At 61.2% G+C, this 55,817-nt stretch carries 52 protein-coding genes and 2 tRNA genes (2 of these 54 only partly in view); 28 read left to right on the top strand and 26 right to left on the bottom strand.

What is annotated here, in order from left to right; all coding sequences use genetic code 11:
* A protein-coding gene (gene fabI, locus ACR0CU_RS06110; RefSeq protein WP_170338454.1) for an enoyl-ACP reductase FabI crosses the window boundary here: on the bottom strand, positions 1-624 show its 5' portion. Its footprint begins 183 nt before the window's first position; 624 of the gene's 807 nt are visible here — the first part of the coding sequence; its start codon is at positions 622-624; its stop codon lies beyond the left edge, outside the window.
* 135 nt (positions 625-759) lie between these two features.
* On the opposite strand from fabI, the gene pdxH reads away from it, so the two are divergent.
* The 4 genes from pdxH to ACR0CU_RS06090 all read left to right on the top strand — a co-directional run bounded on the left by pdxH (position 760) and on the right by ACR0CU_RS06090 (position 2,608).
* Positions 760-1,365 (top strand): pyridoxamine 5'-phosphate oxidase, encoded by a 606-nt coding sequence (pdxH, locus tag ACR0CU_RS06105; RefSeq protein WP_170446154.1) that lies wholly within the window; start codon positions 760-762, stop codon positions 1,363-1,365.
* Positions 1,366-1,486: 121 nt separating this feature from the next.
* On the top strand, positions 1,487-2,014 hold the full coding sequence (locus tag ACR0CU_RS06100) for a cold-shock protein (RefSeq protein WP_093962172.1): 528 nt from the start codon (positions 1,487-1,489) through the stop codon (positions 2,012-2,014).
* Between the two features lie 12 nt (positions 2,015-2,026).
* Positions 2,027-2,488 (top strand): DUF192 domain-containing protein, encoded by a 462-nt coding sequence (locus tag ACR0CU_RS06095; RefSeq protein WP_170447068.1) that lies wholly within the window; start codon positions 2,027-2,029, stop codon positions 2,486-2,488.
* A 43-nt stretch (positions 2,489-2,531) separates the two neighbouring features.
* Positions 2,532-2,608: transfer RNA gene (locus tag ACR0CU_RS06090), tRNA-Pro, on the top strand.
* 6 nt (positions 2,609-2,614) lie between these two features.
* Here the strand turns inward: ACR0CU_RS06090 and ACR0CU_RS06085 are convergent.
* Positions 2,615-3,055, bottom strand: coding sequence for a hypothetical protein (locus ACR0CU_RS06085; RefSeq protein WP_093962170.1), 441 nt, complete (start codon positions 3,053-3,055; stop codon positions 2,615-2,617).
* 522 nt (positions 3,056-3,577) lie between these two features.
* Here ACR0CU_RS06085 and ACR0CU_RS06080 point away from each other — a divergent pair.
* Positions 3,578-7,204 carry a vitamin B12-dependent ribonucleotide reductase gene (locus ACR0CU_RS06080; protein ID WP_170446151.1) on the top strand — a complete coding sequence of 1,209 codons (3,627 nt, stop codon included), beginning with the start codon at positions 3,578-3,580 and terminating at the stop codon, positions 7,202-7,204.
* A gap of 536 nt (positions 7,205-7,740) precedes the next feature.
* Entirely contained in the window at positions 7,741-7,986 is a 246-nt protein-coding gene (locus ACR0CU_RS06075; RefSeq protein WP_093962168.1) for an EF-hand domain-containing protein, read from the top strand.
* Between the two features lie 51 nt (positions 7,987-8,037).
* Here ACR0CU_RS06075 and ACR0CU_RS06070 read toward each other — a convergent pair whose 3' ends face one another.
* Positions 8,038-9,582: a trimethylamine methyltransferase family protein gene (locus ACR0CU_RS06070; RefSeq protein WP_170446148.1), complete on the bottom strand. Its 1,545-nt coding sequence runs from the start codon at positions 9,580-9,582 to the stop codon at positions 8,038-8,040.
* Between the two features lie 415 nt (positions 9,583-9,997).
* On the opposite strand from ACR0CU_RS06070, the gene ACR0CU_RS06065 reads away from it, so the two are divergent.
* Positions 9,998-10,516, top strand: coding sequence for an outer membrane protein (locus ACR0CU_RS06065; RefSeq protein ID WP_170367167.1), 519 nt, complete (start codon positions 9,998-10,000; stop codon positions 10,514-10,516).
* Between the two features lie 16 nt (positions 10,517-10,532).
* On the opposite strand, the gene ACR0CU_RS06060 is transcribed toward ACR0CU_RS06065, so the two are convergent.
* The gene (locus ACR0CU_RS06060; RefSeq protein WP_170446145.1) at positions 10,533-11,720 is read right to left on the bottom strand and encodes a pyridoxal phosphate-dependent aminotransferase; all 1,188 of its coding nucleotides are present in this window, start codon (positions 11,718-11,720) and stop codon (positions 10,533-10,535) included.
* Positions 11,721-11,985: 265 nt separating this feature from the next.
* Between ACR0CU_RS06060 and cysS the strand changes: the two genes are divergently transcribed.
* From cysS to ACR0CU_RS06045, 3 genes are read left to right on the top strand one after another with little or no spacing between them, the layout of a single operon-like run.
* Complete coding sequence (gene cysS, locus ACR0CU_RS06055) at positions 11,986-13,386, top strand: cysteine--tRNA ligase (RefSeq protein ID WP_170446142.1); 1,401 nt, start codon at positions 11,986-11,988, stop codon at positions 13,384-13,386.
* On the top strand, positions 13,383-15,017 hold the full coding sequence (gene cimA, locus ACR0CU_RS06050; protein ID WP_170446139.1) for a citramalate synthase: 1,635 nt from the start codon (positions 13,383-13,385) through the stop codon (positions 15,015-15,017). The genes cysS and cimA overlap by 4 nt, the downstream gene beginning before the upstream one ends.
* 2 nt (positions 15,018-15,019) lie before the next feature.
* Positions 15,020-15,796: a squalene/phytoene synthase family protein gene (locus tag ACR0CU_RS06045; protein WP_170359273.1), complete on the top strand. Its 777-nt coding sequence runs from the start codon at positions 15,020-15,022 to the stop codon at positions 15,794-15,796.
* Here ACR0CU_RS06045 and ACR0CU_RS06040 read toward each other — a convergent pair whose 3' ends face one another.
* A complete protein-coding gene (locus tag ACR0CU_RS06040) occupies positions 15,797-17,023 on the bottom strand; it encodes an MFS transporter (RefSeq protein WP_170359111.1) in 1,227 nt (408 codons plus the stop codon).
* Positions 17,024-17,120: 97 nt separating this feature from the next.
* Here ACR0CU_RS06040 and ACR0CU_RS06035 point away from each other — a divergent pair, with 97 nt between their 5' ends.
* Together ACR0CU_RS06035 and ACR0CU_RS06030 are read left to right on the top strand one after the other, a co-directional pair.
* Positions 17,121-17,753, top strand: coding sequence for a DNA-3-methyladenine glycosylase family protein (locus ACR0CU_RS06035; protein WP_170446136.1), 633 nt, complete (start codon positions 17,121-17,123; stop codon positions 17,751-17,753).
* Positions 17,750-18,415 carry an alpha/beta hydrolase gene (locus tag ACR0CU_RS06030; protein ID WP_170338468.1) on the top strand — a complete coding sequence of 222 codons (666 nt, stop codon included), beginning with the start codon at positions 17,750-17,752 and terminating at the stop codon, positions 18,413-18,415. Before ACR0CU_RS06035 ends, ACR0CU_RS06030 begins: the two co-directional genes overlap by 4 nt.
* A gap of 10 nt (positions 18,416-18,425) precedes the next feature.
* On the opposite strand, the gene ACR0CU_RS06025 is transcribed toward ACR0CU_RS06030, so the two are convergent.
* The gene (locus ACR0CU_RS06025) at positions 18,426-18,851 is read right to left on the bottom strand and encodes a VOC family protein (RefSeq protein WP_170446133.1); all 426 of its coding nucleotides are present in this window, start codon (positions 18,849-18,851) and stop codon (positions 18,426-18,428) included.
* Positions 18,852-18,882: 31 nt separating this feature from the next.
* A complete protein-coding gene (locus tag ACR0CU_RS06020; RefSeq protein ID WP_170446131.1) occupies positions 18,883-19,488 on the bottom strand; it encodes a pseudouridine synthase in 606 nt (201 codons plus the stop codon).
* Between the two features lie 213 nt (positions 19,489-19,701).
* Here ACR0CU_RS06020 and ACR0CU_RS06015 point away from each other — a divergent pair, with 213 nt between their 5' ends.
* Positions 19,702-20,289, top strand: coding sequence for an HNH endonuclease (locus ACR0CU_RS06015; protein WP_170446127.1), 588 nt, complete (start codon positions 19,702-19,704; stop codon positions 20,287-20,289).
* Between the two features lie 2 nt (positions 20,290-20,291).
* Here the strand turns inward: ACR0CU_RS06015 and ACR0CU_RS06010 are convergent, their stop codons facing one another.
* A complete protein-coding gene (locus ACR0CU_RS06010) occupies positions 20,292-20,756 on the bottom strand; it encodes a disulfide bond formation protein B (RefSeq protein ID WP_170446125.1) in 465 nt (154 codons plus the stop codon).
* Positions 20,753-21,331, bottom strand: coding sequence for a YqaA family protein (locus tag ACR0CU_RS06005; RefSeq protein ID WP_093962156.1), 579 nt, complete (start codon positions 21,329-21,331; stop codon positions 20,753-20,755). Before ACR0CU_RS06005 ends, ACR0CU_RS06010 begins: the two co-directional genes overlap by 4 nt.
* 143 nt (positions 21,332-21,474) lie before the next feature.
* Here ACR0CU_RS06005 and ACR0CU_RS06000 point away from each other — a divergent pair.
* From ACR0CU_RS06000 to ACR0CU_RS05980, 5 genes are all read left to right on the top strand, one after another.
* Positions 21,475-21,560 (top strand) — tRNA-Leu (locus tag ACR0CU_RS06000).
* Positions 21,561-22,134: 574 nt separating this feature from the next.
* Positions 22,135-23,553, top strand: a complete 1,419-nt coding sequence (locus ACR0CU_RS05995) for a UbiA family prenyltransferase (RefSeq protein ID WP_170442795.1) — start codon at positions 22,135-22,137, stop codon at positions 23,551-23,553.
* Complete coding sequence (locus ACR0CU_RS05990; protein ID WP_170359125.1) at positions 23,550-23,972, top strand: GtrA family protein; 423 nt, start codon at positions 23,550-23,552, stop codon at positions 23,970-23,972. The genes ACR0CU_RS05995 and ACR0CU_RS05990 overlap by 4 nt, the downstream gene beginning before the upstream one ends.
* A complete protein-coding gene (locus ACR0CU_RS05985) occupies positions 23,969-25,294 on the top strand; it encodes an FAD-binding oxidoreductase (RefSeq protein WP_170442794.1) in 1,326 nt (441 codons plus the stop codon). Before ACR0CU_RS05990 ends, ACR0CU_RS05985 begins: the two co-directional genes overlap by 4 nt.
* Before the next feature lie 2 nt (positions 25,295-25,296).
* Entirely contained in the window at positions 25,297-26,028 is a 732-nt protein-coding gene (locus ACR0CU_RS05980; protein ID WP_254430257.1) for an SDR family oxidoreductase, read from the top strand.
* 23 nt (positions 26,029-26,051) lie between these two features.
* Here the strand turns inward: ACR0CU_RS05980 and ACR0CU_RS05975 are convergent, their stop codons facing one another.
* Positions 26,052-27,041: a hypothetical protein gene (locus tag ACR0CU_RS05975; protein WP_170523615.1), complete on the bottom strand. Its 990-nt coding sequence runs from the start codon at positions 27,039-27,041 to the stop codon at positions 26,052-26,054.
* Between the two features lie 474 nt (positions 27,042-27,515).
* On the opposite strand from ACR0CU_RS05975, the gene ACR0CU_RS05970 reads away from it, so the two are divergent.
* From ACR0CU_RS05970 to ACR0CU_RS05960, 3 genes are all read left to right on the top strand, one after another.
* Entirely contained in the window at positions 27,516-28,484 is a 969-nt protein-coding gene (locus ACR0CU_RS05970; RefSeq protein WP_170338481.1) for a TAXI family TRAP transporter solute-binding subunit, read from the top strand.
* Between the two features lie 112 nt (positions 28,485-28,596).
* Positions 28,597-31,206, top strand: coding sequence for a TRAP transporter permease (locus ACR0CU_RS05965; RefSeq protein WP_170446115.1), 2,610 nt, complete (start codon positions 28,597-28,599; stop codon positions 31,204-31,206).
* Positions 31,203-31,634: a universal stress protein gene (locus tag ACR0CU_RS05960; RefSeq protein WP_170338483.1), complete on the top strand. Its 432-nt coding sequence runs from the start codon at positions 31,203-31,205 to the stop codon at positions 31,632-31,634. The genes ACR0CU_RS05965 and ACR0CU_RS05960 overlap by 4 nt, the downstream gene beginning before the upstream one ends.
* Positions 31,635-31,639: 5 nt before the next feature.
* Here ACR0CU_RS05960 and ACR0CU_RS05955 read toward each other — a convergent pair whose 3' ends face one another.
* Genes ACR0CU_RS05955 through ACR0CU_RS05945 form a run of 3 tightly spaced genes read right to left on the bottom strand, consistent with a single transcriptional unit; the run spans position 31,640 to position 35,722 of the window.
* On the bottom strand, positions 31,640-32,674 hold the full coding sequence (locus ACR0CU_RS05955; protein ID WP_170446112.1) for a lipocalin-like domain-containing protein: 1,035 nt from the start codon (positions 32,672-32,674) through the stop codon (positions 31,640-31,642).
* Positions 32,664-35,078, bottom strand: coding sequence for an FtsX-like permease family protein (locus tag ACR0CU_RS05950; protein WP_170446109.1), 2,415 nt, complete (start codon positions 35,076-35,078; stop codon positions 32,664-32,666). The genes ACR0CU_RS05955 and ACR0CU_RS05950 overlap by 11 nt, the downstream gene beginning before the upstream one ends.
* Positions 35,075-35,722 carry an ABC transporter ATP-binding protein gene (locus tag ACR0CU_RS05945; protein WP_170446106.1) on the bottom strand — a complete coding sequence of 216 codons (648 nt, stop codon included), beginning with the start codon at positions 35,720-35,722 and terminating at the stop codon, positions 35,075-35,077. The genes ACR0CU_RS05950 and ACR0CU_RS05945 overlap by 4 nt, the downstream gene beginning before the upstream one ends.
* 171 nt (positions 35,723-35,893) lie before the next feature.
* On the opposite strand from ACR0CU_RS05945, the gene ACR0CU_RS05940 reads away from it, so the two are divergent.
* Positions 35,894-36,328, top strand: coding sequence for an ion channel (locus ACR0CU_RS05940; RefSeq protein ID WP_170338490.1), 435 nt, complete (start codon positions 35,894-35,896; stop codon positions 36,326-36,328).
* Here ACR0CU_RS05940 and cls read toward each other — a convergent pair.
* The 10 genes from cls to ACR0CU_RS05890 form a co-directional block, all read right to left on the bottom strand.
* The gene (gene cls / locus ACR0CU_RS05935) at positions 36,325-37,737 is read right to left on the bottom strand and encodes a cardiolipin synthase (RefSeq protein WP_170446103.1); all 1,413 of its coding nucleotides are present in this window, start codon (positions 37,735-37,737) and stop codon (positions 36,325-36,327) included. The genes ACR0CU_RS05940 and cls overlap by 4 nt on opposite strands.
* A gap of 23 nt (positions 37,738-37,760) precedes the next feature.
* Positions 37,761-38,735: an HAD family hydrolase gene (locus ACR0CU_RS05930; protein ID WP_170446100.1), complete on the bottom strand. Its 975-nt coding sequence runs from the start codon at positions 38,733-38,735 to the stop codon at positions 37,761-37,763.
* 75 nt (positions 38,736-38,810) lie between these two features.
* The gene (locus ACR0CU_RS05925; RefSeq protein ID WP_170446097.1) at positions 38,811-40,421 is read right to left on the bottom strand and encodes an arylsulfatase; all 1,611 of its coding nucleotides are present in this window, start codon (positions 40,419-40,421) and stop codon (positions 38,811-38,813) included.
* Positions 40,422-40,679: 258 nt separating this feature from the next.
* Positions 40,680-41,906, bottom strand: coding sequence for a BatD family protein (locus tag ACR0CU_RS05920; RefSeq protein ID WP_170446094.1), 1,227 nt, complete (start codon positions 41,904-41,906; stop codon positions 40,680-40,682).
* Entirely contained in the window at positions 41,903-43,405 is a 1,503-nt protein-coding gene (locus tag ACR0CU_RS05915) for a VWA domain-containing protein (protein WP_170446091.1), read from the bottom strand. Before ACR0CU_RS05915 ends, ACR0CU_RS05920 begins: the two co-directional genes overlap by 4 nt.
* Positions 43,402-44,385 (bottom strand): vWA domain-containing protein, encoded by a 984-nt coding sequence (locus tag ACR0CU_RS05910; protein ID WP_170446088.1) that lies wholly within the window; start codon positions 44,383-44,385, stop codon positions 43,402-43,404. Before ACR0CU_RS05910 ends, ACR0CU_RS05915 begins: the two co-directional genes overlap by 4 nt.
* Positions 44,385-44,858 carry a DUF4381 domain-containing protein gene (locus ACR0CU_RS05905; RefSeq protein WP_170446085.1) on the bottom strand — a complete coding sequence of 158 codons (474 nt, stop codon included), beginning with the start codon at positions 44,856-44,858 and terminating at the stop codon, positions 44,385-44,387. The genes ACR0CU_RS05910 and ACR0CU_RS05905 overlap by 1 nt, the downstream gene beginning before the upstream one ends.
* Positions 44,855-45,802 (bottom strand): DUF58 domain-containing protein, encoded by a 948-nt coding sequence (locus ACR0CU_RS05900; RefSeq protein WP_170446082.1) that lies wholly within the window; start codon positions 45,800-45,802, stop codon positions 44,855-44,857. Before ACR0CU_RS05900 ends, ACR0CU_RS05905 begins: the two co-directional genes overlap by 4 nt.
* A gap of 20 nt (positions 45,803-45,822) precedes the next feature.
* Positions 45,823-46,800: an AAA family ATPase gene (locus ACR0CU_RS05895; protein ID WP_170390189.1), complete on the bottom strand. Its 978-nt coding sequence runs from the start codon at positions 46,798-46,800 to the stop codon at positions 45,823-45,825.
* A 131-nt stretch (positions 46,801-46,931) separates the two neighbouring features.
* Complete coding sequence (locus ACR0CU_RS05890; RefSeq protein WP_170390187.1) at positions 46,932-48,017, bottom strand: AI-2E family transporter; 1,086 nt, start codon at positions 48,015-48,017, stop codon at positions 46,932-46,934.
* Between the two features lie 171 nt (positions 48,018-48,188).
* Here ACR0CU_RS05890 and ACR0CU_RS05885 point away from each other — a divergent pair, with 171 nt between their 5' ends.
* The 3 genes from ACR0CU_RS05885 to ACR0CU_RS05875 all read left to right on the top strand — a co-directional run bounded on the left by ACR0CU_RS05885 (position 48,189) and on the right by ACR0CU_RS05875 (position 51,278).
* Positions 48,189-49,055: a YihY/virulence factor BrkB family protein gene (locus ACR0CU_RS05885; protein WP_170339051.1), complete on the top strand. Its 867-nt coding sequence runs from the start codon at positions 48,189-48,191 to the stop codon at positions 49,053-49,055.
* The gene (locus tag ACR0CU_RS05880) at positions 49,052-50,974 is read left to right on the top strand and encodes a multiheme c-type cytochrome (protein ID WP_170446079.1); all 1,923 of its coding nucleotides are present in this window, start codon (positions 49,052-49,054) and stop codon (positions 50,972-50,974) included. The genes ACR0CU_RS05885 and ACR0CU_RS05880 overlap by 4 nt, the downstream gene beginning before the upstream one ends.
* A gap of 97 nt (positions 50,975-51,071) precedes the next feature.
* Positions 51,072-51,278 carry a hypothetical protein gene (locus ACR0CU_RS05875; protein WP_170363418.1) on the top strand — a complete coding sequence of 69 codons (207 nt, stop codon included), beginning with the start codon at positions 51,072-51,074 and terminating at the stop codon, positions 51,276-51,278.
* Here ACR0CU_RS05875 and ACR0CU_RS05870 read toward each other — a convergent pair whose 3' ends face one another.
* The 3 genes from ACR0CU_RS05870 to ACR0CU_RS05860 are packed head-to-tail and all read right to left on the bottom strand — an operon-like array spanning position 51,279 to position 53,512.
* Entirely contained in the window at positions 51,279-51,995 is a 717-nt protein-coding gene (locus tag ACR0CU_RS05870; RefSeq protein ID WP_170339056.1) for an RlmE family RNA methyltransferase, read from the bottom strand.
* 52 nt (positions 51,996-52,047) lie between these two features.
* Positions 52,048-52,383 (bottom strand): hypothetical protein, encoded by a 336-nt coding sequence (locus ACR0CU_RS05865; protein ID WP_170437587.1) that lies wholly within the window; start codon positions 52,381-52,383, stop codon positions 52,048-52,050.
* Positions 52,384-52,399: 16 nt separating this feature from the next.
* On the bottom strand, positions 52,400-53,512 hold the full coding sequence (locus ACR0CU_RS05860) for a Ppx/GppA phosphatase family protein (RefSeq protein WP_093962132.1): 1,113 nt from the start codon (positions 53,510-53,512) through the stop codon (positions 52,400-52,402).
* Positions 53,513-53,749: 237 nt separating this feature from the next.
* Between ACR0CU_RS05860 and ACR0CU_RS05855 the strand changes: the two genes are divergently transcribed.
* The 3 genes in view from ACR0CU_RS05855 to ACR0CU_RS05845 are tightly spaced (at most 26 nt apart) and all read left to right on the top strand, a layout consistent with a single transcriptional unit that may run on beyond the window.
* The gene (locus ACR0CU_RS05855; protein ID WP_170359170.1) at positions 53,750-54,046 is read left to right on the top strand and encodes a virulence factor; all 297 of its coding nucleotides are present in this window, start codon (positions 53,750-53,752) and stop codon (positions 54,044-54,046) included.
* A 26-nt stretch (positions 54,047-54,072) separates the two neighbouring features.
* Positions 54,073-54,999 (top strand): methylenetetrahydrofolate reductase, encoded by a 927-nt coding sequence (locus tag ACR0CU_RS05850; RefSeq protein WP_170446076.1) that lies wholly within the window; start codon positions 54,073-54,075, stop codon positions 54,997-54,999.
* A gap of 9 nt (positions 55,000-55,008) precedes the next feature.
* A protein-coding gene (locus tag ACR0CU_RS05845) for a methyltetrahydrofolate cobalamin methyltransferase (protein WP_170370496.1) crosses the window boundary here: on the top strand, positions 55,009-55,817 show its 5' portion. 256 nt of this gene lie beyond the right edge of the window; the window shows 809 of its 1,065 coding nt (coding positions 1-809); the start codon lies at positions 55,009-55,011; its stop codon lies off the right edge, out of view.

Here is a 55,817-nt window from a genome sequence, read left to right as displayed (position 1 = left end):
CATGATGTAGCGGAAGTCGCCGATGCCGCTGGCGGCCAGAGTCTTGATCGGCCCGGCGGAGATCGCGTTGATGCGGATGTTGTCCTTGCCCAAGTCCTCGGCCAGGTATTTCACCGACGCCTCGAGCGCGGCCTTGGCCACACCCATGACATTGTAATGCGGCATGACCTGCTCAGCACCATAATAGGTCAGGGTAATGGCGCTGCCGCCGTCGGTCATCAGCTTCTCGGCGCGTTGCATCACCGCGGTGAAAGAGTAGACCGACACGTCCATCGTCAGCTTGAAATTCGCGCGCGACGTGTCGACATAGCGGCCGCGAAGCTCATTCTTGTCGGAGAAACCAATGGCGTGGACGACGAAATCCAGCTTGCCCCATTTCTCTTTCAGCGCTGCGAACAGTTCATCGATCGACTCTTCGTTGCTGACGTCACACGGCAGGACGATTTCGCTCCCCAGTTGGGCCGCCAACGGGTCGACCCGTTTTTTCAGTGCATCCCCCTGATAAGAGAAAGCCAGTTCGGCTCCGGCTTCGGACAAGGCGCGGGCGATTCCCCATGCGATTGATTTGTCATTGGCCAGTCCCATGATGAGGCCGCGCTTGCCGGCCATCAACTGATTTGACATGTTCGGTTCTCCGCCTGTCGTCGCGATGTGTTGCGTTGGTTTATGCCATTGATTGCGCTGCATCAAGGCCATGCACTCTTGCCCGGGGCGGGTTCTCGCCGTAGGGTCATGTTCAATTCGTTCCAGGGGATGGACATGAGTGAGCGAAACGGCATCTTTGCCGGTGACGATCCGTTCGTGATCGCGGCCCGTTGGTTGGCCGAGGCCGAAAAGACGGAACCGAACGATCCGAACGCGATTGCCCTGGCGACCGTGGACCCCGATGGTATGCCGAACGCACGGATGGTGTTGCTGAAGGATATCGAGGCGGACTCCTTCGTTTTCTATACCAACTATCACAGTGCCAAGGCCCAAGAGCTGGATGCGGCCGGCAAAGCCGCCTTTGTGATGCACTGGAAATCACTGCGGCGTCAGATCCGGGTTCGTGGTACAATCACCAAAGAAGACGGTCCCTTGTCCGACGAATATTATGCGTCACGCTCGCTGAAAAGCCGGCTGGGTGCCTGGGCATCGCGACAGTCGGAACCTCTGAGCAGCCGGGCTGCTTTGATGGCCGAAGTTGCAAAGGTGACGGCAAAGTTGGGATCCAACCCGCCGCGGCCCGAATTCTGGGGTGGCTACAGGCTGACGCCAGTTGAAATCGAGTTTTGGGCGGATGGTGCCTTTCGGCTGCACGACAGGTTCCGCTGGCGGCGCGACCCGTCCGAGCAAAAGTGGAACGTACAGAGGTTGAATCCATGACGTTCGCGTATCGTGAAATGCAACACCCGGAAATGTCTGAATTTTTTCAGCTTGAATTTGCCCGACGTTTCCATACACATCAGACCCCTAACGACCCTTTGAATCTCGTGATGGGAACACCGTGCCAGAAGACCTGAACAGCATGTACCGCGTTCGTGGACACGTAAAATGGTTTGACCCCGCAAAGGGGTATGGCTTTGTCGTGTCCGACGATGGCGGTCCTGATATCCTGCTGCACGTGAACGTTCTGAGGAACTTCGGGCAAAGCTCGGTCGCGGATGGCGCGGGCATTGAGATCATGACTCACCGCACCGATCGTGGGGTTCAAGCGGTTGAGGTCGTGAGCATTGATCCGCCCGAGCGGGCCGACTCGGTGATGCTGGCGGATTTCGCCGAAATGGATCCCAATGAGATCGCGCATGCGCCTCTCGAGGCCGCGCGCGTCAAGTGGTTCGACAAGAGCAAGGGTTTCGGCTTTGCCAATGTCTTTGGCCGCAGCGAGGACGTGTTTTTGCATATCGAAGTTCTGCGCCGGTCCGGGTTGGCGGATCTCCAGCCGGGCGAGGCGCTGGCGATGCGGGTCATCGACGGCAAGCGGGGCCGCATGGCCGCACAAGTGCTTGCGTGGGAATCCGCGCTCAATGACTGAGCACTGCGCGTGATGCGGATTCTGGCAAGTCTTCTTCTGAGTATTTTTCTGTCACAAGGCGCCTTTGCCGAATGCCGGTCTGACCGGGTGGACCTTCGCAATGACAAGGCACAGGTCCGGTTTCTGGTCGAATTGGCCGTTTCTCCGCAGGAGCGGGCAAAGGGTTTGATGTTCCGCGAAAGCATGCCTCAGGGCGAAGGGATGCTGTTCGTGTTCGATCCGCCCCAGCCGGTCGCATTCTGGATGAAGAACACCTTGATCCCGCTGGACATGATCTTTCTGGATCGCACTGGTATGGTGACCCGTGTTCATTCCGATGCCGTACCGGGGGATCTGACCCCAATCGAGGGCGGCGATTCGGTCTTTGCGGTTCTTGAGGTGAATGCGGGGCTTGCCGCGCGTTACTCGATCGCACCAGGTACGGTCATGCGCCACGAAATTTTTTCGCAAGGCCCTGCAATCTGGCCCTGTTAGGGCTTTTCAAATCCGAATGACGCCGTTAGGAAGGCGCACGGTCCGGGGCGTGGCGCAGTCTGGTAGCGCACCTGTTTTGGGTACAGGGGGTCGTGAGTTCGAATCTCGCCGCCCCGACCACTTTCCTTACAACGGAGTTCCACCGAAATACCGGTAGAGCCGTGTCAATTCATCATCCAGAACCGAGCTTTCGACGGGAACCTTGATCGTCGCTCCGTCCTTCTGGGGGACCAGGAAAAACAACTCGGCATCGACCCGGTAACCGGCCTGATTGCGGGTCGAAGACATGCGGCGCACCCCTTTGGGCAAGTCCTGCGGGTAACCGTCATAGTTGAGGATCAAGAACGCGGTGGTTTCCGGAGGCAGAGAGGAACGGCACTCGAAACTGCTGCGCTCGGGGCGTGTGAACCGTTCCTCCGGACCTTCGCAGCTGATCTCGAACGTGCTGAATAACTGATCGGGGTATTCGGCGAACTGAGCGCTGCGTGAAGATTGTTCCGGCTCGGGCGTCGCACAAGCGGCCAGCAAGGTAAGGACCGGAAACAAACGGATAATCGAGGTTTTCACGGCGCACTCCGTCATTTGTGTGTCGTGATGCGTCGCGTTGCGCTGCCACGAAGATTGGTGATTCTCCTCACAGTATGGGGCACGGGCGGGCAGGTGACCATTTTCTCGTAACCGGGCCGGGAAAAAAGAAAATCCGATTTGACCGATCTGCACGGTTTTGTGGACAGCGTTGTGGAGGAATCGGCGCGTTGTGCCTTGGCCCATCCTGCGGTTTTGCGGTCAACAGAAAAGTTTTGGTTAGAAGCCAAAAAATGCCGTTGACCAACTATGGGTAGATACGCCAGATTGTATGGGCCGAGTGAGTTGCCACTAAATCTGGTAGGAATAGCCGGAATTGGCATAGGGCGAGGGTCGGAAAGCACTCCAAACTGACGTGCAACCGTGCAAACGGGTTTGCGCTGCCAAAGGCAGCGCCCGGTCCTCTGCGTCCCTGATCGGCGGTCAAGGCGGGCGGCACCCCGCCAGAAAACGGAATTGGTGCCGGACAACCGAATTTGGGCTGATTGATCTAGGGCGGCGGACATGAAGATTGAAAGAACATTTACCAAGGCAGGGCAGGACGCATACGCAGAATTGGACTTCGTGTCCGTCACGTCCGAGATCCGCAATCCGGATGGAACGATCGTGTTCCGCCTTGATAACATCGAGGTCCCCTCTCGGTGGAGCCAGGTCGCCAGCGACGTGATCGCTCAGAAGTATTTCCGCAAGGCCGGCGTTCCCAGCAAACTGAAAAAAGTCCGTGAGAAGGACGTGCCCGAGTTTCTGTGGCGCTCGGTTCCGGCCGACGATGCCGAATTTGGCGGCGAAACGTCTTCGAAGCAGGTGTTTGACCGCCTCGCGGGTGCCTGGGCCTATTGGGGCTGGAAGGGCGGTTACTTCTCGACCGAGGAGGACGCGCGCGCCTATTTCGACGAGATGCGCTATATGCTGGCGACACAGCGTGCCGCGCCGAACAGCCCGCAATGGTTCAACACCGGTCTGCACTGGGCCTATGGGATCGACGGCCCGGCCCAAGGTCACCACTATGTGGACTACAAGACCGGCAAACTGACCAAGTCGAAATCGGCCTATGAACATCCGCAGCCGCATGCGTGCTTCATCCAGTCGGTCGACGATGACCTGGTGAACGAAGGCGGCATCATGGATCTGTGGGTGCGCGAGGCGCGCCTGTTCAAATACGGCTCGGGTACCGGGACCAACTTCAGCCATCTGCGCGCGGAAGGCGAAGCGCTGTCGGGTGGCGGCAAGTCCTCGGGCCTCATGGGCTTTCTCAAGATCGGCGACCGCGCCGCTGGCGCGATCAAATCAGGCGGGACAACCCGTCGGGCAGCAAAGATGGTGATCGTCGATGCAGATCACCCTGACATCGAGCAATTCATCGAATGGAAGGTGATCGAAGAGCAGAAGGTGGCCTCGATCGTTGCCGGATCGAAGATGCACGAGAAGATGCTGAACGGCATTTTCGAGGCCATCCGCGCCTGGGACGGCGCGCAAGCGGATGCCTATGATCCCAAGAAGAATGACGCGCTGAAAACGGCGATCCGCGAGGCGAAAAAGGTCGCGATACCCGAGACTTACATCAAGCGCGTGCTGGATTACGCCAAGCAGGGCCACGACAGCATCGAGTTCCCGACCTATGATACCGATTGGGACTCTGAGGCCTACAGCTCGGTCTCGGGGCAGAACTCGAACAACTCGATCCGTGTGACCAATGCCTTCCTGAAGGCGGTCGAGAAAGATGCCGATTGGGAGCTGATCAATCGTACCGACGGCAAGGTTGCCCGCACGGTCAAAGCACGCGATCTGTGGGAAAAAGTCGGCCACGCGGCCTGGGCTTGCGCCGATCCGGGCATTCAATTCCACGACACGGTCAACGAATGGCACACTTGCCCCGAAGACGGCGAGATTCGCGGCTCGAACCCGTGCTCGGAATACATGTTCCTGGATGACACGGCCTGCAACCTGGCGTCGATGAACCTGCTGACCTTCCTGAAGGATGGCGAGTTCCAGGCGGCCGACTACATGCACGCGGCCCGTCTTTGGACGCTGACGCTGGAAATCTCGGTGACGATGGCGCAGTTCCCGTCGAAAGAGATCGCGCAGTTGTCTTATGACTTCCGTACGCTGGGTCTGGGATATGCCAACATCGGCGGGCTGCTGATGAACATGGGTTATGGCTACGACTCGGACGAGGGTCGGGCGATCTGTGGCGCACTGACCGCAATCATGACCGGCGTTGCCTACGCCACCTCGGCCGAGATCGCCGGAGAGCTGGGGCCGTTCGCTGGCTACAAGCGCAATGCCGAGCACATGCTGCGTGTCATCCGCAACCACCGTCGCGCTGCCCAGGGTGTGACCGAGGGCTATGAGAAGCTGTCGGTCAAGCCGGTGCCGCTGGATCACGCCAACTGTCCGGACAAACGCCTGATCGATCTGGCCATGAGCGCCTGGGATGAAGCGTTGAGCCTGGGCGAGAAGAACGGCTACCGCAACGCGCAGGCCACGGTGATCGCGCCGACCGGCACGATCGGACTGGTGATGGACTGCGACACCACCGGCATCGAGCCCGACTTTGCGCTGGTCAAGTTCAAGAAACTGGCCGGGGGCGGCTACTTCAAGATCATCAACCGCTCGGTGCCGTCGGCGCTGGAAAAGCTTGGCTATTCCTCGGCCCAGATCGAGGAGATCGTGTCCTACGCAGTCGGGCATGGCACCATCGGCAACGCGCCGGGGATCAACCACACCTCGCTGACCGGTCACGGGTTCGGCCCGAACGAGCTGGCCAAGATCGACGCCGCGCTGGAAAGCGCGTTCGACATCCGGTTTGTCTTCAACCAGTGGACGCTTGGCGAGGATTTCTGCACCGGTGTTCTGGGCATTCCGGCCAGCAAGCTGAATGATCCGACCTTTGACATGCTGCGCCATCTGGGCTTCAGCAAGGCGGATATCGACGCGGCCAACGACCATGTCTGCGGCACCATGACCCTGGAAGGGGCCCCGCATCTGAAGCCCGAGCACTACTCGATCTTCGACTGCGCCAACCCGTGTGGAAAGAAGGGCAAGCGGTTCCTGGGTGTTGACAGCCACATCACCATGATGGCTGCGGCGCAAAGCTTCATCTCGGGCGCGATCAGCAAGACGATCAACATGCCCAATGACGCCACGATCGAAGATTGCCAGAAGGCCTACGAGCTGTCCTGGAGCCTGGGCGTCAAGGCCAACGCGCTGTATCGCGACGGGTCCAAGCTCAGCCAGCCGCTGGCAGCGGCGCTGGTCGAGGATGACGACGAAGCGGCTGAAATCCTCGAAAGCGGCTCGATCCAGGAAAAGGCCGTGACGCTGGCCGAGAAGGTCGTCGAAAAGGTGGTGGTCAAAGAGATCATCCGCAGCCACCGCGAAAAGCTGCCGCATCGTCGCAAGGGGTATACCCAGAAAGCGATCGTGGGAGGGCACAAGGTTTATCTGCGCACCGGCGAATTCGAAGATGGGCAGCTGGGCGAGATCTTCATCGACATGCACAAGGAAGGCGCTGGCTTCCGTGCGATGATGAACAACTTCGCCATCGCCGTCTCGGTCGGTCTGCAATATGGCGTGCCGCTGGAAGAGTTTGTCGATGCCTTCACCTTCACCAAGTTCGAACCGGCCGGGATGGTTCAGGGCAACGACTCGATCAAAAACGCGACGTCGATCCTTGACTACATCTTCCGCGAACTGGCCGTGTCGTACCTCGATCGCACCGACCTGGCGCATGTGAAGCCCGAGGGCGCAACATTCGACGACCTGGGTCGTGGTGAAGAAGAGGGTGTATCGAACGTCTCGGAGATCAGCGACAGCGCGGCTTCGAAATCCTTGGAGGTGCTGAAACAAATCAGTTCGACCGGCTATTTGCGCAAGCGTTTGCCGCAGGACCTGATGATGTTCAACGGTGCCGCCGAAGCGACCGGGCTGTCCGAAGCGGCCGTGACTTTTGAAACAAAAAGCGAAACCACCGTCGTCACCGAAACGGCCACCGGGATGGATGCCCGGACCAAAGCCAAAATGCAGGGATACGAGGGTGATCCTTGTGGCGAATGCGGAAACTACACGCTGGTGCGCAACGGCACCTGCATGAAATGCAACACCTGCGGGGCAACCAGCGGGTGTAGCTAAGGCAAACGCCCCGCCAAGCGGGGTGTAGGGACCTGGATTTCCCCCCGGACTTCCGGTCCCGACGAATACGGATCAGGGCGTTGAGACTTACCCTAGGTCGCCCTGGTCCACTCGGCCGGCATGCCCGTGCTGGCCGGGAACAGGGTGGGGCGGAATATCGGTCCTTCCCACTCTCTCACGGGGCGGGTGCGCTCGTCCCATGTGCAGTCCAGGCCGCAGGCAAAAAAACACCGGGCGGTCAACGAATTGAGCCTGGACAGCAAAACTGACAGGGGGCTTCGGCCCCCTTTCTTTTTTCGACTCGGTCGGGCTGAGCGGCAGATTGCCGGGAACGGGGGTACGGATGAGGGAAGTTGTGCCGATGCGCCAGCGGGCGGCTTGGCACAGCGAAAGCTTGCGACTCCAAATGGCCCAAACGGGCAGGGATTGGCGCGAATTGCTGGAAAATCTTTGCGGCCGATGACAGTGCGGCTGAGCAGGTGTTTTGTGTGCCTGTCCGGACAGACTACCACAAACCCCCTATCAGGAGACTGACAATGAACTCTCAGAAACTGGCCGTTCTGGCCGCAGTTGCCCTCGGGTTCCCTGCGCTTGCATTCGCCCAGAGCTCGGCAGACGCAAATGGCGACGGCGTTCTGACCATCGAAGAGGTTCAGGCCGTTGTGCCCGACATGGATGCCGATGCGTTCTCGCTTTTGGACGCGAATGGTGATGGCGCTCTGGATGAGGCCGAAATCGCAGCCGCGCAAGAAGCCGGTCTGCTGCCGCCCAGCAACGGTTAACAGCTTGAAGTACGAGGCAGCCCAGAGCGATCTGGGCTGCTTTTCAATTGGTTATGCAGGCAAGTGAATGTTGAACTTGCTTCTGAGTTCCGCATCCAGCGCCGGATCGAAACGCGCCGGAGACGGAGCGCCAAGGATCTCTTCTTTTCGCGCGGTGGCCTTTTCGACCAAGTCCGGCTTGCCCAGCTCGGCCCATTCCTTGGGCGAGGTCCGGTCGCCAAGCGCTGGATAGACATAGTCGGCCTGCATCCGGCTGAGTGTTGCGTCGGTTCCCAGGTAGTGACCCGGGCCACCGAGACAGACCGACGCGATCTGGTCCAGCGCCAGCGTGTCCTCCGTGACCTCGATCCCACGAACGCATCGCAGGGCCTGACCGATCAGATCGTCACCAAGGATCAGGCTTTCAAAGCAGAAACCCAGCAGCGAAGCGTGCATGCCGGCTGCTTCGTAGACCATGTTCAGGCCGGACAGCCCGGCCATGACGTTGGAACACATCTGCTCCCATCCGGCTTGCATGTCGGGCAGTTTGGAGTCCGAAGCACCGGCTGCCGCGCCGCCGGGCAGGTCGTAGAATTTGTGCATCTGGGCGCAGCCTGCCGTCAGCAGGGCCTGCTCGCCAGACCCGACGCTCATCGCACCGGTCCTGAGGTCAAGACCAAAGGGCCAAGTGCCAAAAACCGCCGGAGCGCCTGGGCTTACGGCGTTTACATAAACCAGACCTGCCAGGCATTCCGCCGTAGCCTGGACAATCGCACCGGCCACCGTTGACGGGGCCGTGGCGCCCGCCATTCCAGCGGATAGCAACAGGACCGGCATCCCCGCTTTGATGCATTCTTCCATCACCTGGCAGCTCTCGGTCGCGAATTTCATCGGCGGCACGACAAAGCAGTTCGAGTTCGAGACGAAAGGCCGTTCACGCCATTTGTCCTCGCCGCCAGCGATCATATGCAGCATTTCCATGGCCGGAGCTACATAGCGGGGGTCTGTGAAGGATGTTCCGACATGCTTGTAAGTCCCAGAACAACAAGCATAAATCGTGTTCAGGTCCATCTCGCGGTTGTCGGTGATGTCACGGCAGACCATGGGGCGCTGCACGAAATGGATATTGTCCAGTTGTTCGCAAATCCGCGCGGCATCGTGCAAGTCCTGCACGGTTGAGTCGCGGTAGTTGCGGCCTTGGGCGTCGACCATGCTGACGGCTGCACCGGCGGTTCCATAATGAACGCGTCCGCCGGACAGTTCGAGATCGGTTTTGCCGTCGCGGCTGTACAGCGTCACCGACCGGTTGGCGCGGGCGATCGTGTCCTCGACCAGCGCCCGGGGAAAACGGATGCGTCCGTCATCGCCCAGCGTACAGCCGGCATTGACCAGGTAATCGATCCCGCTGGGTGGTGCGTCGGCCAGACCGATGGTTTCGAGCGCATCGAGCGCGGCGGAGTGAATACGCTCCATGTCCTGCTGGCTGAGCGGTTTGTAGGTGCCGCCCTCAAGCCCCGGGCGGACGGGGCGCAGATGTTCGGGCAGGGCCGCGGCACGGGCGGCCCGACGGGCGGCACGGCCGCCACTGCGGGACGTTGAGCGGGATTGGTCGTTCATGGTGAGGATTCCAAATTGAAAGTCAGGTAAAAAGGGGGAAGCTTCAATAGGTCACGGCCGCCCTCGTGCCGCACGCCCCCGATCGGCACCGATGGTGCGGCTGATCAGGCAGATCTTCCAGATATCGTTTGGCATGTGGTCCTCAACTCCTGCGACGAATGGTGTCAGGGTCCGCGCAGGCAATCTGTCCTGTTTGCGACCGATGTCGCTTTTGACCTCGAAAATTTGGAGGGTTGATGAACGCCGCAGGAAATCCTCACGCAAAGGGCGAAATATGTTATGCTTCCATTACTTATTGTTAAGATTTGCGTGACTTGAATTGATCTGACGGCACCAAAGCACATGTTTAATTTAGGTGCACATCACCGCATCTGGTGCAATCGCGTAGGGTGCTGAACGAAAACCGGAGGTCTGCATGAAACTGATCCGCGCCTTGCTGTCGGTCCTGCTGATTCCAGCGGCGCAGGTGGCATTGGCCGAGGATTGGACCGGGCCTTATGCCGGGTTCACCTTCGGTTATACCGACGCGGACGGCCCCGGCGGCAGTGGGGGCAACTCGGGCAGCATCGGCGCGAATATCGGATACGATCTGGATCTGGGCAGCTTCGTCGTCGGGGGTGAGTTGGAATATGACCGGCTGAACCTCGACCTGGGCGCTTCGGAGGGCAGTTTGGACAGCGTATCCCGCGTGAAACTGCGCGGCGGGTACGAGTTCGGGCGCGCTTTGGGCTACGTCGTGGTGGGTGCCGCGCGGGCGAATACTTCGGGCGACAGCGACACGGCGGCCGTCTACGGGATCGGCGTAGCCTATCCTCTGGGCGACCGGCTGATCATCAGTGGCGAAGCCTTGCGGCAGAATTTCAACGATGTCACGCGGTCGCGCGGCGATCTGGATACCAACACCTTCAATCTGCGCACGACCTTCCGGTTCTGAACAAAACCCGTCTCGGTCACTCGGCCGCCGTCTGGCTCGCCAACCGGGCGGCGAAATCGCATAGGGTCTGAAGGGCGGCGGCGAACCGGTCATCGTCAATGGTCATGGCCACGCGCACATGTCCAGCGGCGGCTTGGCCGAAGCTTTCTCCGGGCATGACCGCGATGGCGTGGGTGTCCAGCAGCGCATTGGCGAAGTCTTCGCCGCTTTGCCCCGTCGCGCGGATGTCCAGCATCAGATACATCGCGCCTTGAGCCGGGATCAGGCCCACCGTGTTCTGTCGGGCCAGAACCTGCATCGCCAGGGCGCGGCGGCGGCGGAAGGGGGCCGCGACCTCTTCCTCCAGTTCGTCCCCGGCGGTTAGCGAAAAGCTGGCAGCGTCCTGAATGAATCCCGGAACCCCGTAGGTGGTGTGCGTGGCGAGGTTGATCAAATGGTCGATGGCCTCTTCGGGGCCAACGATCCAGCCACAGCGCGACCCGGTCATGGCGTGGGATTTCGACATCGAGCCCACGACCAGGGTGCGGTCGGCCATACCGGGCAGGGCGCGGGGCGACAGGTGAGCGCCGTCCCAGACCTGCGTGTCATAGACCTCGTCCGAAATCAGCCAGATGTCGCGTTCGCGGCACAGATCGGCGATCTCGGTCAGGGTCTCGCGGGAATAAACGACCCCGGTCGGGTTGTTCGGCGTGTTGATCAGCAGCGAAGCGGCACCCTCGGCCTGTTCCGTGATCAAGGCTGCGTCGGGCTGAAAGGCATCCTCGGCCCGGGTCTGAACCGCGCGCGCGATCGCGCCGGCTCCGCGGATCGTGCCGGGATAGGTCGCGTAGAATGGATCGAGATAGAGACCCACATCGCCCGGGTCGCACGCTGCCATATGCGCGGCGAACAGTGCGGCTTGTCCGCCCGGGGTGATCAGCACGTTGTGGCGCGTGGTGGGAACGCCCGTGCGGGTCTGCACCCGCGCGGCTACCGTATCGCGCAGCAGATCCGTGCCCGGCACCATGGCGTATCCGGTATGGCCCGCGCGCGCCGACCGATCCATCTCGGCCAGGATCGAGGGGTGGGTACGAATGTCATGCTCGCCGATGGTCAGCTCGGTCACGGCCTGGCCTTCGGCAATCATGCGGCGCGCACGATAGAACACGTCCCACCCGTCCGAACCGCCTCCGGTCAGATGTGTGATGCGGTGCGAAAGTTTCATGGCGCGCCTCCGTTGCAGCAAGTCCGCCGAATGGGTCAGAGCCGCGATGATTTGTCAATCAGCTTCCCCCGCCGGCAACAGAAGTCTTGGCGTGCGGGACCGGGCGTGCTATGCGATGGTCCATGAACCGGAAGACCTGCATCATTATCTGCTGCATTCCCTGCTGAACTTTCACGCGGGCCGGTTTCTTTCATTTTCTTCCCTGAGACAAGTTGCTAAGCCCGCGTCAACGCGCACGCTATTGCTGTATCCAGGAGCCAGACGCATGACGACGATCAAACTGCACAACACGCGGACCCGGACGAAGGAAGAGTTCGTTCCGATCGATCCCGACAACGTGCGGATGTATGTCTGCGGACCTACCGTGTATGACCGGGCGCATCTGGGCAACGCGCGGCCCGTGGTGGTGTTTGACGTGCTGTATCGCCTGCTGCGTCACGTCTACGGGCCCGAGCATGTGACCTATGTGCGCAACTTCACCGACGTCGATGACAAGATCAACGCGACGGCCCTGGCGCGCAAGCAGGCCGGGGCCGAAGGAACACTCGAGCAGTTGGTGCAGGAGCGGTCGGACGAGACGATCGGCTGGTACCTGCATGACATGGGCGCGCTGGGGGCGCTGGAGCCCGACCAGATGCCGCGGGCCACGCGGTATATCGACCAGATGATCGCGATGATCGAGGACCTGATCGCCAAGGGTCACGCCTATGAGGCCGAGGGGCATGTTCTGTTCGCTGTGGACAGCTGGCGCGACGAGTATGGCAAGCTGTCGGGCCGGTCGGTCGATGACATGATCGCAGGTGCGCGGGTCGAGGTGGCGCCCTACAAGAAGAACGCGATGGATTTTGTGCTGTGGAAGCCCTCGGACGATGAACTGCCCGGTTGGGAGTCGCCCTGGGGCCGGGGGCGTCCGGGTTGGCATATCGAATGCTCGGCCATGAGCTATGAGTTGCTGGGCGAGAGTTTCGACATCCATGGCGGCGGCAATGACCTGATGTTCCCGCACCACGAAAACGAGATTGCCCAGAGCAAATGCGCCCATCCGCACGGCGAATTTGCGCGCTATTGGCTGCATAATGAGATGCTGCAAGTCGAAGGCAAGAAGATGTCCAAATCGCTGGGCAATTTCTTCACCGTGCATGACCTGCTGGATCAGGGCGTGCCGGGCGAGGTGATCCGGTTCGTCTTCCTACAGACCCACTATCGCAAGCCGATGGACTGGACCGAGAAGAAGGCGCGCGAGGCCGAGGCCACGTTGCGCAAGTGGCGGGCGCTGACTGCGGGCATCGAGCCCGCACCCAGCGCGGCGCCCGAGGTGATCGAGGCGCTTGCCGATGACCTGAACACGGCGGGCGCTCTGGCCGAGCTGCATCGTTTGGCCTCGGACGGCGACGCCGCGACCTTGCTGGCCAGTGCGCGGATCCTGGGTCTGTTGGAGCCTGACATGGGGGCCTGGGCCGAAACCGACGGCGTGGATCTGTCGGCCCACGCCGACCGGCTGGCCCGTGTTCGGGCCGAGGCGATGCAGACCAAGGATTTCTCGGAAGTGGATCGGTTGAAGGCCGCTTATCTGGCGGCTGGTCTGGAAGTGCGGATGAGCAAGGACGGGGTCGAACTGGTGCCCGGCGCGGGCTTTGACGCCAGCAGGCTGGAGGGCGTGGAATGAGCAAAGAGCGCCTGTACCTCTATGACACCACGCTGCGCGACGGGCAGCAGACGCAAGGCGTTCAGTTCTCGACCGCCGAAAAGGTCCAGATCGCGCAGGCGCTGGATGCTTTGGGGGTGGACTATATCGAAGGTGGCTGGCCCGGCGCGAACCCCACCGACAGCGCATTTTTCGACGCTGCGCCCAAGACGCGCGCCCGCCTGACCGCCTTCGGCATGACCAAGCGGGCCGGGCGCTCGGCCGAGAATGACGACGTGCTGGCCGCCGTCATGAACGCCGGCACGCGGGCGGTCTGTCTGGTGGGCAAGTCACATGACTATCACGTGACCGACACGCTGGGGATCTCGCTGGAGGAGAATGTCGAGAACGTCCGCGCCTCGGTCGCGCATATCGTGGCGCAGGGGCGCGAGGCGCTGTTCGATGCCGAGCATTTCTTTGACGGCTACAAGGACAACCCCGCCTATGCCATGCAGGTCTGCCAGGCGGCGCTGGAGGCCGGTGCCCGCTGGGTGGTGTTGTGCGACACCAATGGCGGCGCGCTGCCGGCCGAAGTTGGGCGGATCGTGTCCGAGCTGATCGCGGCGGGTTTTCCCGGAGACCGGCTGGGCATCCACACCCACAACGACACCGAAAATGCCGTGGCCTGTTCCCTGGCGGCCGTGGATGCCGGCGCGCGCCAGATCCAAGGCACGTTGAACGGGCTGGGTGAGCGCTGCGGCAACGCCAACCTGACCGCGTTGATCCCGACGCTGCTGTTGAAGGAGTCCTATGCCTCGACCTTCGAGATCGGGGTCAGCCGCGACGCGCTGACCGGTATGACCCGCATCAGCCGCATGCTGGACGACATCCTGAACCGGGTGCCCAGCAAACAGGCGGCCTATGTCGGGGCCTCGGCCTTTGCGCACAAGGCGGGGCTGCATGCCAGCGCGATCCTCAAGGACCCTTCGACCTATGAACATGTCGATCCGGCCACCGTGGGCAATGCGCGGATCATTCCGATGTCGAACCAGGCGGGCCAGTCGAATTTGCGAAAACGCCTGACCGAGGCCGGGTTGCAGGTCGAGTCGGGCGACCCGGCGCTGGGGCGCATCCTGGAGCGGATCAAGGCACGCGAAGCCGAGGGGTATTCCTATGACACCGCGCAGGCCAGTTTCGAGCTGTTGGCCCGCGATGAACTGGGCCAGTTGCCGCAATTCTTTGAGGTCAAGCGCTACAAGGTCACGGTCGAGCGGCGCAAGAACAAGTACAACCAGATGGTCAGCCTGTCCGAGGCAGTCGTCGTGGTGAAGGTGGATGGTGAGAAGAAGCTGTCGGTCAGCGAGTCGCTGGACGAGAGCGGCAGCGACCGTGGCCCGGTGAACGCGCTGGCCAAGGCGTTGGCCAAGGATCTGGGGCAGTACTCGCCCATTCTGGACGATATGCACCTGGTGGACTTCAAGGTGCGCATCACCCAGGGCGGGACCGAGGCCGTGACCCGCGTCATCATCGACAGCGAAGACGGGCAGGGGCGGCGCTGGTCCACGGTAGGGGTCAGCGCGAATATCGTTGACGCCTCGTTCGAGGCTCTGCTGGAGGCCATCCAGTGGAAGCTGGTGCGCGATTGCAGCCCGCAATCGGTGGTGGCCGGGTGAGCGTGCCCTTCGACGACGACGTCAAGGCCTGCGCGGCGCTGGTCCACCGGGCCGACCCTGATCGGTTCATGGCCGCGATGGCGGCGCCGGTGCAGGCGCGGGCCGTGCTGTTTCCGATCTATGCGATGAATATCGAGGTCGCCCGCGCGCCGTGGGTCACCCAAGAGCCGATGATCGCGGAAATGCGCCTGCAATGGTGGCGCGACGCGCTGCAGGAGATCGCCGAAGGACCCTCCGTGCGGCGGCACGAGGTGGTCACGCCCCTGTCGCGCGTCCTGTCCCCGCATCTGGCGGCGATGCTGGATGAATATGTGGCCGTAAGGCGTTGGGATATCTACCGGGATCCGTTCGAGGATGAGGAACACTTCGAGGCCTACCTGACCCACAGCGCCGGGTCGCTGATGGTCGCCTCGGCGCAAGCCCTGGGTGCCGCCGACGAAACGGTCCTGCGCGATTTTGGCTACGCGGTCGGTGTGGCGAACTGGTTCCGTGCCATCCCCGAGCTTGAAGCCCGCGGGCGCGTCCCCCTGTTGGATGGGACACCGGACGGGGTGCGCCAATTGGCCGAGCGCGCGCTGGACCGGATGGCCGCGGCCCGGGCGCGTCGCGCCGATGTTTCGGATCAGGCGCGCCCTGCGCTTTATGGCGGCTGGCAGGCAGACCGCGTCCTGCGTCATGTGCTGGCTGAGCCCGGTCGGGTCGCTGCTGGTGCGCTGAACGTGGGCGAGATCCGACGGCGCGTGTCACTGATCTGGACCGCGACCACCGGTCGGTGGTGATCAGGAGAGTTTGGCCTCGCGGGGTCTGAGCACCAGCCACAGCAGCGCGCCGCCCGCCAAAGTCAGCAACGGCACCATCGCCAGGTTGACGGCGGTCCATCCCTCGACCGGGGACCCGCCAGAACAGTTCATCAATCCGCCCGAGGCCAGCGACGCAATCGTCACGCCTCCGAACACCAGCAGGTCGTTCAGGCCCTGCACGCGGCCGCGTTCATGCACATCGTGCTCGGCCGCCAGCATGCTGGTGGCACCGATGAAGCCGAAGTTCCAGCCGATGCCAAGCAGCACGAGGGCCAGAAAGAAGTTCCCGATCTCAACGCCCTGCAGCGCGACGACACCCGCGCCGCCCAAAATCGCCAACCCGATGGCAACCATCTTCTCGGCCCCGAACCGGGCGATCAGATGGCCGGTGAAGAAACTGGGAACGTACATCGCCAAAACGTGGCTGGTGACCACATCCGCCGCATCACCTTCGGAGAAGCCACAGCCGACAACGGCCAGCGGCGTCGAAGTCATCACAAGGTTCATCAGCGCGTATGAGACCATGGCACAGATGATGGCCACGGCGATGCGCGGGGTTTTAAGCAGTTCGAGCCGCGACCGGCCTTTGGGTTCATCCTGCGATGGGCGGTCGGGTGTCGGTATGTCCAGAAACAGGAACAGGACCGAACCGATGACGTTCACCGCGATCACCGCGAAATAGGTGCCCAGAAACGGAATGACATAGGCCTGCGAGGTCAGTTTGACGATCTGCGGCCCGATGATGGCCGCAGCCAGACCGCCAGCCATGACGTAAGAGATCGCCTTGGGCCGGAATGCGTCCGACGCGGTATCGGCGGCGGCAAAGCGATAAAAGCCATGCGCGCTCATGTAGATGCCGGTCAGCAGGCTGCCGACAAGAAAGACGGGAAACGATCCCAGATAAAGGCCATAGGCGCCCACGGCGCCGCCCACCGCTCCGGCGGTTGCGCCGACAAGGAATCCGGCGCGGCGGCCCCAGCGCTGCATGATGGCCGAGACCGGCGTGGCCGCCAGCATCGACCCCAGAACGATCAGCGAAATCGGCAGCGTGGCGAGGCAAGCGTTGCTGGCCAGCGACTGCCCCGCCAATCCACCGACGATGAAGATCATCGGCATCTGCGCGCCCAGAATCGCCTGCGCCGCCACCAGAACGGCAACGTTGCGCTTGGCGCGGGTATCGTCGGGGGCGGTGCTGGTCATCGTCATGCGCAAATGGGTATCGGCGAACCGGCGGACATACAAGCGGGTTGCATATGCGACAAAGCAGCCTAACCTGCGCCCTGAACCGCCACCCGGAGCCGCAATGACCGTTGGTCGAATTATCGAGACACCAGAATGCGTTGCGGAAGGGGCCGAGTGGCTGTCTGACGCCTGTCCACGCATGGCGCACGCAATCGAACTGACCAGCCCGTTGCCCCTGCGCCGCCGGCCCGACGGCTTCGCGCAACTGCTCAGCGCCATCGTCAGCCAGCAGGTCAGCGTGGCCTCGGCCAACGCGATCTGGGGGCGGATGCAGCAGGCGGGCCTGACCGGGCCGCGCAAGATCAAGTGGGCCACAGACGACGATCTGCGCGCAGTGGGGCTGAGCCGCCAGAAGATCCGCTATGCGCGGGCGCTGGCCGAGGCGCGGATCGACTACAAGGCCCTGCGCCAGGCGCCCGATGACGTGGTCATTGCGACCCTGACGCAGGTGCCGGGCATCGGGGTCTGGACGGCCGAGATCTATGCCATGTTCTCGCTGGGGCGGGCGGATGTGATCGCGCCCGGCGATCTGGCCCTGCAGGAGGCCGCACGGATGCTGTACGGCCTGCCGGATCGGCCGACCGACAAGGCGCTGCGGCAAATGGCCGAGGCGTGGTCGCCGTGGCGGTCGGTTGCAGCCCGGGTTCTGTGGGCCTATTACCGCGTGGCCAAGGATAGGGAAGGGATCAGATGACACGGGTTTTGAACGCGCTCCGCAAAGAGCCGGTTTCGGGCGACACGCGCTCGGTCGTGGTGTTCGTGCACGGCTATGGCGCCAACGGGGCCGATCTGCTGGGGCTTGCGGATGTTCTGGGCGAACACCTGCCCGACACGCTGTTCGTGGCCCCCGACGCGCCCGAGCAGATACCCGGCATGCCCAACGGGTATCAGTGGTTTCCGATCCCGTGGATCGACGGCTCGTCCGAGGAAGAGGCTCGGCGCGGCATGGAAATGGCGGTCGAGGATTTCAACGCCTTTCTCGATGCCCTGATGGTGGACGAGGACGTGCTGCCCGAGCAGGTGGTGCTGTTCGGCTTTTCCCAGGGCAGCATGATGAGCCTGCACGTGGCCCCGCGCCGCGAAGACCCGGTGGCCGGCGTGATCGCGTTTTCGGGCCGCCTGCTGGAGCCGGACCTGCTGGCCGACGAGGTGGTCAGCCGGATGCCTGTACTGCTGGTTCATGGAGATGCCGATGACGTGGTGCCGCCGCAATCGCTGCCCGAGGCCGCCGAGGCCCTGCAGCGCGCAGGCTTCAAGGAGGTCTTTGCTCATGTCATGAAGGGCACCGGCCACGGTATAGCGCCCGACGGGCTGGGCGTCGCGTTGGCCTTCATGCGGGACAAGCTGAGCCTGTAACGCGGCAGGGTCACCCCCAGAGGTGACCCTCGGCAAACTCCACCGAATTTCCGGCCGGGTCGCGCACATAGAGCGATCGTGCCCCGTTGGGCCAGTCAAACTCGGCCTCGATCGGGACGTTCCAGTCCAGCAGATGCTTGCGCATTAACGCGATCTGGTCCCGCGTCAGGATCAGGCACACATGCCCTGGACCGCGTGCGCCATGTGGCGGCACCGGCAGATCGGGGTTGGTCGGGAGCTGTTCCGTCTGGTCGGGGTTGAACAACAGCAACACCGAGGCGCCGACCCGGAAAAACACGTGCCGGCCCTTGACGCGCTGAATGCGTTCCAAGCCTAGAACCTCGCCGTAGAACCGTTCGGCAGTGTCCAGATCATCGACATACAGCGCGGCTTCGAGAATGCCCGAAGGTGAAGGGATTCCGGCCGCTACTTTCATGGAGATATTATAGCGTAAATCGCCGAAAAAGTCACCGCCGCGGACGCCGGTCCCGCTTGCGTTGGGGGGCGGTTTCCAGAACGGGCATCGGCAGGCTGTCCCAGCTGCCGGGGGCGAGATCGTCCAGTGTCCAGTCTCCGATCCGGGCGCGGATCAGTCGCAGGGTGGGGTGGCCCACGGCGGCCGTCATGCGGCGCACCTGCCGGTTGCGCCCCTCGCGCAGGGTCAGTTCCAGCCAGCAATCCGACACCGTCTTGCGTTCGCGGATTGGGGGCGTGCGTGGCCACAGACCCTCGGGTTCGTCGATCAGCCGCGCCTTGGCTGGGCGGGTCATGCCGTCATTCAACTCGACCCCGTCGCGCAGGGCCCGAATGGCAGCCGCATCCGGGATGCCCTCGACCTGGGCCCAATAGGTTTTGGGCATTTTGTGCTTGGGATCCGAGATCTGGGATTGCAGCCGCCCATTGTCGGTCAACAGCATCAGCCCCTCACTGTCACGGTCCAGCCGCCCGGCCGGATAGACCCCCGGCAGGTCGATGAAATCCGACAGGGTGCTGCGGGGCGAGTCGGCATTTTGCCGGTCGGTGAACTGCGGCAGCACGTCAAAGGGTTTGTTGAAGCGGATGAACCATGACATGAGCTCCGCCATACTCTCAGTTTCGGACCTGCGCAAGCTGTGGATAACTGTCACGTGATTGTTACGGATTCAGAATAGTCCGTTACCGAGATGTTGTGGAAAAACAGGACTTGTCAGAGTTTTAACACGATATATAGTTAAGTTAAGACCGGGGCGGGTGCTCCCCGCTCTGGTGTCCCATACAGGCAGCCGAGAGCGAGGAGCGATTCAGCCATGGACGGAGATTTCAGGACCGAATTTGTCAGGGAGCCAGGTGCCCTCAAGCACCATCCGGCATTGGTTTTGAACGCCGATTATCGCCCGCTTTCCTACTATCCTCTGTCGCTGTGGCCCTGGCAGGAGGCGATAAAGGCCGCGTGGCTGGACCGGGTCGATATCGTTGCCGAGTATGACGAAGTGGTCCGCAGCCCGAGTACGGTGATCCGAATACCGTCGGTGGTTGTCCTGAAAGACTATGTGAAACCCAGAAAGCGCGTGGCCTTCACGCGCTTTAATTTATTTCTGAGGGATGAATTCCGCTGCCAGTACTGCGGCAGCCGGGGCGAACTGACTTTCGACCATGTCGTGCCGCGTGCAGCAGGGGGTGTCACAAGTTGGCAGAACGTGGTGGCCGCCTGCAGTCCATGCAATCTGCGCAAGGGGGCGAAATCGCTGCGTCAGGCGGGGATGAGCCTGCGCAAGCCGCCTCGGCAGCCTGACGCCAGTATGCTGCAGAATATCGGACGGAAGTTTCCGCCGAACCACCTGCACGAAAGCTGGATCGACTTTCTGTATTGGGATGCGGAACTGGACGCCCAGTAGGATCAGCGCACGCGCCAAGCGGACAGCCACACCAGAACCAGACCTGCGGACAGCAGTGCGTTCCACCCAGCCATGGACAGCCCGAACATTTCCCACGGGATATCATCGCACCGCACCAATGGGGCGGCCATGATCTGCTCCATCAGCTCCTCGGCGGACAGGCCGCTGATACTGCCCGATGTGCAACTGGACGGGCCTTCCCACAGGCCGCGTTCGACCCCGGCGTGATAGACGCCGATGCCGGACGTGGCGGCGGCAGCGGCTGCGCCGAGGAGGGGCAGCAGGCGCACGCCCGGAAATGCAAAAGCCAGCACGCCGAGCAACACAGCCGCACCATGCGGGTAGCGTTGCCAGATGCACAATTTACACGGGGCCATGCCGCCCAGATACTGGAACCCCCAAGCCGCAAGAAGCAAAGCTGCAGACCCACCCGCGGCCAGCAAAATGAGTGTCCGTTTCCGCGTCATATGTATTTCACCACCAGAAATCCGCCGATCAGAAGAATGATGAACAAGGTGAACATCAGCCCAAGCCGCTTTTCGATGAAGTCCCGGATCGGCTCGCCAAAGCCCCAAAGCAACCCGGCGACGATGTAGAACCGCAGAGCGCGGGCGAGAATAGAAGTGGCGATGAACGTTCCCAGCGGCATTCCCGTCCAGCCGGACATGATCGTGATGACTTTGTACGGGAAAGGCGTGACACCGGCGGTCAGAACGGCCCAGAACCCGAAATCGTTGAACCGCTGGTTGAATTCCTGCATCGCGTGACCCTTGCCCATCGCTTCGAGGATGGGTTGTCCGATGCTGTCGTAGAAGAACGCGCCGATTGCGTATCCCAAAAGGCCGCCCAGGACCGAGAACACCAGCGCAACGGTGGCAATCAGCCATGCCCGCGATGGGCGTGCCAGAATCATAGGGATCATCAGCACGTCGGGTGGAATCGGAAAGACCGAGCTTTCGATGAATGCCACAAATGCCAACACCCACAGGGCGTGCGGGTGGTCGGCAAGTCGGATCGTCCGATCATAAAGCGATTGCAGCATCAGCGCGTGTTCCCAAGCTTTGTCATGACGAGGCAAACCACGCGTCCGACGGGGCGTCAACCGATCTGTCCCGGGCTGATCGTCGATTGACCGATTTTTGCCTCTGGACCTTCGGCAAGATGGGCGGTAATTCAATGCGCGTGGCCCAAGTGGCGGAATGGTAGACGCAGGGGATTCAAAATCCCCCGCCTTCACGGGCGTGAGAGTTCGAGTCTCTCCTTGGGCACCACCACCGCACCCGTTTTGGTATAGTGTTCAGGGCATTTGCTCTGTCAAAGCTCGCGTGCTCGGCTGGCTGCACCTCGAGCATCCAGCCTCGAATTGGTGCGACGAAACTGTACGCGGACTAGCAGGATCTGGACCGTCTTCGATGCAATATCAGGTGCGGCGGTAGAGTTTCCAAATCGTCAACTATAGCTACAACAAGGGTCGTCTGTGTCTCCGTTGCACGGTGTCTCTGGCAGCGTATCCGCGCGTGACTGGGCGCTGAAGTGGGCGCATTCCAGAGTGACGTGATCCTTGAAGCTCGCGCAATATGAATACGGCCGCTTTGGGTGCGGAGCTGTCAAACGATTGAAAGAACGCGATTATGGTACAGCCTCACCGGGACAGGCCGTGACGCCATCATTTGGCCATAGAAATTGGTGAAACAATGAGCCGTGACAGGCACTGACGTGATATCGAAGCAGGCTATGACGAGAAGGGTTGGCGGGCACGGCTGTGCAGTTGCCATGCCTTTTGAGCTTTGCAATAACGGACCTCATAGTTCCCCGTCCCGGGTAATGAATATAGTTGGTTGATTTATGTGCAAAATCCTTGTGGTAGATCTGGATGGCACTCTTTTGAAGAGTGACATGCTGTACGAAAGCTTTTGGTCGGCTTTCGGACGGAACTGGCGCAGCCCGTTTCACTCCGCCGCGGCTCTGTTGGGTGGACGCGCTTCATTGAAACGTTACCTGGCCGAAGAGGCCGAAATTGACGTCACCTCGTTGCCCTATGATCCCAAGGTGGTGGAATACGTCGAGAAATGGCGCGCTGATGGCGGCAAGACCGCTCTTGTGACGGCCTCGGATGAGGGCATTGCCCAAAGCATCGGAGCCCATCTGGGTATTTTCGACGAGGTTTATGGCTCCGACGGGTCGCTGAACCTGAAAGGTGAAAACAAAGCCGAGTTTCTGGACGAACGCTTTGGTCCGGGCGGATACGCCTATATGGGCGATTCCCACGCCGACCTTGCGGTGTGGCGAAGGGCCAATCTGGCGGTCTCCGTGAACGCGGGGCCGGGACTGGCGAAACAAGCGGAAGCGGTCGCACCCAAGGTCGAGCATCTGCACACACACGAAGTGACCGCCAAGGCCTATCTCAAGGCGTTGCGTCCGCATCAATGGATGAAGAACCTTCTGGTCTTTTTGCCGATGCTGGCGGCCCATCAACTGACGGGGCAGGTGTTTTGGTTGTCGTTGCTGGCTTTCATATCGTTCAGCCTGATCGCATCCAGTGTCTATGTCCTGAATGACTTGCTGGACCTTGCAGCAGATCGGGCGCATCCGCGCAAACGCGCGCGGCCGTTTGCTTCGGGCAGCATTCCGATTTCGTCCGGAACGTGGATGGCTGCCGGTCTGCTGATTTCAGGCTCGGTCATTGCAGCCATGGTCGGGCTGGATTTTTTCCTGGTGATGGTGGCGTATTATGCGCTGACGACCGGGTATTCATTGTATCTAAAGCGCCAGTTGGTCATCGACATCTGTGTCTTGGCCGGCCTTTACACGACCCGGATCGTGGCGGGTGGAGCGGCAACAGGGTTGGAGCTTTCAGTCTGGCTCCTTGCATTTTCGATGTTTCTGTTCCTGTCGCTTGCGGCGGTCAAAAGGCAGGCCGAGTTGGTGGACTATGCGGCGCGCGGTAAATTGTCGGCAACCGGGCGCGGCTATCACGTGGATGACCTTCCGATTATCTCCATGATCGCCGTCAGCGCGGGTTATGTCGCCGTTTTGGTGATGGCACTCTATGTCAGCTCGCCGGCGGTGGTGCAGCTCTACTCCTACCCGCAAGCCCTATGGGGCGTGTGTGCGGTCCTGCTGTTCTGGATCACCCGGACCGTCATGATTACGCATCGTGGCAACATGCACGATGATCCCGTGATCTACGCGGCCAAGGACCCTGTCAGCCTGCTTTGCTTTGCCATAATTCTGCTGTTCGTTGTCGCGGGGTCAATGCTGTGACGGTTCAGGGGTTGATTCTGCGCTATTCCGCCTTTGCCATCGTGGCGATGACCTTGAACCTCGCTGCGCAGCGCGCAGTCCTATCGCTTGGCGAGGGTGGCTGGTACTTCGCGGCTGCAGTGTTTGCGGGTACACTTGTCGGACTTGTGGTCAAATATACCCTCGACAAGCACTGGATTTTCTATGACCGGCAGACGGGACTGAAGGCCCACGGTCAGAAATTTTCGCTGTATACGGCGATGGGTGTGGTCACCACCGCAATTTTTTGGGGCACCGAGACGGCCTTTTGGGTGGTTTGGAAAACCGATCTAATGCGCGAGGTTGGCGCGGTTATCGGGCTGACGGTGGGTTACGTGATCAAGTACCATCTGGATAAGCGCTTCGTATTCAACACCGGCTCGGCGGAGGCGCGGGCATGAGGCTTTCCGGCTGGGGCAGGTACCCCGTTCTTGAGACCAGAGTGATTGCGCCGCGCAGCGTCGAAAGCCTTCGATCGGTCGTGCGGGAAGGACCAGATGTGATCGCGCGCGGCAATGGGCGCGCCTATGGGGACAGCGCAATTGGCCTCACGACAACCGTACATACCCGGCATCTGAACAGGATGGTGTCCTTCGACAACCAGACCGGAGTGCTGGTTGCCGAGGCGGGGGTTCTGCTGGGCGACGTGATCGCAGCGTTTCTGCCTCGGGGTTGGTTTCCGATCGTTACACCGGGCACCAAATTCGTCACGATCGGCGGTGCCATCGCCGCAGATGTTCATGGCAAGAACCACCACCGTGTCGGTAGTTTCCGCCATTGCGTCGAATGGGTTGAGGTCATGGGCGATGACGGGGAGATCACCCGATGCAGCCGCGCGTCGAACAGCGCATTGTTCGATCACACCTTGGGCGGCATGGGCCTTACCGGGATCATCGTGCGGGCGGCGGTTCGGTTGCAGCCGGTCGAGTCAGGTTGGATCAAGCAAAAGACCATAGCCGCACCCAGCCTTCAGGATGCGATGAATGCATTCGAGGCCGCGCAGGATGCAACATACTCGGTCGCGTGGATCGACTGCTTGTCCACAGGCCGAAACCTGGGGCGGTCTCTGGTGATGCTGGGAGAACACGCTGCGGTCTCGGACCTGCCGGGGCGGTATGCCCGGCAACCCCTGATCTGCCCGACCAAGCGCAAAAAATCCGTTCCGATGGATCTGCCGTCGTTTGCCTTGAATCGCCATACGGTTCGGGCATTCAACGCCGGTTACTACTGGATGGGAGTTCGAAACGGGGACACCAAGCTGGTGAACTGGGATACGTTCTTTTATCCGCTGGACGCCATATTGGGATGGAACCGTATCTACGGTCGCAGCGGCTTTGCCCAGTTTCAATGCGCGTTGCCTATTCATCGTTCACGCGCCGGCCTGACCGAGCTTTTGCAAGCCATCGCTGGCAAGGGCATGGGTTCGTTTCTGTCCGTGCTGAAACGGTTCGGCCCGCAGGACAGTCCGTTTTCCTTCCCCATGGAGGGATACACGCTGGCGCTAGATTTCCCGATTTCCGATAAAACGCTCATTCTCATGGACAAGCTGGATCGGATAACTCTGGAACATGGTGGACGGTTCTACCTGGCCAAAGACAGCAGGATGTCGGCCAATACTTTGAACAGATCAGACGATCGCGTGACCCGATTCCGCGAGGCGCGCAACGTCAATGGTTGGCGGGACCGGTTCCGCTCGGCCCAGTCAGAAAGGCTTGAAATATGACAATGGAACCCGTTCTCGTTCTTGGTGCCCGGTCGGATATCGGCAAGGCCATCGCTCATGAGTTTGCCGAGCGGGGGCACCCGGTCCAGCTGGCCGCCCGGAATGCTGAGACGCTCGAGGCCGACAAGGCCGATATCGAACTGCGCTATGGTATAGGGGCAACCTTGCACGAGTTCGACGTTCTGGAAGCCAACAGCTTCGATGGGTTCATCGATGCGTTGCCTGAATTGCCGGGCATCGTCGTTTGCGTTGTCGGGTACATGGGCGAGCAGGCCGAGAACGAAAGGGACGCCGCCGCGGCTTCTCTGGTGATGCGCAGCAACTTCGAAGGGCCGGCTCAGATCCTCGGAGCCTTTGCCAACCGGTTCGAAGAGCGCGGATCGGGCACGATCGTGGGTGTCAGTTCCGTGGCTGGTGATCGGGGCCGGGCGACCAACTATGTATACGGATCAGCCAAGGCCGGCCTGACCGCATATCTGTCAGGGTTGCGCAACCGGCTCGCCAAGAAAGGTGTGCATGTCGTGACGGTTCTTCCGGGGTTCGTCGACACGCAGATGACCGAAGGAATGGACTTGCCCGAGCGTCTGACCGCGCAGCCGTCCGAGGTTGCAGCCGCAACGGCCCGGGCGGTCGAGCGCGGTCGGAACGTAATCTACGTCAAGCCGATTTGGCAATTGATCATGGCGATCATCCGAAACATCCCCGAGCCGGTGTTCAAGAAGCTCAGCATCTGACCTCGCGTTGCCGGGTGAACCGGTCACCCATTACCGTCTCTGGGCGTAGTCGCGCGCTGGCTGTCGCTGGCTGCGAGGGCCTGAATGCAGCCCACGACAAAAAACGGCATGAAATACGTGACCAGACGACCGATATTGAACTGTACGTTCAACATGGCGATGAGCGAGAAAAACGCCAGCAGCGCCAAAACGTCCGTCCGGCGCAGGACCTGATTTGCAGCCTGACCGGTTACGGCAATCCACCAGCAGGCGGTCAGAACCAACAACGGCCAGACATTCAGATACAGTCCTTTGACACTTGTGCTGCCTTTCAGCGTGGACAGCGCGCTGGTGATGAATTGCCCAACCTGTCTCTGATTGTCGTTCACGCCGGAAAACGGAAATGCGGTAATGACAACCAGAAATCCAACGAACAGGCAGAACAGGGCGGCCGTGACCCTGGCCTCGTCGCTGCGCAAGGACATCATTACCAATGCGCGCAGACCAAAGATCAGAAGCGTCACGATGATGATCTTTTCATTGATGAACGCGCCAAGAAACACGGTAAGAACAAACCACTTCCATTTCTTCTCGGCAGCCAACAAAAGGGCCACCGTCAATGGAAAGACCGATATGCCGTCATTGCCTTCCAGCGCCAGAAACTGCCCCAGAAACAGAACTGACGCGGCGCCGATGAATGCCCATTGCGCAGTGGTTCCAACACGCCGCAGCAAATAGGCGTAAACCAGAAGCGCCGTCAGGACCAGGTAGAAGACGTTGGCGGCACACATCGCGGCCAGAGCCTTGGCGTCGGCAACGCTGTCAGGAAGAAAGACTTCTCCTGACCCGGTAGACAGTGACACGAACGGCAGATTGTAGAACGGCAGCGCAAGTATGACCGAGCCTATGCGGTAAACATGCGGCGAAGGGGGAACGCGGCCACGCTCTTCATCCAGAAGATACAGCAGGTAGTGGGAATAGTCGTCGAAAGAGACCGCGCCGAAGTAAACGACGCGATATGTGTCGAAAAACATCTCTCCGGCGGCGACCGTAAAGACCAGCGCCAGAAACAAATGCCAGCGGAACTCGCTGATTGATGACGATTTGCTTTGCAAAGAAGAATAACCAATCACGCTGTGAACTCACACGAACAGGAAAAAAACAAATAACCGATTGTCAGAAAACAAAAAATCTTCGAACTCAGCGACCTGAGAGATCATACTTGACGCGCCGCGGACCGGTCAACACGGTGCGACACCCATAGTTGCGGGGTCAAGCCGGGGAAATTTTCGGGTTCTACGTCATATGTGCGTCCCGGCGCCGGGGTCGGGCGCATAACGCTTGACAACAGCGGTACGGGCAACAAACCATCGTGACTGTTGGGAGAATTCGGGAAAATTTGAGCTCATCCGTTGCCTGCTCATGCGGATTGTCATAATGGCTCGTCCCCCGGACAAGGGGCCTTTGGCCTGTCTTCCGTCCACAATAAGAATCTTGGGAGTTCCTAAATGATCAAGAAAAGCAAGCTCAGCCTCGGCGCGGTCGTGACCGCTGCCCTCATGGCTCCGGCGGCTTATGCCGAAGAATTCATCACCATCGGCACCGGCGGTGTGACCGGCGTGTACTATCCCACCGGTGGCGCGATCTGCCGCCTGGTGAACAAGGGCCGCAAAGAACATGGCGTGCGTTGCTCGGTCGAATCGACGGGTGGATCGGTCTACAACATCAACACCATTCGCGAAGGCGAGCTGGAATTCGGTGTGGCCCAGTCCGACTGGCAGTACCATGCCTACAACGGCACCTCGAAATTCGAGGAAAACGGCCCGTTCGAAGAGCTGCGCGCCGTATTCTCTGTTCACCCCGAGCCGTTTACCGTGGTGGCGCGTGCTGATTCCGGCATCAAGAACTTCGAAGACCTGAAGGGCAAGCGCGTCAACATCGGCAACCCCGGTTCGGGTCAGCGCGGCACCATGGAAGTTCTGATGGAAGCCTTGGGCTGGACCACGGATGACTTCGAACTGGCAACCGAGCTGAAGGCCGCCGAACAGTCGGCCGCGCTGTGTGACAACCAGATCGATGCGATGGTCTACACTGTCGGCCACCCGTCCGGTTCGATCCAGGAAGCCACCACTGCGTGCGACTCGGTTCTGGTGAACGTCAGCGGCGAAGCCGTTGACAAGCTGGTTGCCGACAACTCGTTCTACCGTACGGCCACCATCCCCGGCGGCATGTATCGCGGTTCGGACGCTGACACCCAGACCTTCGGTGTGGGCGCGACCTTCGTGACTTCGGCAAACGTGTCTGACGATGCGGTGTACGCGGTTGTCAGCTCGGTCTTCGAGAACTTCGACGACTTCAAAAAGCTGCACCCGGCCTTCGCCAACCTCAAGCCTGAGGAAATGATCAAGGACGGTCTGTCGGCTCCGCTGCATCCGGGCGCCGAGAAGTACTACAAAGAAAAAGGCTGGATCCAGTAATCCACCTTCAAGTCCAGAAACGAGGCGCTGTTCGCGCCTCGTTTTCAACCGGTGAGAGGCCGGTAATACCAAAACTGCGCCGGAAACCGGCCGTTGGACGGGGAGACATTTGATGAGCGCTGATCAACAGGGCAATCGTCCGTTATCCGAAGAAGAACTACAGGAACTGGTCGCATCCTCGGATGCGGGGGCGCGGGACCCGGCTGGCAATGTCGGCTTGTTCCTGGCGATCGTGGCCGCGATCTGGTCGATCTTTCAAGTCGTTCTGGCGTCACCGATTGCCAACTACGTGCTGCCCGGCAGCGTTGTGAACAACGCGCGTCAGTTTCATTTGGCCTTCGCGATGTTCCTGGCCTTCGCGGCTTATCCAGCGCTTAAATCCAGTCCGCGAAACTACATTCCGATCCAGGATTGGATCATGGGTGTTCTGGGGGCCGGTGTCGCCCTTTACGGTTATTTCTTCTATGACAAGATCGTCAATGCGGGCGGTCTGGCGGATGATGTCGACAAATGGATCGCCCTCGGTGGCTTGATCCTGTTGTTCGAAGCCGCCCGGCGCGCGCTTGGCCCCGCCATGGCGATCATTGCGACGATCTTCTTGGCCTATGTGTTCTTCGGCTCGTCCGAGTGGGTGCCCGAAGTGATCCGCTGGAAGGGCGCCAGCCTGAAAAAGGCGATGAGCCACATGTGGATCACGTCCGAGGGTGTGTTCGGCATCGCCTTGGGTGTTTCGACGAAATTCGTGTTCCTCTTCGTTCTGTTCGGCGCTTTGCTGGATAAGGCCGGGGCAGGGAATTACTTCATCAAGATGGCCTTCGGCGCGCTGGGTCACTTGCGCGGCGGTCCGGCCAAGGCCGCCGTTGTCGGTTCGGCCGCAACCGGCCTGATTTCGGGCTCGTCCATCGCCAACGTCGTCACCACCGGCACCTTCACCATCCCGCTGATGAAGCGCGTAGGCTTTACCAGCGAGCAGGCCGGCTCGGTCGAGGTTGCAAGTTCGGTCAACGGCCAGATCATGCCGCCCGTGATGGGCGCCGCCGCCTTCCTGATGGTGGAGTACGTGGGCATCTCGTATGTCGAGGTCATCACCCACGCCTTCCTTCCGGCGGCGATTTCCTACATTGCGCTGGTCTACATCGTCCATCTCGAGGCCGTGAAGCGGAACATGCCCACTCTGGGCGACCGCGACGTGCATCTGGCGCGGACGGTCGTGGGGATGCTGATGTTCTTCCTGGTGTTTGCGGGGCTCTGCTATGGTTCGCAGTTCCCGGTGGATGCTGTCACAAGCTGGGCGCCGTCCAGCGCTGGTCTGATCCTGAGCCTGGCGGTGTGCGCCGTCTATGTTGCTCTGCTGTACCTGGCGGCTCAGGTTCCCGACCTTGAGCCCGATGACCCGAACGCGACCGAAGTGAAGCTGCCGGTGATCTCCGAGATCTACAAGGCCGGCCTGCATTACCTGCTGCCGATCATCGTTCTGGTCTACTTCCTGATGATCGAACAGAAGTCGCCGGGTCTGTCGGCCTTCTGGGCAACCGCGCTGCTGTTCGTGATCCTGCTAACGCAGAAACCGCTCAAGGCGATTTTCCGGGGTCAAAGCGATCTGGCAAACTCCTTTGTCGATGGGGTTGCCGATCTGTGGCAGGGCCTGATCGACGGCGCGCGCAACATGATCGGCATTGCGCTGGCCACGGCCACGGCCGGCGTTATCGTCGGTACCGTGACCCTGACCGGTGTGGGGCAGGTGATGGCCGATCTGGTCGAGTTCCTGTCCGGCGGCAATCTGATCCTGATGCTGGTGATGGTCGGGCTGCTCAGCCTGATCCTGGGCATGGGTCTGCCGACCACGGCAAACTATATCGTCGTCAGCTCGCTGATGGCGGGCGTTGTGGTCGAACTGGGCGCGCAAAGCGGCCTGATCGTGCCGCTGATCGCGGTGCACCTGTTCGTGTTCTACTTCGGCATCATGGCCGACGTGACGCCTCCTGTGGGTCTGGCCAGCTTTGCTGCGGCCGCCGTATCGGGCGGTGACGCGATCAAGACCGGCTTCACTGCGTTCTTCTACAGCCTGCGTACCGTGGCGCTGCCTTTCGTGTTCATCTTCAACACCGACCTGCTGCTGATCGATGTCACCTGGGTTGAGGGGATCATAGTGGCCATATTCGCCACGATTGCGATCCTCGTGTTCACGGCCGGAACGATGGGCTACTTCCTCACCCACAGCCGAATCTACGAAAGCGTTGCGCTGATTGCGATCGCCTTCGCGCTGTTCCGGCCGGACTATTTCATGGATCGCATCTCGCCCTCGCACCTCGAGGTCGAGCCGGCCGGATTCGTGCAGGCCATTGGTGAGGCTGAACCCGGCACCGACGTGCGGGTGGTGGTCAGTGGTCCGGATTTCGACACCGGCAACATGACCGAGACCACGGTCGTCGTCACCGTGGGGTCCGAACCTGATGGTGCGGCGCGTGTTGATGCCATGGGCTTTTTGTTGATCGAGGAAGATGGCCTGGTGAAGATGGACGAACCTATGTTCGGCGCGCCCATCGCCGATGACCTGGCCAATTTCGACTATTACGCGGACGAGCCGGTGCGTATCGCATCCGCCGATCTGCCGGTCAGCCAGCCGCCAAAACAGTTGATCTATATCCCGGCCATGCTGCTGCTGGGGTTGATCGCCTTCCTGCAACGCGGCCGTGCCGCCAGACAAGAGGTGCCCGCATGACAAAATCCGTCCTGTGCGCCGTTGATATCAGCAACGGCAATATCGATGCTCCTGTCCTGAAAATCGCCGCGAAACTGGCCGATCTCGACGGGGCGCAGCTGGACGTGGTGACCGTACTGCCGGATTTCGGTGAAAGCTGGGTGTCCGGTTTTTTCCGGCCCGACTTCCACGACAAGGCGCAGCACGAAGCGCATGACAAGCTGGTTGAGCTGTGTGTCGATGCAGTCGGGTCGGAGCGCAACGCCACGATCCGCCATGTCGTTGCAACCGGCACGGCCTATCAGGAGATCCTGAAGACCGCCGAAAGTGCCGGCAGCGATCTGATCGTGATCGGTGCGCACAAGCCGGATTTCAAGGACTACCTGCTGGGACCGAACGCGGCGCGAGTGGTGCGCCACTCGAACGTTTCGGTCTACGTGGTCCGCTAAACCCGCTAGTACCCGGTCATCTCAAGGTAGCCGCGCCCCTTGTGGCTGCCTGACACGGTGACCGGTCCCTCCCAATACTGAAAGCCCGTCCCCATCCAGGCTTGGGTATTCTGAGCTTGGACGCGAATATCCAGATCCTCGCCCGGGATGGTCACGCGCCAATCCGTCGGAACATCGCGCTCCGCGACCCGGCTGGTTTCCAGTGGCGTGAAGAAAACCGACCCGTCCGGCAGACTACGGCTGGAACCATCCGCGTTGATCCAGGTGGCCGAGGTGTAGTCCCCACGTCCGCCGCGCAGGCGAAACGCCATCAACTTGTCGCCGTCCTCGAAACTGAGTGAGAACCAGTCCCACCCTGACTGATCGGCGGCCAAAGGCTGCGAAGACCACTCTCGGTCCAGCCATCCGTTCCCGGTGACCGCTACCTCGCCGTCGGGCAGATGCAGCGTGCCTTGGATGGCGTAGCCCGGCTGCGAATAATAGTAGCTGGCTTGCCCATCAGCGGATTTCACGGAAAAGCCATTCTCACCATGAAAGACCAGCGGCCCCGAAGCAGACAGGTTCAGGTCGTACCCGAAATCGGCTCCGTTTGCAGTCAGGGTCAGGCTCTGGAGCGTTGGTCCTGCCATGCGCCATTCGTCGATCCATGCTTCGAACGGGTCGGCTGTGACACCGGCCTGACCAATTCCACCACGAGACAGGCGCTCGGCAAAAAAGTGGCGTTCCGGAGTTGTCAGCGCGGCATGGCCCATCCAGATCTGTGGGCTTTGCCAACCGGCGGTTTCAAATGGCTTCAAGGCAGAGCGAAACAGAGTCCACTGTATGCCGTAGTCCCGACCGTCCTCCCCGGTCAGGTTGGCCGTCAGGTACCACCATTCGATCCGATAGGACGGATGCGGGCCGTGGTCGGCGGGGAATTCGAACTGGTACTCTGGTTGTGGTACGTCAAACCCGTCGGCTGAACCGCCCAAACCGGCAAACCCCTGCGCCATTGCCGCAAGGGGCCAGAACAGCGCACACACGAGTAGTTTAGCGTTCATTGGCAAAGACCCTCAGAAAATCGGCCGGCGGCACCCGCCGAAGACGCAAGGCGGGCAGCGCCGCGGCAAGGGCGGCGGCCACAAGTGTCCACAGCATGAGCTGCACCCATGACGACGGGAAAAGGTGCATGGGTAGCCGCCATCCAAACGCCTCGACATTGATGACGGCCAGCAGAATCCAAGCCAGTGCCAGACCCAGCGGCAAGGCGAGGCAGGCGGTAAGGAAAGCCAGAACCATGCTCCGCGCCAGTTCCAGTTTGGACAAATGCGACAGCGTCAGCCCCATTGCCCAGACCGGAGCGATCTGAGGCAGCCGCTGGGTCCAGAGCGTAAGCAAGCTGGTCAGAATGGCGAAGCCGGCCACGCCAAGCGTCAGGATGTTCAGCGCGGATGTCACGACAAATGTCTTTTCGAAGATCGCCATGGACTGCGCCTTCACCGCGGCCTGCCGGATGATCGCGCCGGGGTCCAGATCAAACCTGTTCTGCAGATCCGCCGCCAGCTCATCTACGCGCTCCGGAGCGATGCGAATACCAAACCGTCGGTTTTCGGCATTTGGCGCGACCCTGCCGAACAGGTCCATTGAGACGATCCCTTGCCCGGTCGGATTGCCGTAGTCGGAATAGACGCCAGCGATTGCCAGAGTGTGATCGGCGTTGAGCGCAATCGAATCCCCGGGCCACAGGTCAGCACGGCGGGCCAGCTGTTCGTTGATCAGGATGGCGCCGTCGGACAGAACCTTGGTCCATACGTCCGGGGCAGCGGCGACAAGGGGCCAGTTGTCCCGGTAGGTCGCGTGATCGACCACTCCGTACAGAAACAGCGGGCCTGTTGGATGATCCAGCTCCACATTCCGTATCGGTAGGACTGCGTCAACGCGCGGGGTCAGCCATGTCTCGATCTCGAGACCTTGATCCGAGTCCTTTGCCGTGATGTACAGCTCGGCCATCAGGCGCTGGTCCAGCCAGCCGACGAAGGTAAGCCGGAAGCTGGACACCATAGTTCCGACACCGATATTGGCGGCCAGGGCCAACAACAGGGCCATCAGCGCAAGCGACAGGCCCGGCAACTGGGCCTGCATGTCGGCCAGCACCCACTGCCGAACCGGGTCACGGGCGCGCCCCGCGCACAGGTGCAATATGCTGGACAGAACCAGAGGCAGCAAAAGGGCGCTGCCGGTCAGAATGCCTGCCATCAGAGCGAAGCCAGCGACCAATCCGTCAAAAAGAAGAAAGATCACGACCCCGCCAAGAGCGAGCCCAACACCCGCCAGTCCGGTCACGACGGCTCGTGTGCTGCGGCCACGCCATGCCTGCAAGCCTGGGCCGGACAATACCGGCATTCGGCCCAGACGCCACAGGGCGTATCCGCTGGCTGCCAGGGTTCCTGTGATGGACATACCCAGCCCGGCCAGCACCCAACCGACCCTCAGTTGCAACTGACCATCCACCGGTGCACCATAGAGCCCGCGCAGGGTTGCGGCGACATCGGGTAACAACGCTCCGGCCAGGAAAAAACCCAGCAGCAGGCCCATGGATCCACCGATCAAAGCCAGACCTAAAAGTTCGGCCAGAATGATGCGGGAAAGCGTACCCATCGGGACACCCATCGCGCGCAGACTGCGGACCATTCCACGGCGCTGCGCAAAGGCCAGCCCAACCGTTCCGTGCACGATGAACAGCCCTACGGCGAAGGACAGCAGGCCGAACGCGGAAAGGTTAAGGTGGAAGCTGTCGGTCAGGCGTGCAGTGTCGACGCTGTTGGAAGGGCGCTGGCGATTCAGCTCCGGCGCAACCTGGGACAGGGGCGCAATGCCGCGAGGCTGATCGGGCAGGATGGCAAGTCGCGAAATCTCACCCGGTTTGTTCAGCAACGTTTCAGCCACGCCGATATCGGTCAGAACCACATTGGGGGGAAGCGCAGTGCTGGCGATCGCCGGTGGAAGATCGGGCCGATCCTGCAGCATTGGCACCAAGTCTGGTGGCGCCAGCAGTCGGCCGGGCGCGGTCAGCATGGTCGCCGGGTCGGGTGGGGCCTCTTCCTGTTCCAGTTGCGTTACCGCCGGAAGCGGGGGGTAGGAGACAAGGTCCACTCCGGTCAAAAGAACCGATCGGTCCCCAACCCTGTACCGACCTTCCAGAACGGCCGCGACCTGCCATCCGGCGCGACGCAGATTTACGTATGTTTCCAAAGGAATGTGGCCGGATGGATGCCGTAGCATCTCCATCTGCCCAAGCGCCAATTGTTGGTTGGCACGCGCATAGCTGGCACGGGCTTCGGCGTTGATAGCCTGGACCGCCGACCAAAGGCCTGTCGCAAGCGCGATTCCGATCAGCAGCGTGGCCAGTTGGATACGGTGCCAACGCCAATGCGACCAGAGGGCCTGGATCACTGTGCGAGTCATGCGATCCGCCCGTTTGCAAGGTGCGCCGTTCGGTCAAGCCGGGCTGCGATCACGGGCGAATGCGTCACCAACAGCAGGGCTGCCCCGGTATCCGCAACCAAGGACAGCATCAGCTCCAGAACCGCCGCGCTTGCAGTCTCGTCCAGGTTTCCCGTCGGCTCGTCCGCCAGCAGCAGCTTGGGCCGGACGGCAAGGGCCCGGCCAATCGCGACCCGCTGTTGCTGTCCGCCCGACAGATGTTCGGGATAGCGTTGGGTCAAATCGGCGAGACCGAGCGTCGCGGTCAGATGCGCGACCCACTCGGGGTCAACTCGGTTTGCCAGCCGGGCATGAAATGACAGGTTCTGCGCAACCGTCAGCGACGGGATAAGATTGAATTGCTGGAACACCAGGGACACGTCTTCGCGCCTTAACAAGGCGCGGCCGCGATCGTCCAGTCGCGACAATGCCGTGCCATCCAGAACGATCTCACCGCTGTCAAAACTGTCCAGCGCGCCGGCAAGGTTCAGCAACGTGCTTTTGCCGCTGCCACTTTCGCCGGTGATGGCAAGCGTCTGACCGCGTTCCAGCGACAACGATACGTCGTTCAGGACAGGCCGCCCGCGCGGGTAGGTTTTGTGGATATTCTGTATTTCCAACAACATGATCAGTCTCACCTAGTGCGCTCTACAATGTGCGGCGCGCCGATCCGCTGTCCAGCCTTCAAAAAGTTTCGGTTCTTTTCGTCGCACGACTGCCCGCTGTCCGGCCTTGTGCCTTGAGGGCAGAGCCGCCATTGTGCAGTTTCAGTTTCCGGGCCGATGCAGGGTATCACCATGACATTGTCGCAGCAGATCCTTTGGGGCAGCTTCTATCTGGGGCTGTGTTTCCTGATCGAGATCGGGCTGCTCACATGGTGCACCATCATGGTGCGCAAGGTGATCGACAGGTGGGAAGGGCAGGGAACCTTTCTGCCCACGGCAGGCCCGATCGCCTTGGCGCTGGCAGTCATCGTGGCCACGCATACGATCCAGGTGTGGATCTGGGCGATCGTCTGGGTGATGGGAGATGTCCTGCCGGACTGGAACTCGGCCCTGTATTTTTCGCTCGTGACCTTCACGACGCTGGGCTATGGCGACATTGTATTGGGCGAAGGGTTGCGGATTTTCGGGGCCTTCGCCTCGGTCACCGGATTGTTGGCCTTCGGTCTTTCCACGGCATTCATGGTCGCGCTGATGACGCGCGTGTTCCAGGAACGGTTCCTGACCTAGAGGATCGGCGAGAACAACCGCGCCAAAGGCGCGCCATAGCGGATATGCGGCGGTTGCTGGGCGAGGCTTCTGGTCATTTCGTAGCTGGCTTCGAAATCGGTCTTCAGCATGTCCTCGGCGGCAGCGGCTGCCCGGCTGTCAAAAAACAGCGCCATCGCTTCGAAATTCAGACGGAACGAGCGGTTGTCCAAGTTGGTGGTGCCAACTGCGGCCAACGTGTCGTCCACCAGAATGACCTTTTGGTGCATGAACCCGTCGGTGTAGCGGAACACGCGCACGCCGGAATCCCGGATTTCATCGAAATAGGCAAAGGCGGCCAACCAGGGCAGGCGGTGGTCAATCATGTCCGGCACCAAAATGCGGACATCGACGCCGCGCAGCGCGGCATGTTCCAGTGCCGTCATCACGTCGATATCCGGCACGAAATAAGGTGATGCGATCCACAACCGCTCCTGTGCCGCAGCGATCGTGGAAAAGAACATCAAGGACCCCGTTTCAGTCGCGTCGCCCGGTCCGGTGGCGACCAGCAGCGCGTTCATGTCCTGATCGGATTCCGATCCGGCCCAGTCCAGCACGTCAATCAGGTCTTCTCCGCGAGCCCAGTGCCAGTCCTCGGTAAAAATCAGCTGTAGTTGACGAACGATATGGCCGGTCATCTTGATGTGGGTGTCCCGCCAGCGGCCGAAATAGGGATCCTGCCCCAGGTATTCGACGCCCACATTGTGCCCGCCGATGAACCCGGTTTCGCCGTCGATGATCACGGTCTTGCGGTGGTTGCGGTAGTTCAACTGAAACCGGAACTTCGGCCCGCGCTGGTCGCGTGGATCAGCGACATCCACACCGGCCGCGCGCAGCTCCTCCAAGTATGAGGACGGCAGGCCATAGCTGCCTACTGCGTCAGTCATGAACCGGACGCTGACCCCGCGTTTGGCCGCATCGATCAGCCTGTCTTGCAGTTCCAGCCCCAGCGCGTCATCGCGCACGATGTAGAACTGAATGAGGACGTAGTTTTTGGCCGCATCGATCGCGCGGAAGATGGATTGGAACGTCGCCTCTCCGTCGATCAATAGTTCGGCCCCGTTGCCGCGGGACAGGGGCAGGTGAGCCAGCGCTTCAAACGGGCGCGGATTGACGGTCAGCGTCGCGGGATCGGGTTTTGAGTGATCGGCAAAGCTGCGGATCCCTTCGACCACGCGCTCGCTTTCCTTGCGGGCGATCCGATACCCTTTGAACCGGTGATGTCCCAGGAACAGGTATAACGGCACCGCCAGAAACGGTGCGGAAAGCAGAAACACCACCCATCCCACGGCGCCCTGCGGGGTGCGCGCCGTCTGAGCGGCCCGTACTGCAAAAAAAACCGCGACGCAGTAGATGGCAAAGACGGACAGCGAGGCGATGAATGTCCACATATGTGTGCCGACCTTTCCGCGCTTTAGTTCGAGCCGGTGAAAACCCGGGACCAGTCTTTGGCCATATCCACGATAACCCAGCCCATTTCTGGGCCTTTGTCCAGCCCGTCGACAAGCCGCCCGATGTGGCTGTCGCGATCATAGGCCCATTCCCGTTCGGCATCTGTGTGGTGGATCAGAACGCCCATCCGCGGCCCGTCGCCAGCGGTAGTCCATTCCAGCATGGCAAAATCACCGTCCGAGTTCCCGACCGCCAGGATCGGTCGTTTCCCGATCGTACGCTCGATATTGATCGGTTTGCCCTCCTTATCGTCGATGAACGCCAGCGCGGGCGCCTTCATGATCGTGGGCGTGCCGTCAACAATTTCGTAGGTGCTGTCCGCATAGGTTCCCAAAATCTGGTTGGGCGGTATTCCATAGGCGTCCTCGGCGAACACGCGCATGAAATGCAGGCCTCCGCCCGAAACTATGTAGGTCGTGAACCCCTCGTCACGCAGATACCGGAGCAGTTCGACCATGGGCTGATACGTCATCTGGTCATAGGCCAGCCCCGTATCGGGATGGCGTTCCGTCTGAAGCCATTCGGCGACGGAAGCCTGGAACGCATCGACGCTGAGCCCCGAATGCGTGGCGCTGACGACTTCGATCAAGGCATCTTCACCGCCCTTCAGCACGGTTTCGGCGTCGCCCTTGGCCGCGGCCTCCAAGGTCGGCGTGGTCAGGACCGAGGGATCGTCCTGCGCCATCTCGGCCAACTCATCCATGGCGTAGATGAACTGGAAATAGACCGGCTGCTCGGCCCAGAGCGTTCCGTCATTGTCAAACACCGCCACCCTGTCTGCAGGGGTGACATAGCCGTCCGAGTTCGGCGTCGTCACCGTATCGACAAAGGCGATGATCCGTTCCTTGGCCGGACTGTCGGTCCAACTGGGCAGAGGGTCCGCCGCAAGGCCCGCAGGCAACGCGAAAACGGCGGCTGAGAAGATCAGGCGGAACATGAAATATCCTTTCGCATCAAAGAAATGAGGGTCGCCGATCAAGCCGGCGACCCTCGAGAGTAGAACCGACCTTTATCAGTTGTTGGTCGGCGTCAGCATCTTTTCCATCACCTGATCCAGGCTGAAGCTCGCCGCCTTCTGGCGCGGCGGGAACTCCTGGAAGGTTGCGAGGAAATTCGCCACGTATTGCTGCGCGGGCACCAGGAAATACACGCGGTCGATCATCCAGTCATAGTAGGTGTTGGACGTGCGATATCCGCGTTCATAGGGATCGCGGCGCAGGTTCACGATGATCGGAACGCGCAGTTCGGTCCACGGCTCCATCCAGGCGCGCAGGGTGGCCCAGGCCTTCTGCTCCAGGAAGATCAGCTTCCAGTCTCCAAAGCGCAGCGCCGTCATGTCGCCGTCATCCGAAAAATAGAAGATCTCCTTGCGCGGGCTTTCTGTGGTTTCACCCGTCAAGAGCGGCAGGATGTTGTAGCCGTCCAGATGCACCTTGTAGTCGCGACCCATGCCCGAGGACGAATAGCCTGCCTTCAGCTTGTCCTTGATCTCGGGGTCTCCGGCCGCCGCCAGATAGGTCGGGAGCCAATCCATGTGATGCACGATCTCGTTGGTGACCGATCCGGGTTCGATCTTGCCGGGCCAACGCACCATCGAGGGCACGCGCCAGCCGCCTTCCCAGTTGGTGTTCTTTTCGCCCCAGAACGGCGTGGAAGCAGCATCGGGCCACGTATTGTAGTGCGGTCCGTTGTCTGTCGAGTAATGGACGATCGTGTTGTCGGCGATGCCCAGCTCGTCCAGCAGATCGAGCAGCTGGCCCACATGCATGTCATGTTCGATCATGCCGGCCGAGTATTCGTCCATCACACGACCGGTCATGTCATTGGCCTGCTGGCGCATCTCGTCTTTGACATGGGTGCGGAAGTGCATGCGCGTTCCGTTCCACCAGACATAAAAGGGCTGGCCTTGCTCGTGGGCCCGCTTGATGAAGTCGATTGCCGCAGCCACCGTTTCCTCATCCACGGTTTCCATCCGCTTCTTGGTCAGCGGTCCGGTATCTTCGATGGTTCCGTCGGCCTTGGACTTGATGACGCCACGGGGACCAAAGGCTTCGCGGAAAGTCCGGCCATCGGGCAGAACGGTGTCACCCGGATAGTCTTCGTTTTCGGGTTCCTCTTCCGCGTTCAGGTGGTAGAGATTTCCGAAAAACTCGTCAAATCCGTGGTTTGTCGGAAGATGTTCATCTTTGTCGCCGAGGTGGTTCTTGCCGAATTGACCGGTGGCATAGCCGTGGTCCTTCAACAAACCAGCAATGGTCGGATCTTCGACCTGCATACCAAGATCGGCACCCGGCAGACCGACCTTCGACAGCCCTGTGCGGAACACTGACTGACCCATGATGTAAGACGACCGCCCTGCGGTACAGGACTGCTCACCATAATAGTCGGTGAAGATCATACCTTCATTCGCGACCCGGTCGATATTGGGTGTACGGTACCCCATCATGCCTTTGGTATAGGCCGAGATGTTCGACTGACCGATGTCGTCGCCCCAGATGACCAGAATGTTGGGTTTCTGATCTTGCGCCCAGGCCGGCGCGGCCAGCGCGACAGAAATCGTAGCAACTGCCAATCGTCGCAGTCCTCTGCGCCATAGATGCGTTAAATTTCCCTGTGATGACATCTTTTTCTCCTTATGTGGTCAGGCAAAAACGGCCTTGCAGGAAAGTCAAAAAGGGGAAAATGCGTCCCCCGATCCGTCAATCATTCAACACGCCCTTCGCAGGTCAGGCGGTTCGGCAAAAAGGGGGAATCAAGACAAGCCCCTCTAGGCGATTGATAACTATCACAAAGACCAATCTAAAAATACTTATGTTTGAAGATAGCGCCCTGGGATTTGGCTCAGATTGGGTTGACGTTAGGTAAGTAATTGGCAGCCGCGTCAGGGATTGAGCTGGGGCAAGGCGGATTTAGAGTGGCCTAGGGGGCGGGCGATACGGTCAAGGCAATCGCGGACCTCGCTCCAGTTTTCCGCTTGTTGATCGCCGCCGCCATATCTGGACGCGCCGATTTCGGCCAGAGAAGCCTCGAATTCAGCAGTGTCTGGCGGGTCGGCCAGTCGCCGTTTCCAGACTTCCAACTTTTGATAAACACGGGCCAAGTCTTGTTGGCGCACAGCCTGCTTGAGTTCCGAAAAGGCATGCGCTGCCGAGGCCAGCCTGCGTTGCCTGGCCGCTGCCCAGCGTGCCAAAAGAACCGGATGTAGTTTGCGAAAAACAAACCATAATATCACGACCCCAATGAAGAAATAGCCGACCAGCTGCAGAACGGTTTCCCGGTCCGGAGGCTGCCAAGGCGGCGGCGCAAGAACGAGGTCGACGGAATCGGCGCGCGCAGTTTCAACCTTGTTGGTCTTGAGGTTGAACCAATCGATCTCGACAGCCGGCAATTGGGTCTGTCCGCCGTCCTGGGCCACATAGGTCACGCGGTCGGTGCGCTGGCCGGACAAAACGCCCCGGTCTTCGGTTTCCGTCAATCGGGGTTCATTGGGGTAGGCTCGCAACAACGGGTCCTCGATCTGGGGCAACAAAGGCGGGATCATGATCGGGGGCGTTCCAGTGATCTTTGCCGTCAGGGTGCGGGTCAGTGCGTCTCCGGTTTGAAGGCTGGTATCGCCCTCAATCTCCTGAGACAGTTCGAATCCGTCAGCGATTATTAGGGGATCCAATCCCCGGGCTGCGTCAGGAACCTCGACTGTCAGGCGAACGGCGGGCAGGGGAACCGAGACCTGAACGGGATCGTTGGTTTCGGGATCGGCAAATGTCACCTGCACCTCGGCCGCGGCGAAATCATACGTGCCGGGGGCCAGCGGATACAGCCGATAGCTGCGCTGCACCCCGGACCATGTTTCGCCTTCAACGCTCTCGCTGACCGGCCCCGAAGCGCGATCGGGCAAGCGCACCAGAAGGTTCTCCTGTTCAAGCGATGGAAAGACCGGCGGATTTGGCATGTAGGTCGGTACCAGCACCTTCAGGCGAACGATGGCGGGCTGGCCGACGATTGTCGGATCCGGCGGCACTTCGATCGTGACGCGGGGCTGGATGTCTGTTGCTTGCGCCAGAACCTCAGTGGGGCACAGAAGCAGCATCAAGAGCGCGAAGTACCTCATTGGGAACGCTCCTGATTTTCAAGAACAAACCGGCTGCGCAGGAAGTCCTGCATGTCTGTGTCGATGGCGCTGATCCACTGGTCGGCCGACAGGGGTGCGGCGTCCCCGGTCTCGGCCTGTTGCGTGGTGTCCGCGCCCAGACCGGCTTCGTTGTCGAACACCACATCATCAGCGCCGATGCCTGCTTCCTCGCCGGTATCGGATTGCTCGCGGGTGGATTCGACCTCGGCCAGAATGGCCTGGGCGACGGTCAGGTTGTACGCGGCCTCCGGCCAGTCCGGGCGGCGCTCCAGCGCGGTTTCAAAGGCTGCGATGGCCGGACGATACTCTCGATTTCGGATGCGGGCCATGCCTTCGGCAAACGCTGCTTCGGGCGTGGACAGCTGGGCAAAGGTCTCGGAGGCTTCGGCATATTGCCCGGCTTTCAACTGGGCGTAGCCTCGGTGATACGGATCTTGAAACAGCGTGCTGGCGGCGGCGTAGTCCTTGCGGTTCATGGCGATCTGGCCCTGCTGGTCCGGGGTCAGGAACCAGTCCCGCCAACCGTCTGCGCGCGCGCCGGACGGTGGCAGAAACAGCAATGCCACAAACCCCCAGCGGATGACCCAGCCGCGTCGGAACCACAGCAGCGCGATCAAGGCGACGGGCCAGGCCAGCATCCAGGCGCGGTCCTGCCAATCGACGCGGTCATCCTCGCCCAAGGCCGCGGAAAAACTGCGGGTGATCCCGCGGTTCAGCCGGGTGATGTCACGGTCGTCGCCCGAGAAGGGAGCGATCGTGGCGCTGCGCAGGCCGTCCAGTTGCGGGATCTGGCGGCCATTCGGAAGCATTGTCAGAAAAAACAACGATGTATCAGATCGCCCCAACGCGGAGACCTGTTGCGGATCGATGTCGTCGAGCACGAAGAGAACCGCGCCCGTGCCCATCTGATCGCCCAGAATGTCCTGCGCCAGCGTCAGCGCGTCACTGGCGGCATCGCCCGCGACCGGCATGACCGCCGGGGTCAACCCTTCGAGCAAGGGGCGCAGGATGTTGGCGTCTTCGGTCAGCGGTGCGACCCGGTGCGCCGTTCCGGCATAGGCGATCAGGGCGGTGGGCGCACCTGCGCGGGTGTTGATCAGATCGGTGATCTTCAACTTGGCACGGTCCAGCCGTGACGGCGCCAGGTCTGCCTCCTCCATGCTGTCGGTGACCTTGAGCGCGATCACCAGCGGCGCGGTGTCCGCGATCAGAGGGTTCGGCGCCCGTGACCATGTCGGCCCTGCCACGGCAAGGGTCAGAAGACCGGCGGCGAGCGGGGCGAGGTCCAGCGGACCGACCCGCCGTTGATCTTCGGCCCCCAGACGCAGTGCCTGCGCGAGGTGGGGTGCGATGCCTGCAGGCAGGTCCGAGCTGCCCGATCTGCGCGGCCGGGTCAGCCACCAGACAGCGGCAATAGGCAGCAACAGCAGCAACCAGTAGGGGCGCAGGAAATGGAACTGGGCCAGAGCGTCAATCATGCCGCGCGCCTCCGACCCTGTGAAAGGCGAAAGCCCAGAGTGCTGGCGAGGATGAGGAGCAGCGCCGCCGCCAGCGGATAATGCGCAAGGCTGACCCTCGGGCGGTAGCTTTGGGTTTCCACCACGCGGGGATTCTGGGCGTCGATCTGTTGGTAGACCTGGGTCAGGGCGGCCTCGTCGTCGGCAAAGAAATACTGGCCTTGGGTTTTGTTGGCGATATCCTTCAGCGCGTCCAGATCGACCCGGTCTTCGCCCGTAGCATTCGGGTCGCCGACGCCAATCGTGTAGATCACGACCCCCTTGTCCGCCGCAATCGACGCGGCATTGACCGGCGTCATGCGGCTTGAGGTATCGGCACCGTCCGACAGCACGATCATCAGGCGTTGGTCCACCTCGCTCGACTCGAAGGTGCGGATGCCCAGCCCGATTGCATCGCCCAGCGCCGTGTTCGGACCCGCCATGCCGACGGCGGTCTGATCCAGAAAGCCGTTGAGGCTTTGCAAATCCTCGGTGAACGGGGCCTGAACGAAAGCGCGGGTGCCGAAGATGATCAGCGCCATCCGATCACCGTCGCGCGCGGCGATGAAGGCGCGCAGAACGTCCTTGACGGCCTCCAGCCGCTGCTTGGGCGTGCCATCTGCGGCCTTGAAATCGCGCTGGTCCATCGAACCCGAGATGTCCACGGCCAGCACCACGTCGCGGGCGGATTTCTCGATGACGATCGGGTCGCCCAACCGTTCGGGCCGGGCCATTGCCAGAACCAGAAGCACCCAGGTCAGGATCGCCAGACCGGCTTGCATCCGCGTCCGTCTCAGGGTTACCGAGCCGGATTGCGGCTCGGCCCCGGCCGCTTGGGCGACGTGGCGAAAGAACGGGATGCGAATGGCATCGACCCGTTGCCGGTGTGGCGGAGCAAGGAAATAGACCAGTGCCGGCAGTGGCAGCAGAAGAAACACCCAAGGCGCGGCGAAACTGAACATCAGACCGCCCCCTTGGCCCGATGCGACTTGATCCAGTGCCGCGCCAATTCGGCGGCATCCGGGTCGGTGACCCCCTTGCGGTATGGGGCGGCCGCCAGATTGCCGAGGGCCGAGGCGGAAAACCCGGACAGGTCAGCGGTTTGGCCAAGAAAATTCGTCCAGTCGGCACCGGTTAAACCGGCCACCTGAGACCGGGGAAAGGCGACAAGCGCCGCGCGGCGCACGATCTCGGCGGTTTTGGCCGGGTCATTCTGGCACCGGTCCAATTCCTTCAGTGCATACCGCCGATAGGCATTTGACTGCCGGTGCCGCACGATCGCCACGAGGATCAGACCAACCACGAGCAACAGTGCCACTGCCAGAACAACCCAGCCCCAGGTCTGCGGTACCATGGAAATCGGAGCCGGCTCGGGCGCGGGTTTCAGCATGTCCAGCAGCTCGACCAGCGATTTGCCTTCGGTGTCCGGGGTCATGACCGCCCCCGTTGGTGGCCGAACAGTCTCAGGATCTGGGCCAGAGCGGGCTCGGCGGTGGTCAGCGGGACGACGGGAAACCCGTATCGGCGCGACCAGGATTGCAGCTGCGCCAGCCGTTGCTCCATCGCCTGTGTCACGCGGTCCGACATCTGGCGGTCTGACGCGTCCAGTTCGATCTGCTGGTCGCCGTCCGAGACCGTCAGGCGAAGCTCGGGCGGCATGTGGCGCGAGATCGGGTCGGAGATGTCGAACAGGATCAGGTCATTGGAATGGGCCAGGCGGCGCAGCAGCCGTTCGGACCCGTCGGTCAGGCCGTCAAAGTCCGAGAACACGCAGACCAAGGCATTGGTATGTGCGATGCGCGCAGCCTGTTGCAGCACCTGGTTCAGCGAGACCGTGGCTTGTGGGCGGAGCCCGGCATGCAGGTTGCAATTGAGCGCGCCGAGCGAGGACAGAAACCGCCGCAAGGCCGCCGGGCGGCGCTGTGGCCGATGTTCGGCCAGGTCGGTATCGCCGAACACGATACCGCCGACGCGGTCGCCCTGCGCCAGAACCCGATGGGCGGCGATGGCCGCAGCCTCGGCCGCTACCACCGATTTCATGTAGACTTGTGTGCCGAAGAACATCGAGACCCGCTGATCCACCAGCAGCAGCGCCGGGCGGTCGCGCTCTTCGGTATAGACGCGCACATGCGGCTCGCCGGTTCGGGCCGTCACTTTCCAGTCGATCGTGCGGATGTCGTCGCCGGGCAGATAGGTGCGCAGTTCCTCGAAATTCAGGCCGCGCCCGCGCAGGCGCGAGGCATGGCGGCCGTTCAGCACGGAACGGGCAGGCTGTCGGGGCAGAAGGCTGAGCGCGCCGCTGCGCCCGCCGAGGCTCAGCAGGTGGCGGGCATCGACGTGGATGCGTGGGTCGCGGGATGTCGCTGCGGTCGGGGACACGCGGCTCTCCTTTGTTGCGATCAGGGCAGGGCGACGAGCTTCAGGATCTCGTCGATCACGTCATCGGCGGTCTTGGCGTCCCCCTGCGCTTCGAAACTCAACGTGATGCGGTGGCGGAACACGTCATGGGCAATGGCACGGATGTCGGCCGGGTCGACATAATCGCGCCCATTCATCCAGGCATGGGCCCGGCCGCATTTGTCCAGCGCCAGCGACGCCCGCGGGCTGGCGCCGATCTCGATCCACGCGGCGAGCTCATCGCTAAGCGCGGACGGCGTCCGGGTGGCCTGAACCAGATCGGCCATGTACCGATCCATAGCATCCGAGACATGGATCTGCCCGATCTCCTGCCGGGCTGCAAAAACGGCATCCTGCGGGATCGGTGAGGGTTTCTCGGCGGTGGTCCCGGAATTGGCGGCGGTATCCTCGCCGCGGACCAGACGGATCACCAGCACCTCGTCCTCGACCGGGGGGTAAGTGATCTGCACATGCATCAGGAACCGGTCCATCTGTGCCTCGGGCAGCGGATAGGTCCCTTCCTGCTCGATGGGGTTCTGAGTGGCCATCACGATGAACAGCGGCTCCATCTTATGGGTGCTGCCGGATACGGTGACCTGCCGCTCCTCCATCGCCTCAAGTAGCGCAGCCTGAACCTTGGCCGGCGCGCGGTTGATCTCGTCCGCCAGGACGATGTTGGCGAAGATCGGGCCGGGCTCGAACCGAAAGGTGCCGCCCGCTTCGGTCTGGGTATAGACCTCGGTCCCAGTCACGTCGGACGGCAGCAGGTCGGGCGTGAACTGGATGCGGCTGAACTCGGCATCAAGATTGCGCGCCATCGCCTTGACGGCACGGGTTTTGGCCAGGCCCGGCAAACCTTCGATCAGCAGGTTCCCGTTGGCCAGCAGCCCGATCAGAAGGCGGTCGATGACCTGTGTCTGTCCAATGATCGATTGGGCCATCCGGGCTTTGAGATCGTTGATTTGGTCAAGCGGTGTCATGGCGGTCCAATCATCAGAAATGGTCAATCATGCGTTTGCGCCGGACCCGCTGGATCTTTTCGGTCAATCCATTGCAATATTTGAAAGTTAGCAGCGCACCCGGGACCGATCCACCCCCGATTTTAGGGCGTTCAGCCCCGATCAGGACTGTGCGACTTGACGTCGTCGGCCAGGCGTCCGTCCAGCGACATCAGCACGGCGATCGGGCGCAGGGCCGGAATGTGGCTGAAGATGATCAGAATGCACACGGTCAACGGAACGCTGAGAAACGCGCCGATCAGGCCCCAGACCGTCGTCCAGAAGGTCAGAGCAAGGATGACAAGAAAGGTCGACATGTTCAGCGAACGGCCCAGCAGGGCCGGATCAAGGAAGTTGCCGATCAGGAACTGGATCGTGCCGCACCCGAAGACGATGATCAGGAACGGGCCGATCGTCTCGAACTGAACAAGGGCGATCATCGCGGGAAAGATCACCGCGATGATCGACCCGATTGATGGGATGAAGTTCAGGGCAAACGTCAGAACGGCCCAAGTTTCCGCGTATTCCAGACCCAACACGCGAAAAACCGAATAGCTGATTCCAGCGGTAACGAGGCTGATGAAGGTTTTGACCCCGACGTAGCGCTGCAAGCTGAAGGTAATCGCATCCAGAACCGAAGAAAGCTCGGCTCCGGTGACGGGGTTGCCGGCTGCAATCCGCAGCTTTTTGCGGAAGGCCAGCCGCTCGGCCATCAGGAAGGCCACATAAAGGCTGATCAGGAAGAACTGGTTCAGCATCGAGGTGGCGCTGCCCAGCAATATCCGCGCGACCGAGGTCATGTCGATGCTGATCAGGTTGTCCCGGACAAAAGAGGTGACATCATTCCCGACCAGACCGGTGACGCGGTTGATCACGCCGTCGAATTGGCTTTCATAGGTACCCGCGGTCCGCGCGAACTGCGTGGCCTGACTGCCCAGAATGTAGGTGATCATGAACAGGCCCGCCAGAACCACTGTGACAGCGGCCAGGTTGGCCAGCCAGACCGGCGCCCGGGTCAGGGCGATCACCCGATCGCTGAGTGCGATGATCAGCACGTTGATCAGCAAGGCCATGGTCAGCGGAACCAGAAAGCTGGCGCCTGCGTAAAGCCCCAGAACCACAAGCGTCAGCACGATGGTGACGTCGCGAACGACACTCAACCTCAGCGGTGTGCGGGTGGGGGGCTCTGATGGCGTCATGCGGGGCCTCGGCTATACCGGTGCATGCCGGCAGCGATTGGAGTTTTGTGGGGCAATCCTGCACAGGCAGCGGGCTTTATGCAATCGGGCCAGACAGTTATTCGGTAGAATCTCGTACAATTGGCACATTGGCCGGTTCTTCCAACGCGGATTGCAGGCTAGAGTTTCCCAATGACACGTCTTTCGATTCCCGTTTTTGGCCGGTTTGGCCGGGCGCTGTGGCTGGCGGTCCAACGCTTTGGCGACAAAAACGGTTTCGTCATGAGCAGCCATGTGGCGATGTCGCTGATGCTGGCGCTGTTTCCGTTTGTTCTTTTCACCGTCGCATTGGCCGGGTCGTTGTCGCAGGGATATGTGACGGACGAACTGATCGAGTTGATATTCGGTGCGTGGCCACAAGACGTGGCCCAACCCATCGTGGCCGAACTGCGCGCGGTTCTGGACGGGTCGGGTTCGGGTGTGATCACGCTGGGCGGTCTGCTGGCCGTCTACTTTGCCTCGAACGGAGTGGCGGCCGTGCGTGCCGCCATGAATCAGGCCTATCATGACAATGACAGCTGGCCATTCTGGAAGACGCGCCTGCTTTGCCTCGGGTTAGTCATTTTGGGCGGAGCCGCGATCCTGCTGATCGCGGCGGTTGAACTGGTGCTGCCGGTCTATACACGTCTGGTGTCCGAGAATACGGCCGTGGACGTGGGCGAGTGGCTGTCGGTTGACCGTTTGCGGTGGACCTTCACGGTGGCGGTGCCGGCGGGAACGGTCTTACTGGCCCATCTGATCCTGCCGACCAAGCGTCACCGCATCATGCAAATCCTGCCCGGAGTGGCGCTGACCCTTCTGTTGTGGGCGGCCGGAGGGTGGGGGTTCTCGGTCTATATCGCGCAATTCGCGACCTACAGCGCCACCTATGCTGGCCTGGCGGGGGCCATGGCCGCGTTGATTTTCATGTATCTGTGCGCTGCCATCCTAATTTTCGGCGCAGAGTTCAACGGCGCGCTGATGGACATCGACAATCAGGGCGAGGTCGGAGCTTCATGAGAAATTGGCACCGCATCGCCCGGATCATCGCGTTTTCCGGATGCGCCCTTTTGCAAAACGGCGGTTGGGCTTGGGCGCAGGACTATGTCGGCTCGGACGCTTGTCGCGATTGTCATGACGAACAGGTGCAAGCCTGGGCAGGATCCCACCACGCCCTGGCTTGGACAGAGCCCGCGCCAGACACCGTTGTGGCCAATTTCGGTGATACGACCTTTTCTCATGACGGCATGACCGTCACGTTTCGGCGGGAGGGGTCGGACTATCTTGCCGACGTGACCGAGAAGGACGGCCAAAGCCAGCAATACAGGGTTCATTCCGTCGCTGGGATCGAGCCGTTGCAGCAATATCTGTTTGAAACCGAGCCCGGCCGATTGCAGAGCTTTGATGTGGTCTGGGACACGCAGGCCAAGCGCTGGTATCACCTGTATCCAGATCAGGACTTGCCGCCAGACGATGGGTTGCACTGGACCGGCCCCTACAAGAATTGGAACGGCCGCTGCGCGGAGTGCCACGCGACAGGGTTCGAAAAGAACTTTCAGCCGCAGACCCAGTCCTTTGCTTCCGAGCAGGTTGAGATCGGCGTGGGTTGTGAGGCCTGCCATGGCCCCGGCTCGGCTCATCTGGATTGGACAAAAGGTCAGCCCGCGCCTGCCGGGCTGAACGAGTTTGGCTTTCCTGCCATCTGGGGTACGGGCGACACCGAGGTCGAGATTCAGCAATGCGCCGGCTGTCATTCCCGCCGTGAAGCTCTGGAGGACGGAAACCCGCTGCCGGGCACGCCATTCCACGATGCCTACAATCTGGCGCTTCTGCGTCCGGGTCTCTACCAGCCCGACGGCCAGATACTGGACGAGGTCTATGTCTATGGATCTTTTCTGCAGTCCAAAATGTATGCGCAAGGCGTCGGCTGCCTGAATTGCCATGAGGCGCACAGCGCAACTCTGAAGGCCGAGGGCAATGCGGTCTGTACGCAGTGCCATTCTCCGGCCGGCAATCCCGATTTTCCATCACTGCGAAAGGCGCAATACGACGATCCCTCACACCACCACCACCCGGAGGGAGGCGAGGGAGCGCAGTGCAAAAGCTGCCACATGATCGAACGGCTTTATATGGGCGTGGATGGTCGGCGCGATCACAGTTTTCGTGTGCCGCGCCCCGATCTGGGCTTGGGAGAGGATGCCTGCACTGATTGCCACACGGATCAGGATCAGCCATGGGCCGCCGCCGCCATCAATGACTGGTTCCCTGACTCCGATCATCGTACGCCCCATTTCGGGACTGCTTTCGCCCCCGCATTTTCCGGAGAGGTCAACGACCCGGCCGCGTTGCTGGCTATTGCTCAGGACGGGGCGCAACCCGGCATCGTGCGGGCGACGGCCGCCTATCTGCTGCAACCTTTCGCGACCCCCGAAATGGCCGAGCAAACAGCAGCGATGCTGACGGACGAAGACCCATTGGTTCGCGCCAACGCGGCGGTGTTGCAGCGGGCGGCAGGGCTGGACAACAGGGTGGCCCGTTTGTCGCCGCTGTTGTCCGACCCAGTGCGAAGCGTACGCCTTGCCGCTGCCAAGGAGTTCCTGCCCATTCCCGCCGCGGCATTGACACCCCTGCAGCGCAACAACGCGCGTGAGAACATGGCGGATTGGCAGCGCTCCTTGTCCAACCGTCTGGATTTCCCGGAAACCCACCTGGTCCTTGGGGGGATGGCGCTGACGCTGAGAAACCCTGTCGCCGCCGAACAGGCCTTTCGTCAGGTGGTATCCATGGATCCCCAGCGCGAGGATGCTTGGCCAATGCTGATCCAGCTGGCCCAAATCAACCGCGGCACGGATGCAGCCCGTCAGGTGTTGGATGAGGGTCTTCGGACTCTGCCCGACAGCCCAGCGCTTCAGGATCTTGCGTGGCAACTGGGCCGGTAAACCGGCATCGAAGCGACGCAGTTGCGCCATTTTGCAGTCCCATTTACCGGCCAACATCCATGGACAAGGCATTGACCAGTTCAGGATGTGGTAATCCATGTTGTATTTGAAACGCCCGTCGACAAAGCTCGACCAACCTGTGGCAACGCGCCGGGTCTCGCTGGATCAGCGGATCGACGAGTTGCGCAACAAGCCGGCCACGTATCTCAACCATGGCGAGGCGTTGCTGCTGCAAGGGATCGCGGCGGCGTCGTTGCGGCCGCAGCGGATTGTAGCCGACAAGATCGCGCTCGACGACGATTGATCAGCCCCGAAAACCGGTTGCCACCACGAATTTTTCCGAACTGTCCGACCGTGAAGCTGGCGGTTTGACATTTGCCACTTTCTCGAACTTCTGCTTCAGCAGTTTCTGCAGATCGCCCTCGGCGCCACCGGCCAGAACTTTTGCGACAAAGGTTCCTCCGACCTCCAGCACGTCAAAGGCGAAGTAGGCGGCGGTTTCGCACAGCGCCATGATCCGCAGGTGGTCGGTCTGCTTGTGCCCGGAGGACGCAGCGGCCATGTCCGACATGACAACGTCGGCCTTGCCGCCAAGCCACTGTTTTACCTTCTCGTCGGCATCGTCTTCCATGAAGTCCAAAACGTGGGTTTCGGCACCCGCCACGGGCTCGACCTCTTGCAGGTCGACGCCCAGAACCGTCCCGATCCGTTTGCCCGATTTCTCGCCCAGCGCATTCACGCGTTTGACCGCGACCTGGCACCAGCCACCGGGCGCGCAGCCAAGGTCGACCACGCGTGCGCCCGGAACCAGAAAGCGGAACTTGTCGTCCAACTCCAGAATCTTGTAGGCCGCGCGACCCCGATACCCCTCGGCCTGCGCACGCTTGACATACGGATCATTCAGCTGCCGCTCGAGCCAGCGGGTCGAACTGAGCTTGCGTCCGCGCGCGGTCTTGACCTTGACCTTCAGGTCACGCTGCCCGCGTCCCGAAGTGTTTTTGCCGCTGGGTTTCTTGGCCATTGAAAAGGTCTCCTGAAGACTGCGAGGCCTTTACCCGCTTGTTCATGTGGCATCAAGCCGATGATATGGACCGTTCCATCAATAGCAGATCAGGCCAGGGCGTAGAAACACCAAATGCCGCCCATCCGAGACCGTTCAAGACCTTCCCGCCGAGGGTGCCAGATGTCGGCGGTGACGCCGAAAAACTGTGCAGCAGTTCTAGCGCCTCTGCCGAGTCGACCGCTGGCACGGCGATCCCAATGCCGCCAATCGCCAAAGCATAGTGCGGAACGGTGTTGGCGATGTGAAAACTCGGGCTGAATACCTTGAACCCAGCAGCCTCAAGCGCACAGATCGTGGTTGCAGCCGTCGAAACCCGGTAGGCGATCGCTATGGTCGCAAGCGGCATGCAGCGCAGAGCTTTCTCAAAACGGCCCGTCTTCCAGGACGCCATCGGCACTCATCTGTGCATAAAGCAAACCCTCGCGCAGCCCACGATCCGCCACAGAGAGGCGGTCGGTCGGCCAGCAGCGCAACAGCGCCTGCAAGATGGCAGATCCGGACATGATCAGGGCCTGCCGGTCCTCGCCGATGCGCGGATCGCGACGGCGGCCTTGAGGGCCAAGCTCCAGATAGCCGCGAATGACCTTGTCAATCTGATCGCTGGTCATGCGTAGGCCGTCCACCTTGGTCCGGTCATAGCGCTTCAGGCCCAGATGAGAGGCAGCGACGGTTGTGACGGTGCCACTGGTGCCAACGATCTGAAACCCCTCGCGGGCCTGTTCGTCCTTATAGGGCGCAAAATCTGCAAGGTTTTCTTCAAAAAACCAACTCATCAGGGCAAAGCGGGCAGCATCGTCTTCGACATCGTGGAACTGATCGCGCAGTGTGGCAACGCCCAGTGGAACGCTGATCCAGTCCACCACCTTGGCGGCGGGAAAAGGACTGTCGACCGTGTGAAACCCGTTGTGCAGCCGCATGATCGCCGTTGAACGGTCGCGTCGCGGAACCGAGGACAGGTCGATCCAGACCAGCTCGGTCGAGCCGCCGCCGATATCCACGACCAGCAACTGCTCGGTCTTGGTGCTGACCAGCGGAGCACAGGAAATGACCGCCAGACGGGCTTCTTCCTCGGGTTGGATGATTTCAAGGGTCAGGCCGGTCTCACGCTTTACCTGACGTATGAAGTCGCGTGAGTTTCGGGCGCGGCGGCAGGCTTCGGTCGCCACCAGCCGCATGCGCTTGACCTTGTTGCGCTTCAGCTTCTGCTGGCAAATGCGCAAGGCTTGAATTGTGCGCGCCATGGAGGACCGCGACAGCCGTCCGGTCCTTTCAAGCCCCGAGCCCAGTTGCACGGACTTCGAGAAGCTGTCCACCACATGGAACCCGCTGCCCTTGGGCTGGGCGATCAACATGCGGCAGCTATTTGTTCCCAGATCCAGCGCAGCATACAGGGCGTCTGGATCGGGTCTTGCCGGCGCGGGGCTTTCGACCACCTTCGGGAACGCGCCCGCACCTTTGGGACGCTTGGGCGCCATCGTCACGCCCTCCGATTTTCGAGTTACCCCGACCTTAGGTCGCGGGCGCGCGTCGTGCAAGACGCTCATTAAAGTCATGAGGATTTTGATGGACCCCGAGACTGGAGAAACCGGTGCAGGGCCTGTATCCCGAATTGCAAAACGTCGCTGGAAAAGCCCCGGGTGTCGAAATCCGACCGACCCGGCCCCACATAGCCGTTTAGAACCGGACCATCTGGTTAGGAGGAATCAAGAGCAATGCCTGACGTCACCATCGTTTACTGGCGCGACATCCCCGCTCAGGTCATCGTGGGCAAGGGCCGCCGTGGCGCAAAGCGACAGTTGGATATGCGGTTCGAGCAAGCCATCGACCGCGCCGCCATGAAGGTGAACGCCAAGGACAGTGATGCCTATCTGGCCGAGTGGCGCAAAGCCGAGCCGTTCGAGGTTGAGGGTGACCCGACCGAGATCGCCGAGGCTGAAGCGCTACGCCTGGAAACGGAATACGATCAGGACCGCATAAAGGCCCTGATCGCAAATGACGGTTGGGCATGAGCCCCAGATCTTTATGGGAGGCCGCAATGGCTTTGCTGAACTTCAAGAAACGTGATGCGGCCGATAAGGCCCCGGTGAACCCGACCGTCGAAGCCTTTCTGAAAGGGTATTCGATCGAGGTGATGCCGCGCACCGCCGAGAAGGTCGAGGATTTCCGAGATCTGCTGCCCGAGGGCACGCGCGTCTACATCGCGCATATCGAGGGCACCCCGATCGAGGACATGGTGCGCACGGCCAAGCGGATCGCGGCCGAGGGTTATCCGGTCATGCCGCATTTCCCGGCGCGGATCATCAAGGACGTGGCGACGCTGGAAAACTGGATCGCCATGTATCAGGGCGAGGCCGGCGTCGATCAGGCGTTGCTGCTGGCCGGAGGCGTGGCCAAGCCGCATGGCGAGTTCGACAGCTCGATGCAGTTGCTGGAAACGGGCCTGTTCGACAAGGCGGGCTTCAAGCGTCTGCACGTCGCAGGTCACCCCGAGGGCAACAAGGACATCGACCCGGACGGCTCGACCAAGAATGTGGACGAGGCGTTGCGTTGGAAGCAGAAATTCAGCGAAACCACCGACGCCGAAATGGCGCTGGCCACCCAGTTTGCCTTTGACGCCAAGCCGATCATCGCATGGGCCGACGGCCTGAAGGCGGCCGGGATCGACCTGCCGATCCACATCGGCATCGCCGGTCCGGCCAAGCTGCAGACGCTGATCAAGTTCGCGATCGCCTGCGGTGTGGGCCCGTCACTGAAGGTGCTGCAGAAGCGCGCCATGGACGTGTCCAAGCTGCTGCTGCCCTACGAGCCGACCGACGTGATCACCGCGCTGGCCGAACACAAGGCGGCCAACCCCGACTTCAACATCACCAACGTGCACTTCTTCCCGCTTGGCGGCATCAAGACCAATGCCAACTGGGCCATCGAAAACGGCGGCGCCTCGGCGAAGCCTGTAAACGCTTAAGGACCGGACATGACCCGTACAGTCGTAGAATCAAAGACCAAAACCGCGATCATCGGCTTCGATCAGCCGTTCTGCGTGATTGGCGAGCGGATCAACCCCACCGGCCGCAAGAAGTTGGCCGCCGAGTTGGAAGCGGGCGATTTCTCGACCGTCGAGCAGGACGCGCTGGCGCAGGTCGCGGCCGGGGCGACCGTGCTCGATATCAACGCAGGCGTGGTCTACAACTCGAACCCCAACCCGAACGAGACCGAACCGCCGCTGATGCGACAGATCGTCGAGCTGGTGCAGGGTCTGGTCGACGTGCCGCTGTGCATCGACAGCTCGGTTCCGGGTGCGTTGGAGGCCGGGCTGGAGGCCGCCGAAGGCCGCCCGCTGCTGAACTCGGTCACCGGTGAGGAGGACCGCCTCGAACTGGTGCTGCCGCTGGTCAAGAAATACAACGTGCCGGTCGTTGCTATTTCGAACGACGACACGGGCATTTCCGAAGACCCCGACGTGCGCTTTGAGGTGGCCAAGAAGATCGTCCAGCGCGCCGCCGACTATGGCATTCCGGCCCACGACATCGTTGTGGACCCGCTGGTGATGCCGATTGGCGCGATGGCTACCGCCGGCCAGCAGGTCTTTGCCCTGGTGCGCCGCCTGCGCGAGGAGCTGGGCGTGAACACCACCTGCGGCGCGTCGAACATCTCGTTCGGTCTGCCGAACCGTCACGGCATCAACAACGCCTTCCTGCCGATGGCGATGGGCGCGGGCATGACCTCGGCCATCATGAACCCGGTGGCGTTGCCGGTGACGCAGAAGAAGATCGCCGAGAAAAA

Source organism: Ruegeria sp. BC2, assembly GCF_056539245.1.
This window is presented reverse-complemented; position numbering and strand designations above follow the sequence as displayed.

Bases quoted from the DNA above. Each gene is read 5' to 3' on its own strand.
- ACR0CU_RS06070 (WP_170446148.1), bottom strand. From the start codon at position 9,582: ATGAACGACCAATCCCGCTCAACGTCCCGCAGTGGCGGCCGTGCCGCC.
- ACR0CU_RS05885 (WP_170339051.1), top strand. From the start codon at position 48,189: ATGACACGTCTTTCGATTCCCGTTTTTGGCCGGTTTGGCCGGGCGCTG.
- ACR0CU_RS06030 (WP_170338468.1), top strand. From the start codon at position 17,750: ATGACACGGGTTTTGAACGCGCTCCGCAAAGAGCCGGTTTCGGGCGAC.
- ACR0CU_RS06010 (WP_170446125.1), bottom strand. From the start codon at position 20,756: ATGACGCGGAAACGGACACTCATTTTGCTGGCCGCGGGTGGGTCTGCA.
- ACR0CU_RS06005 (WP_093962156.1), bottom strand. From the start codon at position 21,331: ATGCTGCAATCGCTTTATGATCGGACGATCCGACTTGCCGACCACCCG.
- ACR0CU_RS05975 (WP_170523615.1), bottom strand. From the start codon at position 27,041: ATGTTTTTCGACACATATCGCGTCGTTTACTTCGGCGCGGTCTCTTTC.
- ACR0CU_RS05930 (WP_170446100.1), bottom strand. From the start codon at position 38,735: ATGTTCCGCCTGATCTTCTCAGCCGCCGTTTTCGCGTTGCCTGCGGGC.
- ACR0CU_RS05860 (WP_093962132.1), bottom strand. From the start codon at position 53,512: ATGGCGCCCAAGCGTCCCAAAGGTGCGGGCGCGTTCCCGAAGGTGGTC.
- ACR0CU_RS06040 (WP_170359111.1), bottom strand. From the start codon at position 17,023: ATGACGATGACCAGCACCGCCCCCGACGATACCCGCGCCAAGCGCAAC.
- ACR0CU_RS05955 (WP_170446112.1), bottom strand. From the start codon at position 32,674: ATGAACGCTAAACTACTCGTGTGTGCGCTGTTCTGGCCCCTTGCGGCA.
- ACR0CU_RS05915 (WP_170446091.1), bottom strand. From the start codon at position 43,405: ATGATTGACGCTCTGGCCCAGTTCCATTTCCTGCGCCCCTACTGGTTG.
- cysS (WP_170446142.1), top strand. From the start codon at position 11,986: ATGACGACGATCAAACTGCACAACACGCGGACCCGGACGAAGGAAGAG.
- ACR0CU_RS06080 (WP_170446151.1), top strand. From the start codon at position 3,578: ATGAAGATTGAAAGAACATTTACCAAGGCAGGGCAGGACGCATACGCA.
- ACR0CU_RS05895 (WP_170390189.1), bottom strand. From the start codon at position 46,800: ATGACACCGCTTGACCAAATCAACGATCTCAAAGCCCGGATGGCCCAA.
- ACR0CU_RS05875 (WP_170363418.1), top strand. From the start codon at position 51,072: ATGTTGTATTTGAAACGCCCGTCGACAAAGCTCGACCAACCTGTGGCA.
- ACR0CU_RS06015 (WP_170446127.1), top strand. From the start codon at position 19,702: ATGGACGGAGATTTCAGGACCGAATTTGTCAGGGAGCCAGGTGCCCTC.
- ACR0CU_RS05855 (WP_170359170.1), top strand. From the start codon at position 53,750: ATGCCTGACGTCACCATCGTTTACTGGCGCGACATCCCCGCTCAGGTC.
- ACR0CU_RS06025 (WP_170446133.1), bottom strand. From the start codon at position 18,851: ATGAAAGTAGCGGCCGGAATCCCTTCACCTTCGGGCATTCTCGAAGCC.
- ACR0CU_RS05985 (WP_170442794.1), top strand. From the start codon at position 23,969: ATGAGGCTTTCCGGCTGGGGCAGGTACCCCGTTCTTGAGACCAGAGTG.
- ACR0CU_RS05965 (WP_170446115.1), top strand. From the start codon at position 28,597: ATGAGCGCTGATCAACAGGGCAATCGTCCGTTATCCGAAGAAGAACTA.
- ACR0CU_RS05905 (WP_170446085.1), bottom strand. From the start codon at position 44,858: ATGACCCCGGACACCGAAGGCAAATCGCTGGTCGAGCTGCTGGACATG.
- ACR0CU_RS05865 (WP_170437587.1), bottom strand. From the start codon at position 52,383: ATGCCGCTTGCGACCATAGCGATCGCCTACCGGGTTTCGACGGCTGCA.
- pdxH (WP_170446154.1), top strand. From the start codon at position 760: ATGAGTGAGCGAAACGGCATCTTTGCCGGTGACGATCCGTTCGTGATC.
- ACR0CU_RS05945 (WP_170446106.1), bottom strand. From the start codon at position 35,722: ATGTTGTTGGAAATACAGAATATCCACAAAACCTACCCGCGCGGGCGG.
- cimA (WP_170446139.1), top strand. From the start codon at position 13,383: ATGAGCAAAGAGCGCCTGTACCTCTATGACACCACGCTGCGCGACGGG.
- ACR0CU_RS05925 (WP_170446097.1), bottom strand. From the start codon at position 40,421: ATGTCATCACAGGGAAATTTAACGCATCTATGGCGCAGAGGACTGCGA.
- ACR0CU_RS05970 (WP_170338481.1), top strand. From the start codon at position 27,516: ATGATCAAGAAAAGCAAGCTCAGCCTCGGCGCGGTCGTGACCGCTGCC.
- ACR0CU_RS06035 (WP_170446136.1), top strand. From the start codon at position 17,121: ATGACCGTTGGTCGAATTATCGAGACACCAGAATGCGTTGCGGAAGGG.
- ACR0CU_RS05850 (WP_170446076.1), top strand. From the start codon at position 54,073: ATGGCTTTGCTGAACTTCAAGAAACGTGATGCGGCCGATAAGGCCCCG.
- ACR0CU_RS05870 (WP_170339056.1), bottom strand. From the start codon at position 51,995: ATGGCCAAGAAACCCAGCGGCAAAAACACTTCGGGACGCGGGCAGCGT.
- ACR0CU_RS05980 (WP_254430257.1), top strand. From the start codon at position 25,297: ATGGAACCCGTTCTCGTTCTTGGTGCCCGGTCGGATATCGGCAAGGCC.
- ACR0CU_RS05995 (WP_170442795.1), top strand. From the start codon at position 22,135: ATGTGCAAAATCCTTGTGGTAGATCTGGATGGCACTCTTTTGAAGAGT.
- ACR0CU_RS05890 (WP_170390187.1), bottom strand. From the start codon at position 48,017: ATGACGCCATCAGAGCCCCCCACCCGCACACCGCTGAGGTTGAGTGTC.
- ACR0CU_RS06075 (WP_093962168.1), top strand. From the start codon at position 7,741: ATGAACTCTCAGAAACTGGCCGTTCTGGCCGCAGTTGCCCTCGGGTTC.
- ACR0CU_RS06095 (WP_170447068.1), top strand. From the start codon at position 2,027: ATGCGGATTCTGGCAAGTCTTCTTCTGAGTATTTTTCTGTCACAAGGC.
- ACR0CU_RS06060 (WP_170446145.1), bottom strand. From the start codon at position 11,720: ATGAAACTTTCGCACCGCATCACACATCTGACCGGAGGCGGTTCGGAC.
- ACR0CU_RS05920 (WP_170446094.1), bottom strand. From the start codon at position 41,906: ATGAGGTACTTCGCGCTCTTGATGCTGCTTCTGTGCCCCACTGAGGTT.
- ACR0CU_RS05880 (WP_170446079.1), top strand. From the start codon at position 49,052: ATGAGAAATTGGCACCGCATCGCCCGGATCATCGCGTTTTCCGGATGC.
- ACR0CU_RS05950 (WP_170446109.1), bottom strand. From the start codon at position 35,078: ATGACTCGCACAGTGATCCAGGCCCTCTGGTCGCATTGGCGTTGGCAC.
- ACR0CU_RS05910 (WP_170446088.1), bottom strand. From the start codon at position 44,385: ATGTTCAGTTTCGCCGCGCCTTGGGTGTTTCTTCTGCTGCCACTGCCG.
- ACR0CU_RS06065 (WP_170367167.1), top strand. From the start codon at position 9,998: ATGAAACTGATCCGCGCCTTGCTGTCGGTCCTGCTGATTCCAGCGGCG.
- ACR0CU_RS06020 (WP_170446131.1), bottom strand. From the start codon at position 19,488: ATGTCATGGTTCATCCGCTTCAACAAACCCTTTGACGTGCTGCCGCAG.
- ACR0CU_RS05960 (WP_170338483.1), top strand. From the start codon at position 31,203: ATGACAAAATCCGTCCTGTGCGCCGTTGATATCAGCAACGGCAATATC.
- cls (WP_170446103.1), bottom strand. From the start codon at position 37,737: ATGTGGACATTCATCGCCTCGCTGTCCGTCTTTGCCATCTACTGCGTC.
- ACR0CU_RS05940 (WP_170338490.1), top strand. From the start codon at position 35,894: ATGACATTGTCGCAGCAGATCCTTTGGGGCAGCTTCTATCTGGGGCTG.